Origin of the sequence: Spongiactinospora sp. 9N601 (assembly GCF_044326295.1) — a bacterium.
Lineage (GTDB): Bacteria > Actinomycetota > Actinomycetes > Streptosporangiales > Streptosporangiaceae > Spongiactinospora > Spongiactinospora gelatinilytica.
In genome coordinates, this window is sequence record NZ_JBIRBB010000005.1 from 170266 (window position 1) to 225576 (window position 55311).

Consider the following 55311-nt stretch of genomic DNA (forward strand, 5'->3'; position numbering starts at 1 on the left):
CACCAACGTGCGGATGGCCTCGCGGATCGGCAGCCGCGCGCCCGTGTACTGCACCGCGGTCGGCAAGGCGATCCTGGCCTGGCAGCCCGACCATGTGGTGGATGACGTCGTGGCGGCCGGGATGCCCCCGGTGACGAAGTACACGATCACCGACGGCGCGAGCCTGCGCGCCGAACTGGGCCGGATCAGGCAGCGCGGCTACTCGGTGGACGACCGGGAGAACGAGCCGGAGGTGCGGTGTGTCGGCGCGCCCATCTTCAACCAGGCCAACATGGTGACCTCGGCCATCTCGGTCTCCGGGCTGACCTCGCGGATCACCGCGGCGCGGGTGCGCACGCTCGGGCCGCAGGTGGCCGAGGCCGCGCTGCGGATCTCCAGGAAGTTAGGCTCCACCCGCTGAGGGGGTCTCGCGGTCGTACGCCGCGCGGGCGCGGAGCAGGTCTTCCAGGTGCGCGTCGACCCACGCCCGGCACGCCGCGATCGGCCCGAACATGGTGCGCCCCAGGTCGGTCAGCTCGTACTCCACCCGGGGCGGGATCTCCGGATAGACCGTGCGGGTGACCATGCCGTCGCGCTCCAGGGCGCGCAGCGTCTGGGTGAGCACCTTCGGGGTGACGCCCCGCATCGGCACCCGCAGCTCGGAGAACCGGCGCGGGCCGTGCTCCAGGCACACGATCACCATGGCGGCCCATTTGTCGCCGATCCGGATCGGCATCGCGCTGGACGGGCACGCCGGATCGAACATCTCCGGATCGAGTGGCTCCTTCACCTGCCCGATGGTAAGTAAGTATCGTTGAAGTAACAAGTACCTTCTGGATACCGTCTCCGACGAGTCGATACGTCAGGAGGCGGACGAAATGCGTGCCATTCGTTTTCATGGGTACGGCCCGGCCGAAGTGCTCCGGTTGGAGGAGGTCCCCGATCCGGTCGCCGGGCCGGGCGAGGTGCTGGTCCGGGTGGAGGCAGCCGGGATCAGCCACGTCGAGACCCAGATCCGGGCGGGCCTGATGCCCGGGGTGGCGCTGCCGCTGCCGTTCACGCCGGGGTTCGAGCTCGCCGGGACGGTGGTGGCCACCGGCCCGGACACCGACCCGGAGTGGACCGGCAGGCGGGTGCTGGCCCTCACCCCGGGCGGCGGCGGTTACGCCGAGCTGGCCGCGATCCCTGCGGGGTCGCTGCACCCGCTGCCCGCCGGCCTGGACCCGCACGCCGGGCTCGCGCTGCTCTCCTCGGGGGTCGCCGCCGTCGGCGCGTTCGCCGCGGGCGAGGTCGGGCCGGGTGAGACGGTACTCGTCGAGGCCGCCGCGGGCGGGGTGGGCGGGCTGCTCACGCAGCTCGCCAAGCAGGCCGGGGCCCGGGTGATCGCCGCCGCGCGCGGCGCGCGCAAGCTGACCGCGGCCAAGGCCAACGGCGCGGACGCCGTGGTGGACTACGGGCTGCCCGGCTGGGGCGACGCGGTACGCGAGGCGGCCGGCGGTGAGGTCCAGGTGGTCTTCGAGACCGTGGGCGGGGAGATCGCGCGGACGGCGTTCGGCCTGCTCGCGACCGGCACCGGCCGGATGGTCCTCTACGGTACGGCCGGCGGCACGCCCCCCGCGTTCGACGTGGCGGACATCCTCCAGCGTGGGCTCACGGTCCGCGGGTTCGCCTCGGTGCTGCTGCCTCCGGAGGAGATCGCCGCGCTGCTCGGCCAGGTCTTCGAGCACGCCGCGGCGGGGCGGCTGCGGCCGGTGGCCGGGGCGGTGTTCCCGCTGGCCGAGGCCGCCGCCGCGCATCGCGCCCACGACGAGCGGACGACCATCGGCAAGACGATCCTCACGCCCTGACCTGTTCTCCGGCTCAGAGCGCGGCGATCAGGGCGGGCAGCTCGCGCATGTCGGTGAACACGATGGTGTCCTGGCCTTCCAGCCGGGCCGCGGGGGTGAGCCCGCCGGCGTATCCGAAGGAGCGCATGCCCGCGGCGCGGGCCGCCTCGACACCGAAGCGGCTGTCCTCGACCACCACGCAGCGCGCTGGTTCGACGCCCGAGCGCCGCGCCGCGTACAGGAACAGGTCGGGCGCGGGCTTGCCGTGCGGGACCTCGGTACCGCTGAAGATCCGGCCCTCGAAGCGCGCGTACAGCCCGGTCTTCCCGAGGGTCCTGCGCATCTTCGCGTGGCTGCCGCTGGAGGCGACGCAGGTGGGCAGGGTGATCGCGTCCAGCGCCTCGACGATGCCGGCGACCGGGGTCAGCTCGGCCTCCACCGCCTCCCAGTAGAGCCGCATGAAGCGCTTCTCGACCTCCGCGGTCACCTCGCCGCCCAGCCGTTCCTCGGTCAGCTCGTTGATCGACTTGCTGGTCCGGCCCATGAACAACTCGACGACCTCGGCTTCGGTGAGCGGCCAGCCGAGTTCGTTGAGGATCGCCGTGTGCACCCGCGTGGCGATGTGCTCGCTGTCCACGAGCACGCCGTCGCAGTCGAAAATCACCAATTCCACTGGTTCACTCACCAGTGCACGCTATCGGGTGGAGTGCGGCGTTATGAGGTTAGGTGTCCTTTAGGATGCGGCGCAGGATGTCGGGCGTCTCGACGGCCGGGGCGGCCTCCGTGGCCAGGCGGTTCATCACGTGCGTGTAGTGCGCGACGTCCGCCGGGCGGTCGGGGTAGGTGGCGCTCGCCAGTTGCTCGAGGTAGACGACATCGGGCAGGTCGCGCTCGGGCAGCCGCAGGATGGTCACCGGCCCGCCGGACGCCGCGTGACCGCCGGCGCTGAACGGCAGGATCTGGATGGTGACGTGCGGCAGCCCGGCCGCCTCGATCAGATGCCGTACCTGGGCGCGCATCACGGTGGAGCCACCGATCGGACGACGCAGCACGGCCTCGTCGAGCACCGCCCAGAGCCGCGGCGGGTGCGCGGCGTGCAGGATCTGCTGACGGCCCATCCGAAGTTCGACACCGCGGTCGATGCGGGCCTGGGAGACGAAGATGTCACCGAGCGCGATGACGGCCCGGGCGTAGTCGGCGGTCTGGAGCAGACCGGGCACGAACTGCACCTCATAGGTGCGGATCAGGCTGGCCGCCTGTTCGAGCCCGAGGTAGGCGTGCAGCCAGTGCGGCGTCACGTCGGAGTACGCGCTCCACCAGCCGGGGGTGTTGGCGTGCTGGGCCAGTTCGAGCAGGGTGGCCCGCTCGGGCTCATCGGTCACGCCATAGAGGGTGAGCAGGTCGGCCACATCCCGGATCTTGCACCCGATCCGGGCCAGCTCCAACCGGCTGATCTTAGAATGTGACGAGCGGATCGCATCGCCGGCCTCTTCCCGGGAGATCCCCCGAGTCTCTCGCAGCGCCCGCAGACGCGCGCCTAAGATCATGCGCGGCACCATGGGCCCGGCGTGCCGCCGCCCACGGTCAAGCGCCGCATCCAGATACTCCGCGGTCTCCAAGTCGGTCACTCCCCAGTCGGCGATCATTACGGACCCTCCAAGCCTCTCACTTGACAGGTGCGATGCACAGCGGGATGACATTCTTGACAATTTTCGCAACTCCGACATCCGTCAATCCACCGATGCGCCGATCTTGGTTAGCCCTCCAGACATGCGACAGGGGTGTCAAGGCCGATCGCTTGACACCCCTGTCGCAGTGTTACGGACTAACCGAATTCACCGGCCTTCACCCGCCCGAGGAACACCCGCCATTCCGCGGAGGAGAAGCACAGGGTCGGCCCAGCGGAATCCTTACTGTCACGCACGCCGACTAGGCCACCGAGGTCGGTTGCCACCTCAACACAGTTCCCTCCACTGCCGCCACTGTGGGAACTCTTCCGCCACCCGGCACCCGTGAGATTCGCGCCTACTGCCGCCATCGACCTCGGGCCTCCTCGATCAGCCTGAGTGAATCATCTGGGCGATGCGCTTCCGCCCGCAGTCTGTCATACCGGCGCGAAACAGCCGATACAAGTTCAGCGTTGACGCTCACCATGCCCTCCCCGGCGGATTCGATGGATACTGCGGTCTGGCCTCCGTCGAGTTGCGCGATGATGAAACCGCTCATCATCCCGGCGGTCGTCGTGGTGCCAAAGGGCACGACCTGAATGGTGATGTTCGGTCGCTCGGCCAGCTCCAGCAACCGGTCGAGCTGGGCTGCCATGATGGCCGGCGTGCCGATCAATCGCCGGATCACCCCTTCGTCGATGAGAACCCACAGTTCCGGCGGATCATCGCGATCCAATATCAATTGGCGGGCCTTTCGAGCTGCGACACGATCAGCGACGTCCCTGGGGCGAGTGAGATCGCCTGCTATGACCGCGCGCGCGTAGTCATCCGTTTGAAGCAGGCCAGGGATCAGAAGCGGATCCCACGAGCGCAACGTATGGGCCCCGGGCTCGAACTCGTCGATCCATCTCGCGTACCATTCCGGTCCACTGGTCAGGGGCTCGCCGATGCCTCTCGCCAGCCGGGTGAAGAACTGATTCAGCCCGAACAGCCGATCAAGCCCTCGCGCGAAATCCGGTTGTGGTACTCGGGTGGCCCGCTCGACACTGGAAACCAGGCTTGCCGAACATCCATACACCCGGCCGACCCGCGTCTGAGACAGCCCCGCATCCTTACGGACCCTGCGCAATTCACGACCGAACCGCTTTTCCGGCGTTTCGGGGCCATGGGGGGATTTTCCGTCACTTCGCCCTCCCATCCATGACAGACGGCACCCCATAAATAACACAGAGTCACACCGACAGATACACACTTCCAGAGAACTGTTCGCGGAAGTCCGCCGAAGTCTAGAGACCCGATCCGCTGACCTGCGCCAAAGTAGGCACACCGACCTCACTCGCCAAAGGACCGGACAGGCTCATGACGATAATGAGACAACCATTCTACACAGCGGGGAATGCCCCTAATGGGTTGATATGGAAGACCGTCACCCTGCCCGGCACTTCGGAGAACGCCGGTGTGGCGCGGGAATTGCTCCGGGGCCTGTGGCGTGCCAATCCCCATCTCAACTCCGGCATCCTCGACGATCTTCTCCTTATGGTGTCAGAGCTGTTCAGCAACGCGGTCCGGCACACCTCATCCGGAGAGCCGGGCGGCCGGGTGGGATTGGTCATCGCGGCGAACGAGAAATGGGTGCGGGTCGAAGTCACCGACGAGGGCTCTCGGTCCGTCCCGCGAGCGGCGGGGAAGGCGACGGAAGACGAGGCGATGGAACAAGGTGGCTGGGGCCTGGCCCTCGTCGGCATGCGTGCGGACACATGGGGCCACGGCCCGCGTGGCAATGGGCGGGTGGTCTGGTTTGAAAAGGGGTCGAATGAGGGCGCCGGTGGCCCTCTGGATCGCCGGGCCGCTTCGTGCAGGTGATCGGCCGGGGTTCAGCCCGCGAGGGCGCGTTTTTGGATGCCGCGTAGCCAGGCGCGGCGGGTGAGGCCGCTGAAGGGGCGGACCACCAGCCAGTAGAGGCGGAAGATGCGGCTGGAACGAGGGTCGGTGGGCTGGACACGCGTCTCGGTGGTCAGGATGCCGTCGGCGAAATGGAAGTTCATCGCCGCCCGATAGCCGGGCCGGTCGAAGCGGGCGTACTCCTCCAGCGGCTCGCCCTCCAGCGGTGTGATGCCGCGCAGCGAGTAGGGGGCCAGTACACCGACGACCACCTCGTCCGGCCGGCGGCCCACCACCGCGAAACCGCCGCCGGCGGCGAAACCACGGGCGGTGAGCCGGTCGAGGATCGAGGCATCGGCCGGCGGACGCGCCCGGCCGAACGACGCGAGCGTCATGAGCCCGCGGAACAGCGGCGCCTCCCCCCAGGTCACCTCTTCGACCGCGCGCATCACCGCCGCCCGCGGCGCGTCGATCGTCATCCGATGCCGCTCCCCGTGCCGCCAGGCCGGAAGTACCTCATCGATCATCGCCATCACCCGCCACCCCCGATGACGTCGCCTGCCACCCAGACTACCGATCATCGCCCCGCGAAGGGCGTTCGGGCCGCGAGTACTTTTCAACGGGCCGGGGATACGGCCGGCGCCCTGCCAGGGGGTGCCGGCCGCACCAAGAGGGGTGTGCCCGGTCAGGGGCGGGTGATGCGGATGGCGTCGGCGATCACGAGGCCGGTACCGGAGGCCCAGCGGCTCACCGCGACGACACCGTGGATACCGGCCGTGCCAAGGGGGGTGTGCCCGGTCAGGGGCGGGTGATGCGGATGGCGTCGGCGATCACGAGGCCGGTACCGGAGGCCCAGCGGCTCACGGCGACGACGTCGTGGGTACCGGCCGCCAGGGGGAAGACGCCGAGGGGGTGCCAGGTGCCGCCGCCGGCGCGTTGGTCCACGTAGACGGTCTTGTTCCCGCTCGTGGTCGCCACGATGTAGGGGGCCGATCCGTTGTAGCCGGGGTCGGCCGGGTACCAGACCTCCACCTGGTACGTCCCGGCGCTCGGGATCGTGGCGCGGAACCAGGCCGGGTCGCTCGCGGCCACCGGGTCGGCGAAGCGGTAGTCGGCGCCGTGCTTCTGACCGGAGTAGGCCGAGGTCTTCCACTCGGCGCTCGCGGTGAAGCCGCCCGCCGTGGCGTTGTCCACGGTGGTACGCCATTCGGGGGTGTCGCCGCCGGTGACGTACCGCATGTAGGTGGTCCAGTTCCAGTGCGGCCCGGGGTCGGTGTGAGTGGCGCCGGGGACCTGGTTGTGGCCGATGATGTTGGCGCGGGTCTTGGGGATGCCGTACTTGTCGCACAGGTGGCGGGTCAGCGCGGCCGAGGAGCGGTACATCGCGTCGGTGAACCAGGACGCGTCGTTGACGAACCCCTCGTGCTCGATGCCGATGGACCGGGTGTTGTGGTCCCAGTTGCCCGCGTGCCAGGCGATGTCCTTGTCGCGGACCATTTGGGTGACCTTGCCGTCGGACGACCTGATCACGTAGTGCGCGGAGACGTTGGCGCTCGGGTTCTGGAACCACGAGATCGCCCCGGCGTAGGAGCCCTGCGTCACATGGATGATCACCCGGTCGATGGCGTGGCTCGACTCGCGGTTCGCCGCGGTGTAGTTGCCGGAATCGGCGGGCACCCAGGCGGCCGGCGGGTAGTCGGCGGCGGCGAACCCGTTCCGGTCGTCGCGGGCGTTGAGGTCGCGGACGTCGGCGTACGGCCCGCGGTCGGCGATGATCTCCTGGGCGGCGACCGTGACGCCCTTCGCCGAGAAGCCGGTACCGAGCAGTTCGTAGACCGTGTCGGCGTACAGGCGGGCGACCTCGGGGGCCTTGGCGTTGCCGTACCTCGCGACCGCCGTGTACCAGCGGCCGGCGTCCTTGCGGGCGGCGGCGTCGAGCCCCGCCTGGTCGGCGTAGGAGCGGAGCACGGCCGCGCCGCCGCGGACGTTGGCGGCGGTGTCGGCGCGCAGCGCGGCCACCGGCTCGCCGGTGAGTTCGGCGGCGCGTTCGAGGGTGTGCGCGGTCGGGTTGCTGACCAGGTGCATCACCCCGTAACCGCCGCTCGCGCTGGGCTTGCCGCCATGCCCGTCGAGGTGGGTCTCGGCGTAGGCGACCGCGGCCAGCAGGTCGCGGGGCACGTCATGGGCGGCGGCGGCCTCGGCGAACGCGTCCGGAACGGGATCGGCCGAGGCGTGAGCGGCCGGGGTGAACATCGCGAGCGCCACGAATACCGCGGCGACTAATCGGGGCAGGGCGAAGGTCATGAAAGCTCCTCCATCGGGGGGTCCGACGGCGAGCACAGTATCGGCCTTTCATGACTCATGGTGATAAATAACTAAACTGGATGGTTAGTGGAAATTTTCCTTCAGACCAACCGTCCGCGTACGGCCGCGCGATCGATGCCCAGCCGGCCGATCAGCTCGGCGGCCGGGTCGGGCGGCTCGCAGGACAGCAGCGCCAGCAGCAGGTGGCCGGGCGCGGCCCGCCGGGTCCGCACGGTCGTCGCGTTCACCGCCTGACGCAGCGCGTCGCGCGCGGTCGAGGTGATCGAGGAGGGCCGCAGCGGTGGGTGCCTGGGCGGCGCGGGCGGGTGGTCCAGCAGCTCGCCGAGGTCGCCCACCTCGATGCCGAGGGCGCGCAGCGCCACCCGGTCGAGGTCGTCGAGCCCGGCGCGGGCCGTCGCGAGGTCCACCCCGAACGCCCACGCCACACCCGGCTCGTGCAGCAGCCCGAGCAGCAGGTGCTCGGTGCTCAACCGGCGGTCGCCGCGCCGCCGGGCCTCCTCCAGCGCGGCGTCGACCACCATGGCGAACGGGCTCTTGGATCGTCCCAGCATGCGGGGCCTCACTTCCCGTACTTCGCGTGCACGGACTGGCGGGACACGCCGAGCGCGTCGCCGATCTGCTCCCAGGTCCAGCCCTGCTCCCTGGCCGCCGCGACGGAATGGGCCTCGACCCGCTCGGCCAGCCGGTGCAGCGCGGTCACCGCGCGCAGCGAGACCGCCGGGTCGCCGGACCTGATGCTCTCGGAGATCCGCTCGATGTCCACGTTGTCAGGCTAGGTTGACACAGCCCGTTTTGTCAACCTAGCCTGACAGCCCCTCACCGATCTGGAGGCGAACCATGGACACCGATGTCGTGATCGTCGGCGCCGGGCCGACCGGGCTGCTGCTGGCCTGCGAACTCCGGCTGGCCGGCGTACGTCCGATCGTGCTGGAACGGCGGCCCGAGCCGTCCGGCACCCCGAAGGCCAACGGGCTGGGCGGCCAGATCGTCCGCCTGCTCGACCACCGCGGACTGCTCGCGCCGGTGCGCGAGGGCAGCCCGTACTTCGGGCAGGTGCCGACGTTCCCCTTCGCCCAGATCCCGCTGGAGCTGTCCCGGCTGGGCGATGACCTCCCGCTGGACGTCGTGCTGATCCAGCAGCCCCGACTGGAGCGGGTGCTCGCCGATCGCGCCGCCGCGCTGGACACCGAGATCAGGCGCGGTCACCGGATGACCGCCCTGTCCCAGGACGGCGAAGCCGTCACCCTGACCGTGGACGGCCCGGACGGGACCTACCGGCTGCGCGCCCGCTACGCCGTCGGCTGCGACGGCGCGAACAGCCCGGTGCGCGAGCTGGCCGGGATCGGCTTCCCCGGCACCACCGATCCCGGCGTGGTGCTGCTCGGTCACTTCCGGGCCACCGAGGCCACCGGCGACCTCTACGAGGCCCCCGACATCGAGGTGCCCGGCTACGGCCGGCTTCGGCCCGGCTGGAACCGCACCCCGCGCGGCCGGGTCACCGTCACCTCGCTGCATCCCGGCGTCCACGTGGCCGCCGTCCGGGAGAACGCCCCGCCCCCCGGCGGGTACGACGACGACGCGCCGGTGACGTTCGCCGACGTCCAGGCCGCCATGGTCCGGGTGCTCGGCGGCGAGGTGCCGCTGGGCGAGCCGATCTGGCTGTCCCGCACGACCAGCCAGGCGCGGGTGGCCGAGCGGTTCGTGGCCGGGCGGGTACTGCTGGCCGGAGACGCCGCGCACCTGTTCCCGGCGGGCGGCGCGGCGCTCAACGTGGGCATGACCGACGCGCTGAACCTCGGCTGGAAGCTGGCCGCGACGCTGCGCGGCGGCGCGCCGGAGGGACTGCTCACGTCCTACGACACCGAGCGCGGGCACGCCGCCGCACGGACCATGCTCCAGACCCGCGCCCAGGCCGAGCTGGAGCGCATGGAGGAGGCGGTGGCCGACGCCGCGATCCCCAGGTTGCTGGCCGAGCTGCTGACGTACGAGCGCCCGCTGCGGCACGTGGCCGAGCTGATGAGCGGGGCCGACGTGCGTTACGCGATGACCGGCGCGGCTCCGCACCCGCTCGCCGGGCGGGTGGTGCCCGAACTGCGGCTGACCATGCCCACAGGGGAGGAACGCGGGGTCGCCGGGCTGATGTGGGCCGCCCGCCCGGTGCTGCTCGACCTGGCCGATGACGCGGACCTGCGGCAGGTCGCCGGTCCCTGGCGGGACCGGGTGGACGTCGTCACGGCCGGATGCGCGCGACCGCCTGCGCGTGCCGTGCTGATCCGGCCGGACGGCTACGTGGCGTGGGCGGGCGACACGCCGGACGGGCTGGCCGAGGCGCTGGCGGCGTGGTTCGGTGCGGCGGGCGAGCCGGTCACGGCGACGCCGGGACCGCCCGCGCGCCCAGCGCGATGAGCGCGACCGCCCCCAGCGCCAGCGCCACGCACTGACCGGCCTGCACGGCGGTCATGGTCTGGGTGATCGGGTCGGTCCCCTGGAACAGCAGGTAATGGACCCGGGCGATCAGTATCGGGACGGCCAGGACGGCCAGCGCCAGTGAGTGGAAGGGAGAGCGGCGGGCGCCCCACGCCAGATGGACCACCGTGGCGCCGAGCAGCGCCAGGCAGGCCAGCCCCACCGGGTCGAGCCACGGCCAGACCAGCGACCACACGGACAGGTCGATCTTCGGCGCGAGGCTCGCCTTCCCGACCGTCTCCAAGGCCACCCAGGCCGGCACGCCGAGCACGGCGGGCAGCGCGACCAGCGCCCACCGCGACCGAGGCTTGGGGGCGTCGCGGTGGAACCCGGCGGCCAGGGCGAACACCGGCACCGCGTAAAGCGGGAGGGTGAGGGCCGCCGAGAGCGGGTCGCGCCACACGACGGCCAGTACAAAGACCAGGGCGACCCCCGCGAGGATCTTGGCCAAGCCCGCCCCGCCGCGGAGCAGCACGGCATACGCGGCGAACCACAACAGACCGCCCACCTCGAAGAGGACGTCGATCGGGTCGCCCATGGCCCACTGCCGGAAATCAGCGAGGCCCACGACCCCCATCATCGCGTGGTAGAACAGCCCGAACACCGCCACCTGCCTGACCACCCGGCCCCAGAGCAGGTAACGGGGCGGCGCGCCCGGCCCGCCCAGGCGGACCCGCACGCCGAGCGCGGCCACGCTGGCGATCTCCGACCAGCGGGGCCGGGCGTTGTGCTCGTCGGTGAGCCCGGCGGATCCTTCGAGGAAGGCGGCCACCATCTCGTCCTCGCGCCCGGCGCGGTAGGCGCGCGGCAGCAGCAGGCGGAGCGTCAGCCGGTAGCGGTCTTCGAGCAGGCTCATGCCGTCCCCCATGCCTGCCGGGCCCGCAACCGGGCGCGGGCGGCCTCGGCGTGCCCGGCCAGCCGGGCCGCCTCGGCCGCGAGGGCGGCGGCGCCGGGCTCGGTGAGCCGGTAGTAGCGGCGCAGCCGGCCCTGCTGCACCTCTTCGCGCTCGAACTCGACCAGCCCGTCGTCCGTCAGCCGGTCGAGCACGCCGTACAGCGTGCCGATCTTCAACTGCACCCGGCCGCCGGAAAGCTCCTCGACCTCGCGCACGATGCCGTAGCCGTGGCGCGGCTCGCCGACCAGCGCGGTCAGAACCAGGAACGCCGGTTCGGTCATCGCTCTTCGGTTCATGAAACCACTATATCCTGGTAAGCAGGATATAGTGAGCCCCCGGGTCGAGCTTGACAGCGCGCATGACGAAGGGGCCCGGCCGATGGCCGGGCCCCTTCAGCGCGCCAAGACGCGCAATCCCTTTACCTGACCCAGGGCAGCTTCCCTGTCCACAGGTTGGAGGCGTAGCGGTAGATCGCGGCGGTCTCGCCGTCGAAGTAGGGGCTGGAGATGCGGTCGTAGCGGTTGTTGGCGTCGGTGTCGAGCGCGAGGCTCACCACACCGTTGATGTAGCCGACCCGCTTGTTGCTGCTGTACTGCTGGATGAACGGGCCGCCGGAGGAGCCGGGCGTGAAGGCGCACTTGACGGCGACGCCCTCATCGACCTTGTACTTCGGCACGGCCGGACCCGGGTAGGTCTTGCCGTAGCAGTACTTCATGGTCTCGCCGCTGTACGGCCGGTCGCCGTCAGGGTGCGACGCGGTCGGGTAGCCGAACAGGTAGACGTTCTTGCCCACCGGCTGGTTCCACGCGAAGCCCTGGCCGCCCACCTGGTCGCTGAGCCGACCGGCGTCCTCCCAGTGGCGACGACCCGGCTTCACGCCGTTGTAGACGTTGACGAACGCGTAGTCGCGGTCGTAGTCCTCGAAGTTGGCGAAGTCGTAGTGGGTGTGGAACTTCGCACCCACGTAGATGCCCCAGTTGGCCTTGCCCTCGTGGTAGCCGGGGACGAAGACGAAGTTGTCCACGGCCTGGTTGCGGTCGGTGTCGTACACGCAGTGGCCCGCGGTGGCGACCAGGTTCGCGTACTTCGACTCGATGGCCGACGCCGAGCAGTAGTACAACTGGCCGCCGACCGCGAAGAAGACCCGTCCCACGGTGGTGGGGAGGTTGACGTTCTTGGAGCGGCCCGCGGAGCGGTTGCCGGCGTCGGGGGCGATCAGGCCGGGCGAACCGTCGGCGCCGGCCTTGCGGGAGGTCTTGAACCTACCGGAGGCGTCAGAGTCCTCCGTGTAGTGCTGGGCCGCCTTGAGGCGGGCGGGCGTCCAGAACTTCGCCACCGACTGCGCGCTCTTGGCAGAGGCCAGCGAGACGGTCTTGCGGCCGGGCTTCGCCTCTGCCGTGGTGGCGAGCGACGCGCCGACCACGGCCGTGGCGAGCAGTGCGCCTCCGAGGGGGAGGGCCAGGCGCTTGGCTCGGGTGTTCAATCTTGCTCCTTCTCACATCGTCTACGGCGAACGTGGGTCAGGTCTCCTTGCGCCACGCACCGGTCGAACGTCAGGTCATGAAATGTCAAAGACAGTCCATGGCCATGGTCAAGAGACACAAGAGAAGACCGTAGCCAGATGGATGGGAGCTATGGGGCATAAGTTGTGCGAGCCCGCAGACCGTTACTGGTCCGTTACATTTCCCGGTAAACCTTTCAAAGATCCACAAGGCAACCTATACCAGGACTCGACCGCTAAATCACCCTGTGTCACCACGGAGCGCCCTCAAGCTCGACCGACAGTAATGACAATTTGTGTCGGTCCGATTTACCACACCGTTGTCAAGTCAAGGACTTCGCGGGGGCGGCGGGCCCGTGGGCAAGGCGGGCCGCAGGGGCGGGGGTCGGCCCCGCCGCCGTACGGACCGCACAAACTTTGATCTGCACGGCTTGTGCGGATCCTTCATTGGCCGGAGGCCGGGCGGCGAACGATGATCGATCCCATGGACCTGTTGAACACGCTCGTGGACAAGGGACTTCGCCGTGAATCGCCGACCCGGGAGGAGGCGCTGGCCGTACTCGCCACCACCGACGACGAACTACTCGACGTGGTGGCCGCGGCCGGAAAGGTCCGGCGGCACTGGTTCGGCCGCAGGGTCAAGCTCAACTACCTGGTCAACCTGAAGTCGGGGCTGTGCCCCGAGGACTGCTCCTACTGCTCGCAGCGGCTCGGCTCCAAGGCCGGGGTGCTGAACTACACCTGGCTCAAGCCGGGCGAGGCCGCCGAGGCCGCGCACGCCGGGGTGGCCGGCGGGGCCAAGCGGGTGTGCCTGGTGGCCAGCGGGCGCGGGCCGACCGACCGTGACGTGGAACGGGTCGCCGCCACCATCGCCGCGATCAAGGACAAGAACGAGGACGTCGAGATCTGCGCGTGCCTGGGCTTCCTGTCCGAGCGGCAGGCCGAGCGGCTGCGCGAGGCCGGGGCGCACGCCTACAACCACAACCTCAACACCTCCGAGGAGACCTACGCCGACATCTGCACCACCCACGGCTTCGACGACCGGGTGGACACCGTGCGCAAGGCCAAGCACGCGGGGCTTTCCGCCTGCTCGGGGCTGATCGCCGGAATGGGCGAGAGCGACGCTGACCTGGTGGACGTGATCTTCGCGCTGCGCGAGCTGGACGTCGACTCGGTACCGGTCAACTTCCTGATCCCGTTCGAGGGCACGCCGCTCGGCGAGCAGTGGCACCTGACCCCGCAGCGCTGCCTGCGCATCCTGGCGCTGGCCCGGTTCATCTGCCCCGACGTCGAGGTGCGGCTGTCGGCGGGCCGGGAGATCCATCTGCGCACCCTCCAGCCGCTCGCGCTGCACATCGTCAACTCGATCTTCCTGGGCGACTACCTGACCAGCGAGGGCCAGGCGGGCAAGGCCGACCTGGAGATGATCACCGACGCGGGCTTCGAGGTGGAGGAGGCCGGGACGACCACACTGCCCGAGCACCGCACGGGCGTCCCCGTCGCCGAGCCCGCCCCGGCGGGGGCCCCGCCAGGGGGCCGGGCCGACCTTGTGGCGATACGCCGCCGCGGCGCCGGAACGGACCTGCCGCCCAATGCGTGACCGCACCCGCGACCTGCTGGAACTCGACCGGGCGCACGTCTGGCACCCCTACGGCCCGATGCCCGGCCGGCACACGCCGCTGCTCATCGACTCGGCCGAGGGCGTGCGGCTGCGGCCCGCCGAGCCGGTCGAGGGGCACACCGAGCTGGTGGACGCCATGTCCTCCTGGTGGAGCGCCATCCACGGATACCGGCACCCGGTGCTCGACGCCGCGGTGCGCGACCAACTCGGGCGGATGAGTCACGTGATGTTCGGCGGGCTCACCCACGAGCCCGCCGTACGGCTGGCCGCGACCCTGGTGGACATCACCCCCGAGCCACTGCGGCACGTGTTCCTGACCGACTCCGGTTCGGTCTCGGTCGAGGTCGCGGCCAAGATGTGCCTGCAGTACCAGCGCTCGCTCGGCCGGCCCGGCAGGCACCGGCTGATGACCTGGCGCGGCGGCTACCACGGCGACACCTTCCACCCCATGTCGGTCTGCGACCCCGACGGCGGCATGCACAGCCTGTGGACCGGCGTACTGCCCCGGCAGGTCTTCGCCGACGTCCCGCCGGCCGGGTTCGATGCCGAGCCCGACCCCGGCTACGTCGCCCACCTGGCCGGCCTGATCGAACGGCACGCGCACGAGCTGGCCGCGATCATCGTCGAGCCGGTCGTCCAGAACGCCGGGGGCATGCGCTTCCACTCCCCCGGCTACCTGCGCGTACTTCGCCGGCTCTGCGACGAGCACGGTGTGCTGCTGGTCTTCGACGAGATCGCCACCGGCTTCGGCAGGACCGGCGAGCTGTTCGCGGCCGATCACGCGGGGGTCTCGCCCGACGTGATGTGCGTCGGCAAGGCCCTCACCGGGGGCTACCTCACCATGGCGGCGGCCCTTTGCACCTCGGAGGTGGCCGAGGTGATCGGGCGCGGCGAGTTCCCGGCGCTCGCGCACGGGCCCACGTTCATGGGCAACCCGCTGTCGGCCGCCGTCGCCAACGCCTCGCTCGGGCTGCTGCTCGGCCAGGACTGGCGGGCGGAGCTACGCCGGATCGAGGCGCGGCTGCGGACCGGCCTGGCCCCGGCCGCCAAGCTCGACCACGTCCGTGACGTGCGGGTGCTCGGCGGGATCGGCGTCGTCCAGCTCGGCCACGAGGTGGACATGGCCGCCGCGACCAGGGCCGCGGCCCGGCACGGGGTGTGGCTGCGCCCGTTCCGGGACCTGATCTACACGATGCCGCCGTACGTCACCGGCGACGACGATCTCGACCTGATCGCCGCCGCCATGATCGCCGCGGCCGACGCGGGCTGATCGTCCACGATCTGCCACGATCGCCCACTGATCGTCCGGGGAGGGTGGGGCGGAGCCGCCCTTCCCGGACCCCCTACAGCAGGTCGGGCTTGTTGGTGACGATGCCGTCCACCTTGTAGGAGATCAGCCGGCGGATCGCCGCCGGGTCGTCCACGGTCCAGGCGAAGACCTTCAGCGAACGGGCGTGGGCGCGCCTGACGTAGTCGCGGGTGAGGTCGCCGTAGGGGACGTTCACCATGTCGGCGTACTCCGCGAGCGCGGCCAGCCGCCCGGTCGCCGGGGTGCCGAGCAGGGCGACGGGGACGCCGGGCAGCAGCCGGTGGAACCTCCGCATGGAGTCCCAGTCGAAGGACTGGACGACCAGCCTGCCCGGCTTCAGCCACGCTCCGTGGCGGCGTAACTCGCGGGCCGCGCGGGTCTCGATCCCCGGGTAGCGCCCGGGTTCCTTGATCTCCAGCATCAGGCCGAGGCCGCTGCCGTCCATCGCGCTCAGCGCCTCGCCCAGCGTGGGCACCCGCTCCTTGGCGTAGTCGGCGGAGAACCACGATCCGGCGTCCAGCCTGCGGATCTCGGCCAGCGTCAGGTCCCGCACCGCCCACGGGCTCCGGCCGGGAAAGACCCTCTCGACATTGGTGGTGCGGGCGAGCGTCGCGTCGTGCACGAGGACCAGCCGGTGGTCCTTGGTCTCGCGGACGTCCAGCTCGAACATGTCGGCGCGCTGGTCCTGGGCCAGCGCGAAGGCGGCGATGGTGTTCTCGGGGGCGTACGCGGACGCGCCCCGGTGGGCCACGTTGACGACGGAGGCGGCGGTGGCGGGGACGGCGAGCCCCGCGAGGACGATGAGGGTGGTCAGGGTGGTCGTGATGGCAAGGACGAGTCGCCGGAACACGGGTCTCCTCAATCCTGGGGATCGACCGACAACCCGAAACTGACCACGGCGCATGACGGCAAGTTAAGAGTGGAGTGGCCGCGTGATGCCGGGAAGGTGAGCATCAGGCGCGACGACACGCCAAGGCCCGCCGTGGCGGCGGCCTTCGAGGAGCCCTATCGGCGGGTGAGATCGAAGGTGGCGACGGTGGCGAGGGCGTAGGCCAGGTGGGGTACGGCGTCGCTGAGCCAGCCGGTGGCGCCCCAGGTGCGCGGATCGGTGAGGCGCAGGGCGGTGAGCGGGACGCTGCCGGCCACGGAGGCCAGCACGGCCACCGCGCCGACGTCGAGCGGGCGGGGATGACGCCGCCCGGTCAGATACCGGTACAGGCCGTACGCCGCGCCGACCCCCACACCGGCGGCGATGCCGAGCATCGGCCCGAGGCCCTCCCTGCGGTTACGGGCCGTCTCGCCATCGCCGAGGTCGGCGTGCACCCGATCGGCCAGTACGCCCGCCGCCTGCTCCGGCAGCCCGCTCGCGGGCCGCCCGCGCAGCGCCATGTCCAGGTAGGTCACGGTGTTGAGCACCGTCGTACCGGCCGCCCCCGCGGCGGCCCCCGCCACGACATGACGGCCCAGAGTCGCATTCCGCATGCCCACCCGCCTAACCCCGGAACCCTCGGCCAAACCCGCCGAGCCCAGGGTCAGGCCAGGCGGTGGCCGACCATGAAGGCGGCGAACTCCGGCAGGGAGATCAGGCCGTCGCCGTCGGCGTCGACCATTCGGACGGCCTCGGCGGCGCGTTCGCCGGTGATGGGCGCCCCGAGGGCGCGCATCAGGGAGGCCAGTTCGGTGGCCGAGATCCGGCCGTCGCCGTCGGTGTCGACGAGCCGGAACGTGGGCGCGTATTCGTCGGTGTCCGCCACGGTCTAACACCTTTCCGGGTGATGATCGGTCCGCAGACTATGGCGCATACCCGAATCCGGCCGCAACTTTCGCGACCGCCCCTTATGGGGGCGGGTGCGGGGGGCGTGCGGCGGCGCGGAGGCCGGCCAGGCGGGCCGGGTCGGGCCAGCGGACGCCGTGCGCCCAGCCCGCTCGCTCGAACCAGCGGATCAGCCGGGCGCTCGGATCGAACTGGCCGGGCAGCACGCCGTGCCGGGCGCAGGTGGGCTCGGCGTGGTGCCAGTTGTGCCAGCCCTCGCCGAGCGTCAGGAAGGCCACCCAGCGGACGTTGGACGATCGGTCGCGCACCCGGAACGGCCGGTCGCCGAAGGTGTGCGCGACGGAGTTGACCGACCAGGTGACGTGGTGGACCACCGCGTAGCGGACCAGCCCCGCCCAGAACAGCGCGGACCACGCGCCCGCCCACGACATCGACCACAGCCCTCCGGCCAGCGCGGGCAGCGCGAACGACGCCGCCACGACCACCGGGTAGGCGGCGTCGAAGCGCCGCACGTCGGGGTCGGCGAGCAGATCGGGCACCCAATGCCGCCTGCTGGAGCGGCGGCGGGCAGTGTAGAACCAGCCGATGTGGGCGTGCAGCATGCCGCGCAGCAGGGCCGCGCCGGTGTCGCCGTAGCGCCACGGGGAGTGCGGGTCGCCCTCGCGGTCGGCGTACTTGTGGTGGCGGCGGTGCTCGGCCGCCCACAGCGTGACCGGGCCCTCCACGGCCATGCCCCCGGCCAGCATGAGCGCGACGCGCAGCGGCCTCGCGCACTTGAAGGCGCGGTGGGTGAACAGCCGGTGGTAGCCGATGGCGATGCCGAAGATGCTCACGAGGTACATCACCACGGCGAGGACCAGATCGCGCGGCCCGACGCCCCACCCCCAGGCGGCCGGCACCGCGGCGGCGAGCAGCAGCACCGGGAGCACGACGAGCACGACCAGATAGGCGGTGCGGCGGCCGGTGGTGACCTGAACCGTCTCCGCCGTGGCCGACCGGGACGCGGACGAGGGGGGCACGCTCGCTCCTGACGTAAGGTGATCGGCGGAATACAGACCGCGTTCAATTGAACGCCCGTGACCGCCGACAACGGCAGTTGCCGGAGAGTTAGAAGTCAATCACCGAATGGAGTCACAAGACTGCGTTTCGTAGTCATGCGTGGCAGGTGGGACGCGTGCCTAGATTGTGTACCCACACGGCAAGGTGATCTCCGCTACGGGTCCGGGCGAGGCCCGGGCGGGAGGTGAGGCGGCATGAGCGCTGTCGAGCAGGTTGCCACCCACGGCTATCTGGACCGCTACGACGAAGCGCTCGCCCGTGACCCGGTGGCCGCGATCGGCCTGGTCCAGGGCTGGATGCGGACCGACTGGCGGGCCCTGTTCGCCGAGTTGCGGGCGCGGCGGCCGGTGTTCGCCACGCCGGCCTTCACGGTGATCACCCGCTACGCCGACGTCGTGGAGGTGCTGTCGCACGAGACGGTGTTCACCGTCCGGGCGTTCGGCCCGCGCCTGGAGGCCGCGCTGGGCGGGCCGTTCATGCTCAGCAGAGACGCCACCGCGATGAACCGGCACGACAAGGGCCTGATGCGGGTCATGCTGCCGCACGGCGACGTGGCCCGGGTGCGCGAGCTGGCCGGCCGGATCGCCGACGACGCGCTGGACCGCTCCCGGCCGCACGGCCGGATCGAGGCGGTGCACGGCCTGTTCCGGCCAGTCGCGCTCGGCGTGTGCGACGAGTACTTCGGCCTGCCCGGCCCCGACGCCGCCACGCTGTCCCGCTGGACACGCGCGATCATCGCCGACTGCTTCGCCAACTACCAGGGCGATCCCGAGGTCCGGGCCGCCGGGGTGAGCGCGGGCGCGGAGCTGATGGCCTACCTGCGTGAGCGGATCGCCGCCCGCAGGGCGGAGGCGGGCGAAGCGGAAGGCCGCGACGACGTCTTCGACCGGTTGCTGGCCACCGCGCTGCCCGAGGCGGTCGCGACCTCCGACGAGCGCGTCGCGGTCAACATGGCCGGGCTCCCCCTCGGGTTCGCCGAGAGCGCGCCCGGCGCGATGGCCGAGGCCCTGCAACAGCTCCTGCTGCGGCCGGAGGCGCTGGCCGAGGCCGTGCGGGCGGCGGCCGACCCGGACACCTCGCGCTTCGACGACCTGGTGTGGGAGGCACTGCGCTTCAATCCGTTCTTCAAGCTGCTGCCGCGCGTGTGCGAGCGCGATCACGTGCTGGCGGCCGGCACGCCCCGCCGTACGCTGATCAGGGCGGGCACGTTCGTGATGGCCGCGCCCGCGTCCGCGATGTTCGACGCCGAGGTGGTCCCCGACCCGGACGAGTTCCGGCCCGGCCGTCCCGGGCACCACCACCTGTTCTTCGGGCACGGGCACCACGCCTGCCTGGGGGCGCATCCCGCCAGGGCGATCATCTGCGAGACGCTGCGCCGCCTGCTGCGCAGGCCGGGGGTGCGCCCGCTGCCGCCGCCTGAGGGGGAGGTCGTCCGCGCGCACGCGATCTTCCCCGACCGGTTCATGCTCGCCTTCGCCCCTGGCGAGGGCGCATGAGCACGGCCCGCCGCATCGCCGTGGACGGCGTGGCCAACCGGCTGAGGTTCCTGGCGCTGACCGGTGGCCGGCCGTTCTGGGACCTGGTGCAGTCCGTCCGGCCGCTGCGCGGCCGGGTCAACGCCGCGCTGATCGACCTGGCGGTCCGCGAGATGCCGCCCCGGCCGGAGCCGCTGAGCACGATGTCCGACTACACCTCGTGGGCGTCGCTGACCGACCGCTCCTACCAGGGCAGGCATCTGCCGCCCGTGGCCGGCGACGACAGCGCGCGGCCCACGCCCGAGCAGGCGGCCGGCCTGTTCGCGCGGGGTGCGGCCATGGTGCCGTGCCCGCGCTCCACGGTGCTGTTCGCGTACTTCGCGCAGTGGTTCACCGACGGGTTCCTGCGCGGCGAGTCCTCGGTGCCCCGCGACCCCCGCAGGAACACCTCCAACCACCACATCGACCTCAACCAGCTCTACGGGCTCGACGCGCGGGCGACGGCCGCGCTGCGCGCGTACGAGGGCGGGCGGCTGAAGAGCCAGATCATCAACGGCGGGGAGTTCCCGCCCTACCTGTGCGAGAACGGCGTGATCAAGCCGGAGTTCGCCGCGCTCTCGGTGGTCCACTTCGACCGGCTCCCCGCCGAGCGGCGCGACACGCTGTTCGCCATCGGCAGCGACCGCGGCAACACCCAGATCGGCTTCACCATGCTGACCGTGCTGTTCCTGCGCGAGCACAACAGGGTGGCCGCCGGGCTCGCCGCCCGCCGGCCCGGCTGGGACGACGAGCGCCTGTTCCAGACCACCCGCAACATCCTCATCGCGATGCTGACCAGGCTGGTGATCGAGGAGTACATCAACCACGTCACCCCCTACCACTTCCGGTTCACGCTCGACCCGAAGCTGTCGGCGAGGCTGGCCCACGCGCCCTGGTTCCGGGAGAACTGGGCGTCCGTGGAGTTCAACCTCGTCTACCGCTGGCACAGCCTGATCCCCTCCCACCTGAAGGTCGGCGGCGAGGATCTGCCGCTGGAGCGCACGCTGTTCGGCAGCGCGCTGCTCCCGGGCCCCGGCCTGGGCGCGGTGCTGGAGGAGGCGTCCCGGCAGCGCGCGGGCCGGATCGGCCTGTTCAACACCGACCCGGCGCTGCGCGAGGTCGATGTGGCGAGCCTGGCGGAGTCACGGGCGGTCGGCCTGGCCCCCTACAACCACTACCGGCGGCACTGCCGCTTTCCGAAGGTCCGCCGCTTCGAGCACGTCAACGCCGACCGGAAGGTCAGCGACGCGTTACGCGACCTCTATCGCGGGGTCGACGACCTCGACCTCTACGTCGGCCTGTTCGCCGAGGAGCCGGGCTCGCCCGACGCCATCCTGCCGCCGCTGCTGACCAAGATAATCGCCGTTGACGCGTTCTCCGAGGTGCTGACCAACCCGCTGCTCGCCCCACGGGTGTTCAACGCCGCCACCTTCTCCCCGTACGGCCTGCGCGTCATCGCCGCGACGCGCAGGCTCGCCGACGTGCTCGGCCGTAACGTCCCCGAAGACCCGCGCCCCCGTTTCATCAGCATGACCAGGCAGGTCCGGCCGTGACCGCGCGGCAGGGCGCGCTGCTCCGCGCGGCGGCGCGCGAGCTGGTGGAGGTCGCGGTGACGATCCAGGAGGCCGCCGCGCACGCCACCGAGGCGCTGGCCGACGGCGCAGCGCCCGCCCTGCTCGCGCGGGCGCCCGCGGCGGGCGTCCGGGCCGAGCGGGCGCTGACCCGGGCCGTCACCGACCCCCGCGGGCTGGGCTACTCCCCCGCGGGCGGCCGGCTGGCCACGCTGGCGGCCAGGCTGGGCGCGCTGGCCGGGGCGGAGAGCCTGGCCGTGCGGGTGCTGGCCTCCTCGCTACGGCTGCGGATCGCCGCCGTCGCCCTCGACCACCCGGAGCTGACCGCCGATCCCATCCTGACCCGGCTCATCGAGGCCGCCGCCGCCGATCGCGACATCGAGGCCGTGCGCGCGATGCGGGCGCTGGTCAGGGATCGTGGCGTGGTACGCGCGCTGAGCGCCCTGGCCCCGGTGCTCGGCGAGGTGCTGGCGCTGCGCGCGCTGCTGGACGAGAACCCGCTCAACGACGCCACCGCCTGGCTGATCGCGACCGGCAAGGGCTACGCCACCGCCGATCCGCTGCTCGGGCTGAGCAACCGGGCCGTCGCCGCGCTGGACCGGGGGGCGGGGGCCGCGCGCCGGGCCGAGCCGTCCGCCGAGGAGGCGGTACGGCTGGGCACCCGCGGGTCCCTGCTCGACTTCCTCGGCAACATCGGCGTGCTGGGCAACACCGGGCGGGCGCTGATCCAGAGCGTCGAGGGCCCGGACGGCGTGGTCCGCCACGTCGTGCACGCCCCCGGCATCCGCGCGCGCTCGGTGGACGACGACTCGCCCCAGGACATCCTCGGCGCGTTCAGCAGTTCGGTGCTGGACAGCAGCCCGTACACCAGGGCGCTGGCCGGGGCGATCGGCGACTACGGTATCCCCGAGGGCGCGGAGATCGCCCTGGTCGGGCACAGCGCGGGCGGCGCGGCCGTGCTCAACCTCGCCCACGACCCGGCGTTCTGCGCCCGGTACGCGGTCACGCACGTCGTTGCGGTGGGTTCGCCGATCGACTTCAAGACGCCCGCCGACCCGCGCACATGGGTGACGAGCGTGACCAACCAGCACGACATCATCCCGACCCTCGACGGGCAGGGCGCGGGGGCGTGCGCCGACCTGCACCCCGACTGGTACGTCGTGGACTACACCGATCCCACCCACCTGTTCCCGGTGTGTCACAGCATCGAGCACTATCTCGGCAACCTCGCCCACGACCTGCCCGAGGCGCGCGACCACATCGACGCACGGCTTACACCGTATCGCGGGCCGGTGGTCCGGGCGCAGACCTACCTGCTGCTGGACGGGTTCGCCGGGGCCGGGGAGTTCCCCTTCCTCACCGTGCCGACCTACCCGCTCGGCCTGCCGGGCGAGCCGGTCGAGGCACCGGTCCGCTGCCGGGACGGCGGCGCGGTGACGGCCTGGTTCGCCGCCGACGCCGCCATCGCCGCGCGGCTGGCCAGGGAGTGCGGGGCGGGTCCGGTGGTCCGGGTCGCGGGGCGGGCGCTGGTCGCGGTACACGCGGCCGTCCACCGGCGCACCGGGCTCGGCGACTTCCGGGAGTTCCAGGTGGGGATCGTGGTGGCGGGGCCGCGAGAGCGCCGAGGCGTCCTCGGCGGGTGGCCCGACCTGCTGCGCCCGGGGGCCGCACTGCGGCGTTCCGGCGACCTGTCGGCGGCGCACGTGATCGACGCCGAGCCGGGGGTGGCCGGGCGGGCCGTGGCGGCGGGGCTGTGGGGCGGCGAGCCGTACGAGGTCCCGGTGGAGTTCCGGCTCGGGCGCGGGGCCGCGCACGTCGCGGTCGGCGGCGCGGAGGCGCGGGTGGCGACCCTGCGCGGGCCGCTCGGCCCGCACCTGCCGGTGCCGGACCGCGACCTGGTGGGCTACGTCCGCGACGGCGAGCGCACCCTGCGCCGCAGCGTACGCGCCCAGGGGCGGGGACGGCTGCACCCCGCGCCGGGGCTACGGCTCACCGCCGGCCCCTCGGCCCACCCGCTGGCCCGCCTGCTGCGCGACCTCGGCCTGGACGGCACCCGCCCACTGCTGTGCCTGTCCTCCCCCACCCGCCAGACCCTCCACGACCCCGCCGTCCCCCTACCGCCCTGAAGGGACCCCCGCGCGACCACCCGAACACCAAAGCACCCACCGCTGCTGCGCCTCTCCCCCCGACCGCCGGACCCTTTACGACCCCGCCGTCCCCCCTACCGCCCTGAAGAGAATGCATGGACGGCGCCCGCCCCTTTCTCCCGACCTGCCGTCCCCTGCCGCACTGAACGGAGCCCCATGCGACCACTCGAAACCTCGCCGGCGGGCGCCGCCGCCCACGAGCGGGTCCTCGCGCATGCAGAGGTGCTGCGTGGCGATGTCCGGGCGCTCGGGGAGTGCGCCGAGCGGTTGCGCGCGGTCCAGGAGCGGCTCGCCGCGAACGGACTGGCGCCGCAGTGGCTGGGCGAGTCGGTGGCCGCCCATCTGGACGCGTGCGCGGTGGCCGCCGCCGACCTCGACGCCGCCGCCGCGCGCCTCACCGCCTACGCGGCCCGCCTGGCGCGGGAACACCGCGGCCGGCGGACATGACAGCAATCATGAGCGAGTCATGACTTTGTGGACTGTCCCCGCCGCGGCCCGGTCCAACATGCTTGGTCACCATGAAGAGGCTGTCACGCACCACACAGTTGATCGTGGCACTCGGCGTCGCGGCGATGGGGCTGCACGCCGTACCGGCCGCCGCGGACACCGGCCCAGCGCTGGACCGCAGGGCGCTCCAGCGTTCGGTGAACGCCGTTCATGAGGCCGGGATGTACGGCATCTACTCCGAGGTCCGTGACGGGCGGCAGACCTGGGCGGGCGCGGCCGGAGTCGCCGACGTCGAGACCCGCCGGCCCGTCCACCCCCGCATGGCGCACCGGATCGGCAGCATCACCAAGTCGTTCGTCACGGTGGCCCTGCTCCAGCAGGCCGAACGCGGCACGGTCGATCTCGACGCGCCCGTGGCCCGCTACCTCCCCGGCGTCCTGCCCGCCGACCGGGCCGGCAAGACCACCGTCCGGATGCTGCTGAACCACACCAGCCACCTCGGCGACTACATCGCCGCCGCCTTCCCCTCCTTCCTTGAGGGCTCGCCCAAGAGCCTCGACGACAACCGGTTCCGCACCTTCAGCCCACAGGAACTGGTCGAGTTCGGGCTTTCCAGTCCCGTGACCGGAGCGCCGGGGGCGCTGCCCGGCAGCTACTCCAACACCAACTACATCCTCGCGGGGATGCTGCTGGCCAAGGTGACCGGCCGGTCGGCCGAGGAGTACATCACCCGCCAGGTGATCCACCGCGCGGGCCTGCGGCACACGTACTTCCCGCGCTCGCCGTACATCAAGGGCCCGCACTCCAAGGCGTACGAGGCGCTGTTCGGCTGGATCGACCCGCCGCGCGACTACAGCGTGTACGACATGTCCTGGGGCGGCACGGCCGGCGCCGTCGTCTCCACCATGGACGACCTCAACCGCTTCTACCGGGCGCTGTTCACTGGCCGGCTGATCGGCCCGGAGCGGCTCGCCGAGATGCGCGAGACCGTCCCGGTGCAGGTCGGCGGCCTCGCGACGATCGACTACGGCCTCGGGCTCTATTCCATGGATCTTCCCTGCGGCCGGTTCTGGGGCCACGACGGCGGTGTCTTCGGCATGCTGACCATGTCGGTGAGCAGCGAGGACGGCGGTCGTCAGGTGTCCTTCGGGCTGAACCTCAGCAAGTACCAGAAGATCGGCGACGACGGCCTGCCGCTCCCGCACCCGGTGGACGGGGCGATGGTGAACCACCTGCTGCTGAGCCTGTGCGGCACCTCCTCGCCGCAGGCCAGGACCACCGCGCCGGCGTTCCCGCTCTTCCCGACCCAGGACGTCCCGGTCAAGCGGACGTCCTCCTGACACAGACATGACGGCGAACGCCCGGCCGGTGGTCCCGGCCGGGCGTTCGGCGTGTGGACAAAAGGTGCGGATCAGTGCCCGTAGGCGGCGAAGCGGTTCCAGAAGCCGCAGTTGTGCTGCTCGCCGATCTCCCTGGTGAGCTGGCTGTCACCGGCGGGAGCGAGCGACATCACGGCAGGGTCGTGGCGGGTGAAGGGCTTCCAGAGCGGGGTGCCGTCCACGGTCGGGTTGCCGGTGTGCGCGAACCCGGTCCACTGGGCGGCGATCTGGGCGGCGAACGCCTGCTGGTTGGCGGTGAGCTGGGCGCCGGCCGGCGGCGACAGGAACTGGTTGAGCACGACGTGGAAGGCGCCGTTCGGCTTGGTCTTGTCCAGGAAGCTGGCGGGCGGGGCGTCGGCGTTGTCGGTCTGGTAGGCGAACACCTTCAGGTGCCGCGACATCCGCTGGTGGTTCAGCAGCGAGGGGCAGACGGAGTTGGAGTCGGCGACGATCGTCCGGTAGGCGATGAAGTGGGAGGGGGTGGGGAAGCGCTTCATCGGGTAGAGGGCGAACACCTGCGGGGCCCACTTGCCGTACTGCTGCTTGACCAGCCGCTCGTAGTCCTCGGGGCTGTTGGCGGAGGCGAGCTGCACCTCGTCGCGGTCCACGCCGTGCATCAGCGTGACGTCGTTGACCCGGCCGGTGGCGAACGCCTTGGCCGGCGACATGGGGAGGGTCTTGCCGTCCACGATGGGGGCGATGGTGCCCTTGTCCGGGCCGAGGCCGTCACCGGACTGTTCGAGCAGCTTCGCGGCCGGCACCGCGCGCAGGCACTCGGCGGCCCGGTGGGGGTCGGTGCAGCCGAGCGCGGCGGCGAACCGCTGCCCGGTCCGGTGGGCCTCCTTGGCCGAAGGCAGTTCGGACTTGCAGTCCTGCGCCTGCCAGGAGGTGTTGTTGCCGAGCAGGGAGTTGTACTCGCCGCTCTGCGCGATGCCCTTGTGGAACAGCCCGCGCGCGGTGGGCGACGCGGTGTTGGCGCAGACGCTGGACCCGCCGGCCGAGGCACCGAAGATCGTCACATTGCCCGGGTCGCCGCCGAAGGCCGCGATGTTGCGCTGCACCCAGCGCAGCGCGGCCTGCTGGTCCTGGATGGCGTAGTTACCGGAGTTCCTGCCGAGGTCGTCGTGCGCGAGGTAGCCGAAGATCCCGAGCCGGTACCGCACCTCCACCGAGACCACATTGCCGGTGCGCACCAGGTGGCTGCCGTCCGCCGGCCGGCCGAACCGGAAACCGCCGCCGTGGATCTGGACCATCACCGGCAGCTTCCGCACGCCGGCCTTGGCCGGCGCCCGGACGTTCACGCTCAGGCAGTCCTCATTGGTGGAACCCGCGCCCAGCCCGTCGGACTGCGGGCAGTTGGGGCCCTGCTCGGTGGCCTGGAGCACTCCGTTCCATCCCGCGTGGGGTTCGGGGGGAGCCCAGCGCAGGTCGCCGGCCGGCGCAGCCGCGTAACGGATGCCCAGCCAGGAGTTGACGCCGTCCGCGGTGGTGCCGCAGACCTCGCCCTTGTCGGTGCGTATCGTGGTGCCGGGCGCGCAGCCGGGCGCGGCCTGCGCGTCAGCGGAGGTCTGGGAGTCGGCGGACGTCGTCTGGGGGTCGGTCGGCGGGGCGGGTTCGGCTAGTGACGGGGCGGTGGTGAGCGTCAGGGCGGTCACGGTCGCCGCGGCGGTCACCGCCACGCCGAGCCAACGGATTCTGTAGGATTTCACACGGCCTCCCTTGCGTGGTGCTCCCCCGTGGCCCGTGATCCTCCGACTGCGGAAACGTGGTACGCAGAGGTCCTGATCACGGACGCACTGACCATAAAGTGCGTTTTGTGCGCCCGGATAGCGGTCACGGATGCAGATATCGGTCAACGGTCGCTTGGCAGCGGCCACCCGACCTGCCGCGTCGCCGGACGGGCGGGTGGGTGCGGCGGATGGTCTGCGGGTGATCACAAAGGGAAGGGCGGGGAAAGATCAACTGAATCCTTCCCCGCCGGATCTCGTGGCTATTCAGCCGCCGAGCTTGCCGCCCTGCGGAACTCGAAGATCTCGAACTCGACGTCCTGCTCCAATAAGCGCCGTTCGGCGTGTACGAGGACCATCTCCAGGTCGCACTCCTTGGCCAGCCTGGCCAGCAGCGCGGTGTTCCCGACGTCGGAGAAGCCGAGCAGCAGCCGGCCGCCGGGGTTCAGGTGGGCCGGTCCTTCGCGCAGGTACCGCTCGTGCGCGCGGTAGCCGGGGTCGAAGAACGCGTGATGCAGGCCGGTGTCGTCGATGAAGTCGGGTGGGGCGTCAACGAAGTTGGAGTTCCAGAAGATCGCGTCGAAGGTCTCGTCCCGGCCGAGTCCGTCGAAGAGGTCGGCGCGCAGGACGCGGACCCGGTCGGCGACGCCGTGCCGTACCGCGTTGCGGCGGGCGTTCTCCACGGCGAACGCGTTGATGTCGATGGCGGTGACCGCCCGGCACCCGGACAGCGCGGCGGTAACCGCCGTTACCCCGGCGCCGCACCCCATTTCCAGGAAGGTTCCGCCGGCTGGATATTCCAGCCAGGTGGTGAACAGCCCGGTGGCCGGCGTGCAGGCCGGGGAGAATACATTCGCCAGCAGATCCCACTGCCGGCCGTGCAGGGTGAACACCGTCGGGCGGTCGGTGTCCTCGGCGTTTTTCCGGTGTAGGTACTCGCCCCGGGCGATACCGCGTGCATTCATGATCGACCTCGATTCTCGCCGGAATTTCCGTTCCCGGCGAGTATCGCAGCCCTTTCCGCACGGGCAAGATCGCCCTATCGGCGCCGGGCCACCCCGCCCCATGCGTCGACCGGCACCGACGGGCCGAAAGGACTGTCGTCGGGCCGCCATTTTTGAAGTTGCACCACACCGGGCTCGATCAGTTCAAGGCCGTCCAGGAAACTGGCGATCTGCTCGGGCGTGCGCAGGTGGTAAGGGAGCGATCCGGTCTCGTTGTACCGGCGGATCGCCTCGACGTATCCCGGGTCGGTGTCGGTGCCGTCGTAAATGGCCAGAAAGCCGCCCGGCGGCAGGGCCGCCGTCAGGCGGTCCACGATCGAGCGGGCGGCGTCGTCGCCGGGCCCGGTCACCGGGAGGTGCCCGAGCACGCCCATCAGCATGATCGCGACGGGCCGGTCGAAGTCGAGCTTCGTCTTCGCGGCGCGCACGATGGTGTCGGGGTCGTTGAGGTCGGCCTCGATGTAGTCGGTGCTGCCCCGGGGGTCGGCGGTGAGCAGCGCGTGCGCGTGCGCCAGCACCATGGGGTCGTTGTCGACGTAGACGATGCGCGCGCGCGGATCGACGCGCTGGGCGACCTCGTGGGTGTTGTCGTGGCTGGGCAGGCCGGTGCCGATGTCCAGGAACTGGCGGACGCCCATCTCGTGGGCCAGGTACCGGACCACGCGGGCGATGTAGTAACGCGACACCCGGGCCATGTCGACGATTCCCGGATAGAGCCCGGCGAACACGTCACCGGCCTGCCGATCGACCGGGAAGTTGTCCTTTCCCCCCATCCAGTAGTTCCAGATGCGTGCGGAGTGCGGCACCGACGTGTCGATCCCCGACATCAGATCCTTCTCCGCCTCGCGCCAGTGGAAGACCTGTTCATCGCCGCTCACCGCAATCCCCCTGGGCCGTCAGATGAGGAACTCCCGCAAGAACGCCCGGCTTTCCGGTGGCCGCAGCGCCTCGATGGCCGACCGGCTCAGCACCTGACTGAAATGATTGACGTCGGCGGCATTGTCGAGGTATAGCCCGCCGGTCAGGTGTTCGAGATAAACGATATCGGAGAACTCACTTTCCGGAAAGCGGAGCAGAACGACGGGATCACCGGCCGCCGTGCCGCCGCTCGTTTTCTGGGGCAGCACCTGAACGGTGATGCCGGGCCGCTCCGAACTCCGGATCAGCGAAACCACCTGGGCCCGCATGATCGCGCGGTCGATGGGCGCGCGCAGCGCGGCCTCGTCGATTATCGCCCAGAGTTTGGCGGAGTTGGGTTTGCTCAGGATGGTCCGGCGGCGCATCATCAGGTCGGCCCGGCGCGCGAGCGACCGCGCCGGGAGCCCGGGCCGGTCCAGCCGGAGCGCGGCCATGGCGTACTCCCGGGTCTGGAGCAGCGCCGGAACGCGGTGCCCGCCGTAGACGCGGATGAGGTTGGCCGCCGACTCCAGGCTGAGACACGGCTCCTCCCAGTCCGGGACGACGTCCCGATGCCCCGCCCGCCACCAGCCCGTGGCCAGGGACCGCCGGGCCATGGCCAGCGCGCCGGTCTCCCGGCGCCCGTGCTCCGATCGGCGGTCGGCCGTGCGCGGGGTGCCACCGCCCGCGTGCACCCGCACGCGGGCGGCCCGCCTGGCCGCGTCCAGGGCGGCGTCGGCCGCCTCGTGCCTGGCCTTCCACTCCTCAAGGGCGCCGATGGCCGCCGGGTCCAGCCCGGCCTCCGCCGCGAGCACGTGCAGGACGGTGATGAACGAGGCCACCCACTGCCAGCGCGGCAGCCCCGTGCGCCGCCCGGTCAGGATGTCGTGGGTCGTGGACACCCGTAGCGGCTGCACGGCCGGCCGGGGCCCCGCGTAGGGGGCCTCGCAGTGCTTGGACCTCCGCTCCAGCTCCGCATATGTGGGCGGGCCCGCCGCGCACCGCGCACGGTTCAGCTCGGCGATGAATTCGCGGAGAGCGGGCGCGTTCGCGCCGTCGGACATAACATAGATCCATTCGGTTGTCTGGGGGCGGACAAGACCGTCGCCGTACTCGGCGGAGAACAGGACGAAGCCATGGTGTCACCACGAACCACATCACGTCCAATAAAAGGCTTAAATGCCGTCCAGAACATCCGAATTATGCATGGGTCCACATAGTCTGAAGCTATTTCATTTTCTGCGGCGACGACGTGGCGGGCCGCCCGCTCCGCTCAGGTGGCGTTCGTCACCAGTTCCAGTACGACCGCGCCTCCGACTTCCAGGGCTTGGGGAAGTACTGCTGGATGATGAAGGCCATCCCCTTGCCACGCGCGATGTGCTGGTCGCGCTCCAGCTTCTTGGTGATGGGCCCGCCGGGCTCCCCCTGGTTGTCCCACCACGACTCCCACTGCTTGATGCAGGTCTCGCCGCGCAGGTAGCGGTTGGAGCATGACGCGGGCGGGTGCCAGATCTGGGTGTGGCCGAAGTCGACCACCTTGCCGGACGACTGCTCGGTGATCTTCCCCCACGCCTTCAGGCAGTACGCCCCGCCGGGGATGTCCCACTTCACGTAGTGCTGCCGGCCAGAGGTGGCGATGGTACGAAGATTTCCGCACGTGGCGTCGCCGATCTGCTCCTTGGTGACGCGGACCGTGTAGTACGTGCCGTTGTCCCGCCAGCCGTCCAGCATGACCCAGTCACCGGAGTGAATGAACTTCTCCGCGCTCTTCGGCGGCCACTTCTTCGGATCGCCCCAGCTCACCTCCGATGTACCGGCCGACAACGGCTTCCACGTCCACTGCCCCGCCGCCTGGCCGTCGGCCCAGTGCTGACCGGCGCTGCGCTCCATCATCTGCGAGTAATCGCCCCAGTTCTCTGCCGCCGCGGCTTGGGCCGGGGCCATCGTCGCCGCCGTGGCCGTCACGGCCGCCAGCAACGTCGCCCCCAGGTACGCGAACTTCACGATCACACTCCTCGATAGGTCGGATGACCATGCAACCAAGGAGTGCCGGTCGGTTCGCCCCTCTTTCAGGATTTGCGAACCATCGGACGCCTCAGGGCGTGCCGCAGACGGGCCGCCACCACTGCGGCGACGGGAGCACCCAGCCTTCCTGGCCGTGATCGCTCGTGACGTACCAGTACTTGGCGCCGGAGGCGTTCTCGCGATGCCGTACGGTGAGGATCTCGCCCCTGCGGAAGTGCTCGCCGGTCTGCGTCCCCTGCGGATCGCGCACGGACAACGTCTGCGCGGTCACCTCGAAACGGTCACACGACCTCGGCGGGCCATCGGGCCGTGGATCCGTGACCCGGTTCGCCACCGGCACCGCCACCCCGGCCGCCACCGCGACGGCGAGCAGCAGCAACCACAGGCCCCTCGGGCGCGGCGCCCGCGTAGGCCGGACGGCGGGCGACGGCGAACCCCCAGGTGGCCGCTCCCCCTCCGTCCGGTCATCGGGCCCACCGGAATCCCGGGCCGGGGCGGTACTCGTGTCCGCCTCGGACCGGCGGGCGGTGGCCTCGGCCCTCTGACGGGCGGCGAGGTAGGCGAGGTGGTGCCGCACCGGAATCCGGGCGCGATCGAGCATCGCGCGTAAGGTCTGATCCGGCGGGATATGTCCCTTGAGATAGCGCGACCAGGCACTGTCGGAAATACCGAGAATTTCGGCCTGTTCGCGTTGCGTCCTTTTTTTGGTTATCCGCCCTAGTTGCCGAAGCAACTCCACGAGTTCCCGTTGCGCGTCCGACGAATCAGGCCCCTCGCCGCCGCTCCCCGGCCCCGGCCTCGCCGTCCCGCTCATCCCGCTCCCATCCCGTTTGTGGTGAGGAAACCGCAGGTGGACGTCCGCATGGGAAATCCCGTCCATCCCACGTCCCGCAAACCGTGGCGACGGATTTCCCTGACAGAAATCGTGCCCTATGCGAGCCCCTCATCGGGGGCGGAACGAAACAGAAAGGAAGATCGGTTTGATGACGGTACGTAAGAACATCGCGCGGCTCACATTGGGCGCGGGCACCCTCGTCGCCCTGCTGGCCGCGTCCACGGGGGTGGCCCACGCCGGAGGCCCGTACCCGTACGCGGGCAACGACGACATCGGCCGCCGCCTCACGGTGTGCGCGAACGACCTGCTCGTCCGCGGTCCCAACAAGACCCTCCTGCGCGGGCAGACCTTCGATGTGAAGAGCTTCAGCGGCCCGGACAAGGAACGGGTGTGGGGCTTCGCGTACGGCTACGTCAACGACCACGGCTGGGTCGAGAACGGCTGGTTCTGCGACGCCTGACCCCGAAGCCTCCACACGTCCCGGCCGGCCGTACGCGGCGGCCCTCAGGCGAGCCTTCCGGCCACCCCGGAACGGCCGGCCGGGACGCCGACGAGCCTCACGGCGATCTGGTCACGGACGTCCTCGCCGAGCACGCCGTCCAGCGCGTCCGTGATCGTGGCGACCAAGCGGGCCGGACGCCGACCGGCGTCGCCGGATCATCGCCGGCCGGCAGCCCGCGATCACGGCATGGCTCGCCCCGGGCGCGGCGGCCTGGCGCAGGGCACCGGCCCCGCCGGCCCCGGACCAGCGGCGGATCCTCGTGGACCCTGCTCGCCTACGAGGCCGCGGTCGGCGGCGACCTCCCTGGCCGACCTGCCGACACCCAGGCCGAGGCGATGGCCGCCGGGCCGGTTCTTGTAGGGTTCGCGCATGCGGCTTGCCATCTCGATCCCACAGACCGTCGGCCCCGGCCCGTTCGATCCGGCGGCGCTGCGCGCCTACCTCGCGCGCGCCGAAGAACTCGGCTTCGAGGGCGCATGGACGACGGAACAGGTGATCGGGTCGCACCCGCACCTCGGTCCGCTGGAGACGCTGAGCTTCGCGGCGGCGTGCACCACCCGGATCCGGCTGGGCTGCGCGACGCTGATCAGTTCCGTGCACAGCCCGGCGCACCTGGCCAAGAGCATCGCCACGCTCGACCAGCTCAGCCTGGGCCGGCTGGACGTCGGCATCGCCATCGGCGGGCGCAGCCGGATGCTGTCGGCCTTCGGCGTGGACCCGGACACCTTCGTCGCCCGGTTCGCCGAGGGGCTGCGGCTGATGAAGGATCTGTGGACCCTGCCCCGCGTCGACTTCGAGGGGCGGTTCTGGCGGTTGCAGGGCGCGGCCATGGAGCCCAAGCCGTACCAGCGCCCGCACCCGCCGATCTGGTTCGGCGGCGGGCACCCGAACGCGCTGCGGCGCGCCGTACGGCTCGGCGACGCCTTCATCGGCGCCGGGTCGGTGACCACCGCGCAGTTCGCCGAGCATGCCCGGATCATCCGGGAGGCGCTCGCCGAACAGCGGCGCGACCCCGCCGGCTTCCCGATCGCCAAGCGGGTCTACATCGCGGTGGACGACGACGCCGAGCGTGCCCGCACCCGGATCGCCCACGCCCTGGACGACCACTACGGCTCCGCCGGGCGGCCCGGGCTGGCCCCGGTCGCGGTGGCCGGCACCCCGGGCGACTGCGTGGCGGGCCTGCGCGCGGTGGTCGAGGCGGGCGCGCAGATGATCGTGCTCAACCCGCTCTTCGACGACCTTGAGCAGATGGAGCGGCTGGCCGCCGAGGTGACCCCGGAGCTGGGCTGACCGGCGGCTCTCAGACGTCGCGGACCCGGAGGGCGACGTGGCCCGCGATGCCGACGCCCACCACGGCCGCGATCAGTACGGCCAGCCCGGCGCCGGGGGCGACCGCCCCTTCGGCCTGGACCACCGTGTACGCGGCCTGACCGGCCGAGATCGGCCAGAGTGCGGCGAGCCGGTCGCCGAATGCCGGGGCGAGGGCGGGGACCAGCAGGAGCGCGCCGACGAGTACGGCCAGGCTGCCGGTGGCCGATCGGGTCAGCACGCCGACCGCCACCCCGATGAGCGCGATGAGCGTCAGATAGAGCACGCCCCCGGCGAGCGCGCCCGCCACGCCGGGATCGCCGAGACCGGCCACCGGCAGGCCGGTCCCGCCGAGCATGAGCTGCACGACGGTGAAGCTGACCAGGGTCGTGACCAGGCCGGTGACGAACGCGACCGCGGCCACGACGACCATCTTCGCGCCGAGCAGCCGGGAACGCGCGGGGACCACGGCGAGGCTGGTGCCGATCATGCCCGTGTCGTACTCCGGCGTGACGCTGAGCGCGCCCATCATGCCGATGATGAGCTGCGCGAACAGGAAGCCCTTCAGGCTGAGCGCGGTCGGGTCCCAGCCGGCGGGCGGCTCGGCCGGGGGTGCGCCGAGCAGGTCGAAGGAGCCGACCACGCCGAGCACGACGCTGGAGAGCACCGCGCTCACGGCCGCGATCCAGGTGCTGCGGACACTGCGGAGTTTGGTCCATTCCGAGCGCAGGATGTTCATGCCGCGTGGCCTTCGTGGTCGGTGACGTCGTGGGTGAGCCGCAGGAAGACGTCCTCCAGGGACTCGCGGACCCTGGCCAGCTCCTCCAGGGCGATCCCCTGCGCGGCGGCGATCTTGCCGATGATGGCGGGGTCGGTGCCGGTGACCAGCAGGCTCGGGCCGGGCGCACGCTCGAACGCGATGCCGTGCCGGCGCAGCGCGTCCGCCAGCTCGGTCAGTTCCATCGACCTGACCGTGACGGCGTGCGAGGTGTGGGCGCGCACGAAGTCCTCCAGGGAGGACTCGGCGATGAGCCGGCCCCTGCCGATGACGATGAGATCGTCCGCGGTCAGCTCCATCTCCGACATCAGGTGGCTGGAGAACAGGATCGTGCGGCCCTGCCCGGCCAGGTCGCGCATCAGCGTGCGCATCCAGCGGATGCCCTCGGGGTCCAGGCCGTTCAGCGGTTCGTCGAGCACAAGTACGCCCGGGTCGCCCAGCAGGGCCGTCGCGATGCCGAGCCGTTGGTTCATGCCCAGCGAGAACTCCCCCGCCCGCCGGTTGGCCGAACCGGTCAGCCCCACGAGGTCCAGCACCGCCCCGACCCGCTCCCGGCCGAGGCCCGCGGTCTGGGCGATGGCCAGCAGGTGGTCGAACGCGGTGCGGTGCGGGTGTACCGCGCGGGCGTCCAGCAGCGCGCCGACCGCGCGCGAGGGGTCGGCGAGTTCGGAGATGTGCCGGCCGCCGATCGTGATGGCGCCCTTCGTGGGCCGGGTCAGCCCGAGCAGCATCCGCATGGTCGTGCTCTTGCCCGCTCCGTTGGGGCCGAGGAATCCGGTGATGACGCCCGGTGCGGCGGTGAAGGACAGGTCGTCCACCACGGTCGTGGTCCCGTATCGCTTGGTGAGGCCCTGCGCCCGGATGCCGGCGGCTCCGGGTGGTGGTGAGATCGGCATGTGTGCTCCCTTCCGAAAAGCACACTACACGGTGTAGTTTAGAGATTTCTGAGAGAAGAGTGGGAACATGGCGATGGTGAGAACGGGCCCGCAGACGCCCGGCCGGCGGCAGCGGTCCGAGGGCAAGCGCGCGGACATCCTGACGGCGGCCACGGCGCTGTTCGTCAGCGACGGATACGAGCTCACCAGCGTCGATGCCATCGCCGCGCGGGCGAAGGTGTCCAAACGCACGGTTTATGACCACTTCGGCGACAAACAGGCCCTGTTCCAGAGCGTGCTCGTGCGGGTCAACGAGGCCGTGGTGGCGACCGTGCGCGCGGCGATCGACCAGGAGCTCACCGAAGGACGCGACCTGCGCGAGGCGCTGACGGCCTTCGCGATGCGCGTGGCGACGGAGGCGTTCCCATCCTCCGACTACGTCACCTTCCGGCGGCTGACCTCCCAGGCGTGGCCCGCGCCGCCGGTGCCGGTGCCCGCGAGCACGCACGAGCAGCCCGAACGCATCCTGGAAGACCGGTTCGCCAAGCTGGCCGCGGACGGCGAGATCCGGGCGGGCGACCCCCACTGGGCGGCGCGGCACTTCACCGCGCTGACCATCCTGCTCGCCCTGGACGCGCTCCGGGACGACCCGGCGGGCGCCGCCATCCCCGCGATCATCGCCAACGGGGTGGAGGCGTTCCTCCGCGCCTACCGCTGACCTGTGTGCGCGCCGATGAGTTCGGTGAACCGCCGGGTGTCGATGTTGCCGCCCGAGGCGATCAGGCCGACCCGGCGCGGCGCGCCCGGCACTCGACCGGCCATCAGGGCGGCCAGGGCGGTGGCCCCGCTGGGCTCAAGGACGATCTTCAGGCGTTCGAAGGCGAACACCATGGCCGTGACGATCTCCTCGTCGCCGACCAGGGCGACGGCGTCGGCCAGGCGCTGGTTGACGGCGAAGGTGATCTCGCCGGGGGTGGCCAGGGCCTGGCCGTCGGCGATCGTACGCGGGACCGGGATGGTGACCCGCCGGCCGCACTCCAGCGAACGCCTGGTGTCGTCGCCCTCCTCCGGCTCGACGCCGACGACGCGGATCGCGGGGTGGAGCGCCTTGGCGGCGATGGCGCTGCCGGCCATGAGACCGCCGCCGCCGACCGGCACCACGAGGGCGTCGAGCTCGCCGGTCTCCGAAAGGAGTTCGAGGGCGGCCGTGCCCTGACCGGCGATGATGTGCGGGTGGTCGTAGGGCGGGATGAGGGTCAGGCCGCGGTCTTCGGCCAGGGCGCGGCCGAGCGCGGTGCGGTCCTCGGTGTAGCGGTCGTAGGTGACGACCTCGGCGCCGTACCCGGCGGTGGCCGCCACCTTGGAAGCAGGCGCGTCCGCGGGCATCAGGATGACCGCGGTGGCGCCCAGCTCACGCGCGGCCAGGGCGGTGGCCTGCGCGTGGTTGCCCGAACTGTACGCGGCGACGCCCCTGGCCAGCCGCTCCGGGGTGAGCCGGGAGACGGCGTTGTAGGCGCCCCGGAACTTGAAGGCGCCGACCCGCTGGAAGTTCTCGCACTTGATGAACACCTCGGCGCCGGTCAGGGCGTTCAGGGTGCGGGAGGTGAGCACGGGAGTGCGGCGGACGACCCCGGCGAGCCGCCCGGCGGCCTCGCGAACGTCATCGAACGACACGGGTAACGGCATGACCATGACCCTCCTCCGTTCCGGGACGACCGGCACGCCCGGCACGCCCGGCTAGTTGATCTTGATGAGCTCCACCTCGAACCGGAGCGTGGCATTGGGGGGAATGACGGGCGGATAGCCATGCGCCCCGTACGCGTAGTCGGACGTGCAGACCAGGACCGCCTTCTCCCCGACCGACAACTGGGGCACGCCCTCGTCCCATCCCTTGATCACTTTGCCGACGCCGATCTTCGTCGTGAACGGGGCCCCACGATCGCGCGAGGAATCGAACTTCTTGCCGTCTTCGAGGGTCCCGACGTAGTGAATCGTCACTTCGTCCCCCTGCTGGGGGAAGTTCTCGCCGTCTCCCGGAGACAGGCGTTCTATCGTGACACCCATGCGTGCCGCCTTCCGCTAGATGATCAGCGTCCAGAGTACTGCCGAACGCAGGCTATCCGGTCGGGGGTGGGAGGAGGGCGCTGAGGGCGGCGGCGCCGTCGAGGAGGGCCTTGGAGCGGGCCGTGATGCCGGCGTCTCTGGCGTCCAGGGCGGCGGTGATGTCCGCGGACCTGCGGCCGAGGCGCAGTTCCGGCATCAGGGCCCGCAGCGGCTCGATGCGGTGGCCGGCCTTGCGCAGTTGGTGAACGATCCGCGCGTCACGCACCTGGGCGGGGGTGTACCGGCGTGTTCCCCGCACGGGGTCGCGGTCGGGGACGACCAGATCCTCCGCGTCCCAGTGCCGCAGGGTCGAAGGACGCACGCCGAGAGCGGCGGCGAGTTCGGAAACGCTCATCGAGTCCGCCGCGCGTACGTCCTCGATCGGCTCGCCGGAGATCGCCTGGGCGGCCTCCCTGGCCTGCCGGAGTTCGGTGCGCTCGGTGTCGAGCCTGGCGTGCGCGGCGTCGAGCAGGGCGAGCACCTGGGCGACCGGGGACCGGTGGGCGGCCCGGACGATCTTCCTGGCCTCGGCCGGGCCCACCCCGGCCGCGAGGGCCCGGTAGGCCAGCGCGGACCGCACGTGCACCTCCGCGTACCTCCGGTAGCCCGTGGCCGTACGCGTCGCGGGCGGCAGCACACCATCGCGTTCGAGATTGCGGACCTGCTGGACGGAGTACCCCGCCCGCCGCGCGACATCGATGGTCCGCATGCCCCCCGATTTGAGACCTGACAAGCCGAAGCCCCTTCATCCGCGCCCCGAAGTCTCCACATGCACCTCAATGCAACGCTAGAGCACATGACCATGGAAGAGATCATCGGCTTCGTGGCCGCCCTCGACGGTGTCCTGACCCTCAGGCCGCGGCCCGGCGACGGCTCCCCGGAGATCAGTTGGGGCGACACGTACTTCTACTACGCGCCCGACGGCGTCACCCCGACCAACGTCCAGCCGTTCGCAACGGTCGTGACCAAGAACTACCCCGGCGACAAGACATCACGTCTGGAGCGGCCGGACGTCTTCCGGGTGAACATCGCCGCCGGGAAGGAGGAGTTCGTCCGCTGGACCGGGCACACGCCACGCGAACCGGCCACCGGCCAGGACCCCGCCGCCACCGACACCCTGATCGCGCACCCCCTCTACGGCACCATGGGCTGGCTGGCGGTGCTGAACCCGGGCCCGCGTACCGAGGCGACCACCCGCGACCTGCTGCGCACGGCCTACGACCTGGCCCGCGCCCGCTACGAACGACGCGCCGGCCCGAACTGAACGGTGATGGACAGGCCGCCTTCGGGGCGGGCGGCGGCGGTGAGGGTGGCGTGGTGGGCCTGGGCGACGGCGTTGACGATCGCCAGGCCGAGACCGTACCCCTTACGGTCCGGCGCCAGCGTCTGGAAGGGATGGAAGAGCCGCCGGACCTGGTCGGCGGGGATGACCGGCCCGGTGTTGGCGACCGTGAGGACCGCGTCCGTGCCGGAGGTCCGGGTGGTGATCTCGACCTTTCCGGCCGGGTGGTTGTGGCGGACGGCGTTGTCGATCAGGTTGGCGGCGAGGCTTTCGATCAGCCGCGGGTCTCCGGCGGTCACCGCGGGCGTCAGGTCCTCGGTCAGGTCGATGCCCTGCTCCGTGGCCTGGTCGCGGCGCGCGGCGAGCACGTGCGCGGCGACGTCGGCGAGGTCGAGGGTGTCCCAGCGGGTCGCGCCGCGTTCGCTGGTGGCCAGCGTGAGCAGCGCCTGGACCAGCCGCTCCTGGTGTTCGCCCAGGGCAAGGGCCTCCTGGCAGGCCGAGCGCAGGGCTTCGGCGTCGGCGTCGGGATCGGCGAGGGCGACCTCAAGGAGGGTGCGCAGGCCGGCGAGCGGGGTGCGCAGTTCGTGGGAGGCGTTGGCGACGAAGTGCCGCTGGGCGTCGAAGGAGGCGTGCAGGCGGGCGAACAGGTCGTCCAGGGTGCGGCCGAGTTCGGTCAGCTCGTCCGTTGGCTCGCCGAGGTCCAGCCGCCGGTGGAGGTCCCCGGCGGAGATGATCTGGGCGGTGGCGGTGATGGCGCGCAGCGGGCGCAGGAACCGCCCGGCGACGTACCAGCCGAGGGCCAGGGCGACGGGGATCAGTACGACCAGCGCGACGGCCGAACCGATGAGCAACTGCGGAAGGCCGATCCCGGGCCCGGCGGCCGGGCCCGATGAGGGGCCGCCCGCGGGGATCGCCGCGTGGATGCTCACCAGCGGAAGATCGATCAGGACCACCACCAGCACCCCGGCGGCGTAGATGCCCGCCGCGTAGGCGAGCGCGAGCCGCGTCTGGAGGGACCTCCTGGCCGGTCGCCGCGAGGTCATGCCGGGCCGATGCGATAGCCGCCTTCGCGGATGGTCTGGATCACGGGCGGATCGCCCAGCTTGGCGCGCAACCGGTGCATGGTGTGCTTGACCGCGCTGCTGAAGGGATCGGCGGCCTCGTCCCAGGCGCGTTCGAGCAGTTCCTCGGCGGAGACCACCACGCCGGGCGCCGCGAGCAGGCATTCCAGCAGGGCGAACTCCCTGGGGCTCAGTTCCAGGCGGCGACCGGCCCGGGAGGCGATCCGGCGGGCCGGGTCGAGGGTGATGTCCCCGCAGCTCAGGATGGGCGGCAGCGGCCGGGTGGCGCGGCGGGCCAGGGCGCGGACGCGGGCGACCAGCTCGGCGAACGCGAACGGCTTGGGCAGGTAGTCGTCGGCGCCGAGGCCGAGGCCGTCGACGCGGTCCTCGATCGTGCCGGAGGCGGTGAGCATCAGGATGCGGCTCGGACTGCGGCCGAGGGCGAGCCGCCGGCAGATCTCGTCCCCGTGGACGCCGGGCAGGTCGCGGTCGAGGATCACCACGTCGTAGCGGGTGACGGCCAGGCGGTCGAGGGCGGCGGTGCCGTCCAGGACGACATCGACGGCCATGCCCTCGCGGCGCAGCCCGGTGCCGATCGAGCGGGCGAGGACCGCGAAGTCCTCCACGACGAGGACCCTCACCGGCGATCACCTGGGTTCAGCGGGCGGGCGGGGCGGCCGGAGCGGCCGCCGGGTCGGGGTGCCATGCCGGCAACGATGCCAGATGCCCGGTCTCAGCCAGGTCGCAGCCGGTGCGACCAGGCTGGAACCGGGTGGCGCGTACAACCGTCGGCATGAGTCCGTTGATGTCCCGCCGTTTTCTTCACCTGCTACGCGCCGAATGGAACAGGTTCCGCGGCGCACCCGGCCTGGTGCTCACCGTGGCGGCCTCCGTACTGGTCACCGTGTCGCTCGGGCTGCTGATCACCGGCGGCGCCCGGAGCACCTGCGTGACCGGGAAGGGAGAGGGCCCCTGCCCCGCGCCGCTGCTGGGCCCTGACGGCACGGCGGTGAACGACAAGTACTACTTCGTCCACCAGCCGCTCTCCGGGAACGGCGGCATCGTCGCCCGGGTATCGGACATGACCGGGCAGATCCGGCTGCCGGACGCCGTCCCCGGCGTGCGCAACGTCACGAAGGGCGTGCTGCCCTGGGCGAAGGCCGGGCTCCTGATCAGGCCGAGCCTGACGCAGGGCACGCCGTACGCCGCCGTCATGATCACCGGCGGGCACGGCGTGCGAATGCAGCACGACTACGTCCACGACGTGGCCGGCGGCCCCGTCCACGGGCCCCGGTGGCTGCGGCTGACCCGGGCGGGCGACACCCTCACCGGTTACGAGTCACCCGATGGCAGGAAGTGGACCGAGGTCGGCACGGTCACGCTGGCCGGCCTGCCGGAAACGGTGGAGATCGGGTTGTTCGCCACCTCGCCCGGCTATGTGCGGGGGATGGCCTCCCGCTTCGCCCAGGCCACCGCCGCCTTCGACCAGATCCGGGTGCAGGGCGCGGACGGTTCGTGGCGGCGCGACGACGTCGGCGTCTCCCTGGAGGAGGACGGCAGGACCCCGCACCACCCGGGCGGGGCGGTCGAGTCCGGCGGCAGGCTGCTGGTGACCGGGGGCGGCGACATCGGGCCCGCCACGCTGGACGGCGGTCTGCGCGCCGACTTCACGCTGATCGGCGGGGCGGTGGGGCTGGTCCTGGTGCTCGTGGCGGCGGCCGTGTTCGGTGCGAGACATCGGCACGCACCGAACCCGGCGGCCAGGGCCGTGGTGGCCGGCGCGGTCGCGTTCGTGACGGGGCTGGTGGCCGCGGGGATCGTGGTCCCGGCCGGCCTGGCGTTGCTGCGCGCCAACCAGAACCCGATCCAGCCGATCACCCTGGTCACCCAACTGCGGATGATCATCGGCTACGCGGCGCTGACCACGGCCGCCGCCGTACTGGCCCTGGGCCTCGCCACGCTGCTCAGGCGGGCCGGCGTGGCGGCCGGGCTGGCCATCACCCTGGTCGTCGTACCGTACCTACTGGCCACCACGGGCCTGGCCCCATGGCTGCTCATGGTCACCCCGGCCGCCGGCTTCGCCATCACGCAGAGCGTCCCCACCTTCGCCCACGTGGACGCCGACCCGTCCCCGCTGATGGGCTACTACCCACTCCCTCCCTGGGCAGGACTGGCCGTGACCTGCGGATACGCGGCGGTCGCCCTCACCATGGCACTCGCCGCACACCGCAGGAGATCCCCGCTCACCCGGTGACGCGCTTGATGGTGAAGTCGTCCACGTTCACGGTCACCGGCGCGTTGGTGGCGGTGCCCGAGAGGTAGGCGAGGAGACCGGCGCGGCCCGCACCCTGGAGCACAGGGGTGGAGTCGGTGACGGTCTGGTGCCATGCGGCGGGCTCCGGGGTGCCGTCGGGCCAGACCTTGGCCCGCAGGGTGGTCGGGGAGGTACCGACGACCTGAAGGCGCAGGTGGAGCAAGGAGCCCGGGGTGTAGGAGATGCCGGGGATCGTCTGCAGGGGCGCCAGGGCCGTCTCGGTTCCCGCGCTGTCGGCCCGCCTGAGTTGCAGCATCACGGCGCCGTCCGGACGGATGATCAGTGTGGAACGGTAGTTGCCCGCGCCGTCCACCCTTCTGCCGACCGCTGTGACGTAGACGCCGTTACCGGTGGCGAGCTTGTCCAGGCCGACCTTGAAAGCGAGATCGGTGCCGGTGGAGATGACGCGGTTGGGGTAGGCGCTGCGGCCCGCCGAAGGCTCGGTGAGGGTGATCCGGGCCTGGCCGGCGTTGACCGCGTAGCTGCCGGCCGGTGCGCCGACCCACCAGGCACCGCCGGCGTCGGCGGTGCCGAAGCCGTTGGTGACCGTCCGGTTGAAGGTGTCCGCCACGAGGGTGGCGCCGGGGGAAGGCGCTCCGAGGAAGTTGCCGTTGACCCAGTCGGCGACGCGGTCGCCGGTGGCGACACCGAACTGCCCGTCGAACCGGTAGTGGACGCCGAGCCAGACGCGCCCGAGCGCGTTCTCGTTCGCCGCGCCGCTGAAGGAGGTGAATCGTCGTTGCACGCCTTGGGCGAAGGGGTCATCGGTCGTACCGGTCCAGGCCAGGGCGTCCGTGCCGAGGTACCGCTTCATGATCCCGGCCCAGGCGCCGCCGAAGGTGGCGTGCCCGGAGATGTAGGCGGGGAACGGCGGGGAGAAGCTCACGCCCTGGGTGTTCCTTGATTCCGGCTTCCAGCCGGTCTCGGGGTCCACGTCGCGGAGCCTGATCGCGGACTCCGGCCGCCACAGGTCGGTGTCGGTGTCGAACTTGACGTCCCAGGCGGAGATGGCGGCATCGCCCATGGCGAGCGAGACGAGCGCGAAGAGTTTCGCGTTCTGGAGCTGGGTCCGGCCGGCGAGCGGGGCCTCCTTGAGCACCTGAATGGTGTGGTCGATGTGCTGGCCCGGCGGTTTGTAGGTGCCGTCCAGGTCGTTGGACCAGAAATGCGCGGCCTGTGTCTGGTCCGGGGTCCGGTCGGGCGAGTTGAGGCGGCCCAGCCTGCGTACCTCCTCGACCTGGTCCTTGTAGGAGGTGGTGGTCAGCAGTTCCTCGACCGACTTGGAGCGCTCGGGGAAGTTCGGCCGGAAGTGGTTCGTTGTGATCATGGTGAACGGCTGCACAGCGCCCCAGTGCGGGTCGAGGGCGGGGCCCGAGCCGGTCGGCCGCCAGTCGCCCGGCTGGTCGCCCGGTGTGTAGGCGATCGTGGCGTTCGCGCCGTCATTGGCCCGGGTGACGGCCATGACGGCCGCCGCGTTGCCGCCGATGGCGGCCCCCTGGGCGCGCTGCTCGGCGGTCACGCTCGCCGGGATCGTCGCCTGCGCCTCGCCGAGCCTGGCGTCGAAGTCGAACTGCGGGTACGACACCCTCGGGTACAGGCCGCTCAGCACCCGGTAGGCCGCGTGGTCGATGGCGGTGCTCACGTCCGGTGACGCACCGGGCGGCGAGGCCACCTGGGTCAGGTACGGCTGGCCGATGCACCCGGCCGGGGTCGCGCACGCCGCCGAGTTCGCCGCGTCGTAGATCGCGCCGTTCATCATGGCCGCGGTCCTGGAAAGCCTGGTCGGCCCCGCGTCGGCCGTTTTCACGCCGCGGTTGACGTCCAGCAGGACCTTGTTCCAGTAGATGACATGGTCCATCGGCTCTGCCGCGGCGGCCGACGGCGGGGCGACGAGCGCCCCCGATAACAGGGCGGCGGCGGCCCCGAGGCCGATCAACGGTCTGATTCTGCTCATGACACTCCTGCCCGAAGACGATCAATGACCCGTCCTGGTGAAGTGTGCGATAACCAAGGAAATCATTGAAGACTCCTACAGGTGATGATCCGCTGGAGGAGGATGGCTGCGGAGCACCCGGCCCGGAAACGACTGAGGGCATCCCCGCCGGTGGCGAAGATGCCCATATCAATCGAAGAGTGCCGGCGCGCTTCAGGATCGGCATGGCCGGGAAGGTGTCCGCCGAGCCGCATGCGGTGCGCGAACTCATCCGCCTCGTGCTCGTGAGGCCGGATGAGCCGGTGCTATTGAGCGGTCATCGTGATCTCGGCGGGCACATCTCGGCTTCCATTTCCTTGGTGAGGATGCTGATCGGGTTGCCCCAGTCGCCGTTGATGTTGGTGACGACCATGTGCCTGCCGTCTCGGGTGCCCATCGCATAGGTCCAGGAGCCGTGGACCCTGCCACCGTTGCCCCAGACCGTCACGCCGCAGGACAGCTTCTGGGAGAAGATTCCGAGCCCGTAGGCGGTGTTGTCGATCCACTGCACGCCCTTGGTGGAGACGGTGGTGAACATCTCCTTTTGCAGCGCGGGCGGCAGCAAACGGCCGTTCAGCACTGCCCGATAGAAGGTGTGCAGGTCGTTCATGGTCGAGACGATGCTGCCGGCTGACCCGGCCCAGGAGGGGTTCATGTCGGTGAGGTCATAGGGGGTTGTGGTGTCCTCGCCGACCAGGAACTTGACGTAGTGCCGTGCGTGCGGCTCGCGCAGCTTCGTGCCTTCGCCCGGCAGGTACGTCTTCCGCAGGCCGAGCGGGCGGATGACGCGCCGGTTGATCTCTTCGGCGTAGGACCTGCCGGTGACCTTCTCGATGATCATTCCGGCGAGCGTGAAGTTGGTGTTGGAGTAACCCCACCCCTTGCCAGGCGCGAAGGAGGGCGGGTTACGCATGGCCGTCTTCACCAGTTGCTCGGGACGGTAGCTGTTGAAACGGGCCTTGAGGAAGGCGGTGCTCCACTGTTCGGTCGCCAGGTCCGCATCCGAGGTGTAGGGGAAGATGCCGCTGGTCTGGTTGAGCAGTTGCCTGATAGTGATCTTGCTGCCGTCGTGGCCGTTGCCCTTCACCACGCCAGGCAGCCACTTGTCCACGGTGTCGTCCAGGCTCAGCCGGCCCTCGGCCACCAGCTTCAACACCACGACCGCGACGAACGTCTTGGTGGTGCTGCCGGCCCGGAAGTACTCCTGCCGGCGGCGCTTGAGGCCGGTGTCGGTGTCGGCCACGCCTGCCGTACCGAACCATGACCTGCGGCCGTCACGGACTTCGGCCATGGCGCCAGGCATGCCATCGGCCACGGCTCGGTCAAGCACCCGCTGGAGCCGGGCGTGGTCGTCGGTGCGGCGGTCGGCGTGGTCGCCGGCCGCCGCCGGCGGCGCGCTTACGGTCACGGCGACTGCGGCGGCGAGCAGGCAGGTGGTGGTGGTGCGGAGGATCTTGGTCATGGGTCGATCGCCATTCATCGAGGAGGAGTGTTGGTGCGGGCGAATACGTGAGTCAGCCGGTGACGCGGTGGAGCAGGATGTCGCCCTGGGCGACGTGGGCGTGGAGCTCGACGGTGTTGCCGTCGGACACCTCGGAGTCGTCGCCCAGGTTGTCGCCCAGGTTGTCGCGGACCCTGCCGAGCGCGGTCTTGGCGTCCGCCAGTACGGCGGTGCCGTTCGGGATCCCGATGTTGATCGTCCCGGCACCGACGTCCAGATCGGCGCGCCCGCGCGCCATCGCGCCGACCTTGACGGCGCCTTGCCCGACGGTCACGCGCAGGCCGTCTTCTGCCCGGTCCACCGTGACGTTCCCGGCGCCGTTGCCGATCACGGTGACGCCGATGCTCTCGCCGACCTTGATCTGGCCGTGGGCGGTGGTGAGGGCGGCCGGGCCCCCGGACGTGGCCACGGTGATGTCGCCGTCGTCGGTGCTCAGGCGCGACTCGCCGGTGCGGGCGAGGTGGATGTGGCCACGGGAGACGTGGGCCCGTACCTCGCCCAGGCGGCCCTGGCCGTTCAGGTGCCCGTCGCGGAGGCTGATGTCGAGCGCCGAGCCGTTGGGCAGTTCGACCGTCACTGCGACGCGTCCGGGAAGGGATCGGATGCTCGAGCGGTCCTTGACCGTCAGGCGACCGCCTGCGTAGGTGACGCGGGCGCGTTCGGCGGCTGCGACGTCGGTGGCGTCGGCCGGATCGGCCGGCCGTACCTCGACGGTGGTGTCGGTGCGCCGGGTCGCGCTGATGCGGATGTCGGCCGCGGTGAATGACAAGGCGGCGACGATCGGCTTCGGTGTGTCAAAGGTATCCATTGGTGGTTCGCCTTCAGCGGGGGTGGTGGCGGGCGGCGTGCTTACGCGCCGACGGAAACGCCGAACTCCGCTTCGATGACTTTGAACATGGGGTCCCACGACTTCCACTCGGTGTTGGTGTGCACGGCGACGGTGTGCCGGCCATCGGGAGTGCCGACCGCGAAGAAATAGGAGCCCCAGAGGCTGCCGCCGACGCCGCGCAGCGTCCGGCCGCCGGTCGCCTGCTCGTCGAACTCGAACATGCCCAGGCCGTAGCGGGCGTACGGCATCCAGTAGCCGCCCTCGGTGGAGACCGTGGTCCACATCTGCCGGTGCTGTGCGGGCGGCAGCAGGCTGCCGGTGGTCATCGCGTTGAAGAAGCGGATCATGTCCGTCGTAGTGGAGACGACGTTGCCGGCCGCGTAGCCCAGGGAGGAGTTGAGCTCGGTGACGTCCAGAGGCGGCAGGCCGGGCTCCTCCATCAGCGATTCCCAGTTCTCCGGGGTGACCGCGGCCGGGTCGGCGCCGTCCTTGAGGAACTGGTGGGAGTAGCCTCGCGGGTGCGGACTTGGGTAACCGGTCTCGGTGGTGGGGCGCACGCGGGTGTGGGTCAGGCCGAGCGGCTGGACGACCCGGCGGTCGACCTCGTCGGCGTAGCTGTTGCCGGTGACCTTCTCGATGATCGCTCCGGCGATGTGGAAGCCGCCGTTGGCGTATTCGAAGCGTTCGCCGGGCGCACCGACCGGCGGCTGGGACACCGCCACCCGCAGCAGTTCCTCGGTGCTGAAGGTGTCGAAGCGATGCCGGTCGAACCCGGAGCGGGTGGCGTAGCGGTGGCTGACCTCCGGGGCCAGGCCGGTGGCGAACAGGCCGCTGGTGTTGCTGAGCAGGTGCCTGATGGTGATCTTGTCGCCGTCGTAGCCGTTGACGTCCAGCACGCCGGGCAGGTGGGCGTTGACCGTGTCGTCGAGGCTGAGGCGGGCCTCGGCCTCCAGAGCCAGAAGCGTCGCGGACGTGAAGGCCTTGCCGCTGCTGCCGGCGTGAAAGTACTCGCCCGGCACGCGCGGGGAGCCGGTTTTGATGTCGGCCACGCCGGCGGTGCCGAACCAGGTGCGGTCGCCGTCCTTGACCTCGGCGACGATGCCGGGAATGCCGACCTCGGCCACCGACCAGTCGAGCACCCGCTGCACGTTCTCGTGGGCTGCCATTGCACTGCCTTTCAGACGTTTCTTCCGTACGTCCTCCACGGTGTCCACCGGCGCTTAGATGCGTCTTAGAACGCTCTTGTAGCCGGTATGGCGCCGGTTTCATACGGCACAGTGCGCGTCTTTGTGCTCATAGCCTTCGTGTATGCGGATGGAGTTGCTGGGACCGGTCCGGGCCTGTGCCGACGATGGCACGCCGATCGAGGTCGGCGGTGTCATGGTCCGAGCGCTGCTGGCCCGGCTGGCTCTGGCCGAGGGCGAGATGGTGCCGGTCGACGCACTCGTTGACGGCCTGTGGGGGGAGCATCCGCGCGGGGGCACCGTCAACGCACTGCATGGGCTGGTGCATCGGCTGCGCAAAGCTCTGGGCGAGGCCGAGGTCGTGGAGAGGGCGGCCGGCGGGTACCGCCTGCACGTACGCACCGAGGACGTCGACGCCTGTCGGTTCGAGGAGAAGGCGAAGCGGGGCCGTCGCGAACTGGCCGCGGGTGACGTGCGGCAGGCGGCCTCGCTGCTGGACGAGGCGCTGGCGCTGTGGCGGGGAGACGCGCTGGCCGACGTGCGTGACACCCCCTTCGCCGCCACGGCCGGCGCGCGGCTGGACGAGCTACGGGTGGCGGCCATGGAAGACCATTTCGAGGCGGAGCTGCGACTGGGCCACCACGACGAGATCCTGGCCGATATGGCGGCGATGGCCGCCGGTCACCCGCTGCGCGAACGGCTGGCCGGATTGCGCATGCGAGCGTTGCATGCGGCAGGCCGTCAGTCCGACGCGCTGGCCGTGTTCGGCCAGGTCCGCGGCACCCTCGCCGAGGAACTGGGCGTCGACCCCTCCGAGGACCTCCGCGAGACGTACCTCGCCGTACTGCGGGGTGAGCGGGAGTACCCCCAGGCGCGACAGGCTCGGCCGCACGCAGTGCCAGGACGTCTACCCGCCCAGCTGACCAGCTTCGTCGGCAGGCAGGAGGAGCTGAAGTTGCTGGCCGGGTTGCTGGAGTCCTCCCGCCTGGTCACCGTCGTGGGCCCCGGAGGAGTGGGCAAGACCCGGCTGGCCGTGGAGGCCGTGAGCCGGCATCGGGTCCATCGGCGAGGCCGGGCCTGGCTGGTCTCCCTGGCCGCGGTGAACACGGCCGACGGGCTGGTGGAGGCGGTGCTGAGCACGATCAGCCTCGCCGGAGCCCAGCCGGCCGGCACGCTACTGGAGCGGGTGGTCAACCTGCTCGCCGGTGGTGAAGGCGTGCTGGTTCTGGACAACTGCGAACAGATCTCCGGAGCCGTCGCGGAGTTCGCCGGGCAGTTGCTGGAGCGCCAGCCGGACCTGACCATCCTGGCCACGAGCCGGGAACCACTGGACGTCATGGGCGAGGCGCTGTGCCGCCTGGGCCCCCTCGGCCTTCCCCCGGCGCACGCGAATCGCGATCGTGTCGCCGCGTCGGCCGCGGTGCGGCTGTTCCTCGACCGGGCGGGAGCCGTACGACCCGGCTTCGCACTGGACTCGTCGACCGCGCGGCCGGTCGTGGACATCGTGCGCCGGCTGGACGGGCTGCCGCTCGCCCTGGAACTGGCCGCGGCACGCCTGCGGACCATGAGCGCCGAGCAGATCGCCCGGCGGCTGGATGACCGCTTCCGGCTGCTCAGCACCGGTAACCGGACCGCCCAGCCCCGCCAGCAGACGCTGCATGCGGTCATTGAGTGGAGCTGGGATCTCCTCACCTCACAAGAGCGCACACTGGCCGCCCGGATATCGATATTTCCGGCGCGGACGGGTATCGCTGTGATCGAAGCGGTCTGCGCGGATGAGGCGCTTCCCGCGGACGAGGTCGTCTACCTTCTGGACTCCCTGGTCGACAAATCCATCGTGGAGCGGGCCGGCGACGGCTACCGGATGCTGGAAACCATCCGGGCACACGCGGCGGGGAAGCTCCGACTCGCAGGAGAGACCGACGCCGTCCTGCGCAGGCTCACCCGGTACTTCGCGGACCTCGCCGACGAACACGAGCCGCTGCTGCGCTCGGACAAGCAGGCGGAGTCGCTGCGGCTGTTCCAGGCCGAGTACGACAACCTGATGTACGCCCTGCAAACGGCCATCGGCGGCGGCGACGCCGAGACCGCGGCCCGGATTCTCGGGCCGCTGTACTGGTACTGGGTCATGCTCCGCTACGACGCCCGGGCCGAGACCTACATCGCCAAGGTCACCGAGTTCGGCGACGCGCTGCCCGCGGACGCCCGCGCCGCGTTCACCGCGATCCACCTGGTGGGCGTCGAGGGCGGGCCGATCACTGACCACGAGCGGCTCCGCGCGCTCATCGACGACTGCGCGCGCACGGGCGCGCTGCGCCGCTATCCGATGCTGCTGACGATAGTGCTGGTGATGGCGGCGATACTCGGGCTGGACGACCTGCTCGATCAAGAGATCGCCCGGGTGCGCAGCGGCTCGGACCGCTGGGCGATCGCCTGCACCTTCATGATCGAAGCCATGCGCCATCGCGAACAGGGCGACCGGGAGAGCTCCGCGACCGCGATGACCACGGCACTGCGCCTGTTCGAGGAGACGGGCGATCGGTGGTGGACGGCGAAGGCGCTGTACGGCCTGGCCCAGATCCACGCCATCGCCGGAGACCACGACCAGGCGATCACCGACTACGAGCATAGCCTCGCGATCGCCACCGACCTCGGCTCGCAGGACGAGGTCTCCACCCGGCTCGGGCTCGCCACGGAACGCATGCGCGCCGGCGACCTGGCCGACGCGAGGCGCGACATCGACACCGCCGAACGAGCGGCCTGGCGGCGTGGCCAGCCGCCGCTGGAGATCGAGGTGCTCGGCGTCCAGGCAGAACTGCACCGCCGCTCAGGAGAGGTCGAACGCGCCGATCAAGCGCTCGACCGGATGGAGGCGCTCCTGCGCAAGCTGCCCCAGTCGGCGGAGGCCATCGACCCTCGGCTGCTCCTCGCTCGGGTAGCCAACCTCCTCACCGCTGGCGACGCCGTACGCGCCCGCGAACTGATGCCCCGCGCTGTCGAGGCGGCGCAGGCGATCATGGATGTCCCCTTGGCCGCTCAACTCCTGGCCAGGCTACTGTTGCTGGAGGGCGATCCGGCAGGCGCGGCCACCGCGCTCGGCCTGAGTCAGGCCATCCGCGGCGCCTTCGACCACGGCGACACCGAACTACGCCGCCTCTCGGAGATGCTCGCGGAGTCGCTCGGCCGTACCGATTACGACAGCGCCTATGAACGGGGCGCCGACCTGACCCCACACGAGGCCACCGACCGTCTGACAAAGCTACGTGTATCAGGCAGGCAGACCAAGTACGCCTGAAAGGGGCAGCGGCTCTCTCACCGCCAGGCCACGGCGTCGCCCACCTTGACCCGGTAGGTCAGCAGGCCGAGCCGGCCGGGCGGCCTGCGCAGCCGGTGACCCGTATGGGGATCGATGGCGGCGTGCGCAACCGCTCCAGCTCCGAGCAGAACTCGCCGTCCGGCACCGCCGGCACGCCGGGCGAGGGCGACGGGCGCGCCCCGCAGGCGTTCCCACCCGATCCGCTCCCCGCGGATCAACCCGCCGACCGCCTCGGCCGGGATCGCCGGGTCGGCGACGATGGCCGAGATCGCGTCGAGCAGGGCCTGAATGACTGTGGGCGTCCTCGTGGGAAGCGAGAACGCCCAGATCAACCGTCATGTGCAGGGTGCGCCGCCAGGGACTCGAACCCCGGACCCGCTGATTAAGAGTCAGCTGCTCTGACCAACTGAGCTAGCGGCGCTTACGACGGGTGTAACTGTAGCAGCATGGGCGCGTGGCTCGCACATCGTGATCATGCGGGCGAGCCGTGCCGCGAGCGCTGCGGGCCGGGCTTGCGAAATGGTTCGGGGCCAGGTAGTTTCCCCCAAAACTACCCGGCCCCGATCTGCGGCGGCCTCCCGATTCCTCCCCCCGGAAATCGGGCCGGCCGCCGGATGGATGCGTTCCCCCATCGCATCCTTGGAAGAAAGTCTCAGACTGTGTCTCCAACCCCCTTGACCTGGTTCAACAGTACAGACCGAGGGGCAACGGGATCGTCATCCAGGGGTTGATTTTCGGGCTACACCCAGGGTTGACCAGGTATGACCAAGCCGCATTCGTAGGCCACCACGACGGCCTGGGCGCGGGAGGTCAGGTCCAGCTTGCCCATCACCCGGTTGAGGTGGGTTTTCACGGTGCCGTCCGAGACGTGCAGGCGGTTGGAGATCTCCCGGTTGGACAGGCCCTGGGCGACGAGTTTGAGCACTTCCTTCTCGCGTTCGGTGAGGTCGTCCAGGCCGTGGACGGCGACCGTCTGGCCGACCGGGCGGCTGACGTAGGCGTCGATGAGGCGCTGGGTGACGGCGGGGTCGAGCAGGGCCTCGCCGCCCGCGACGGTGTGGATGGCGGCGATCAGGTCGGCCGGTGGGCTGTCCTTGAGCAGGAAGCCGGCCGCGCCCGCGCGCAGCGCCGCGAAGACGTGCTCATCGACGTTGAAGGTGGTCAGGATGAGCACCCTGACCTCGGCGGGCATCCGGCGGGTGGCCTCGATGCCGTCCATCACCGGCATGCGGATGTCCATCAGCGCCACGTCCGGCCGTACCCGCTCGGCCGCCGCGATGGCCTCCGCGCCGTCCGCGGCCTCGCCGACGACCTCCATGTCGTCCTGGGCGCGCAGCAGCGCGACCAGGCCGCCCCTGATCAGTTCCTGGTCGTCCACGACAAGGACGCGGGTGCCGCTCATCCCCCGGCCCTCCCGTACGGCAGGGCCGCCCGCACCTCGAAACCGCCCTCCGGGCGTGGTTTCGCCGTCAGCGAGCCGCCCACGAAGGCCGCCCGCTCGCCGAGGAAGCGCAGTCCCCGACCGCCGCGCAGCCCGCGGTCGGGGCGGGCGTGCCCGCGCGGCCCGTCATCGGTCACCCGTATCCGCACCCTGTCGGCCCCCGCGTCCACCACCACGCGCACGCTCGTGCGCCCCGCGTGCTTGAGGGTGTTGACCAGCGCCTCCTCGCAGATGCGGTAGGCGGCGAGTTCCACCGTGCGGTCGTCCACCGGCGGCGTGCCGGTCATCGACAGCTCGGCGTCCAGTCCGGCCATGCGCATGCGTTCGACCAGGCGCGGGATGTCGGCGAGGCCGGGCTGCGGGCCGTACTCCTCGCGGTGTTCGGGACCGCTCAGCACGTCGAGCAGCCGGCGCAGGTCGGTGACCGCGACCCGGGCGGCCTCCTCGATGGCGCCCAGCGCCGTCCTGGCCTCCTCCGGATCACGGTCGAAGACCTCGCGGGCCACCCCCGCGCGGAGTACCACAATGCTCATCGCGTGCCCCACCACGTCGTGTATCTCACCGGCGAGCCGGGTGCGCTCGCGCACCACCGCCATCAGGGCCCGCTGTTCGGCGGCCTCCCTGACCAGCCATTCGTGTTCGATCAGTTCGCGGTTGAGCCGCCGCAGCCCCGGCAGGATCCAGCCCAGCCCCCAGGCGCTGAGGACGGCGAGCAGTTGCACGACCAGCCACTCGCGCGGGCCGTACCGGACCAGCCCCGCGGCGGGTACGGCCAGCGCGGCCACGCCGGCGGCGACCCCCTGACCCGACGATACCCGGCTGACCACGGTGTACACCGCGACCAGCCCGGCCAGCCAGGCGGCGAGCGGCAGCGGGAAGAGCAGTTGCATGACGACGGAGGCGGCCAGTACGACGACCAGCACCGGCCACGGATGACGGCGCCGCACCGCCAGCGGGAGGGTGGCGAGGGCGGCGAGCGCGGCATGGTAGGGGAAACCGGCCGCCGGCGCCTCCCAGCGGACGGCCGACAGCGCGAACAGGCCGCAGGCGACCCCCACGTCGATCGCCCGGCCGTGCCGCTCCCCCCAGTCGAGCACCTAGCGGGAACTACCCAGGCAGCACGACCCCTATCTTGACCTGGGGTCAGTCGGGCAGCACCAGGTTGACCCCGACGTTCTCGCGCAGGGCGCGGCTCACCGTGCAGTGGTTCGCCTCGACCCGCTGGGCGACGGAACGGAAGACCTCATCTGCCTTCGGGTCGCCCTCGGGCAGCTCGACGTCGTAGGTGATGGTCACCGAGCCCAGCCGGGTCGGCGCGACCTTCTCCGCCTCCACCGTCATGGCCAGGCGGACCAGCCGGTGGCCGCGCTGCGCGGTGAGCGGCTCGACGGTGACGATGTTGCACCCGCCGACGGCGGCGAGCAGCAGCTCGACGGGGCTGAACACCCCCGCCTCCTCCGACCCGCCCATCTTGACCTCGGCCCCCCGGTCGTTGCGGGCCACGAACCCGCCGTCGCCGGTCCGTTCCACGTTCACGATCGCCATGAGTCAACAGTAGCCAAAACGCTTAGCACGGCATTACGCCCCGCCTGCCATGCTGACCACGACGACCGCTAGGGGGAGGAGTGGACACGATGGCGTTTTCCGGCACCGTCCGCGTCGAGCAGGTGATGGGCCTTCCGGTCAGCGTGGACGTCCGTACGATGCTGCCGTCCCGGGAGTTGTCGCCGGTGCTCGACGACGCGTTCGCCTGGCTGAGCTGGGTGGACGCGACCTTCGACGCCACCCGTCCGGACAGCGCGATCGGCAGGCTGGCCGCCGGGCGGCTCGTGGTCGATGACTGCGCCCCGGAGGTGACGGAGGTGCTTGAGCGCTGTGCCGAGCTGAGGGCCGCCACCGGCGGGTACTTCGACGAGGGCGCGGGGGGCGCGCTCGACCCGACGCTCTATGTGCGGGGGTGGGCGGTGGAGCGGATCTCGCGGGCGCTGAGCGTGGCGGGGGCGGTCGATCACTGTGTCAACGTGGGCACCGCCGTGCGCGTGCGGGGGTCGGCGCGGCCGGGGGCGCGCTGGCGGATCGGCATCCGGGACCCGCGTGACGAGCAGGTGTGCAAGGTGCTGTTCGCGCATGACCTGGCGGTCGCGACGGCGCAGGACCCGGGGCGGCGTTCGGTGACCGTGGTGGGCCCGGACCTTGGCGCGGCCTGCGGTTACGCGGCTGCCCTGCGCGCGATGCCACCCGCCCCGGCGCGGCGGTTCGCCGACCGGCTGGGCATGGCCGGGCCGTACGACGTCCTGCTCGTCGAACGAGACGGCCGTACGACCGGCACCCTCGGCCTGGCCGAATACGGCGCCGCCGCCGGCACCCGCCTCGCCGGCTGAACCACCCGGCCCGCACACACCACGACAAACCACAGGCACCCACCTGGCCGATCAACCCGGCCATGGCCCGCACAACACCACGCCCGCACTGCCGGCCGGGGGCAGCGCACGGCCGGACACCAACGGCACCCACCTGGCCGATCGAATCGGCCATGGCCCGCACAACACCACATCCACACTGCCGACCGGGGGCCGCGCACGGCCGGACACCACGACAAACCACAGGCACCCCCTGGCCGATCGAATCGGCCATGGCCGGCACAGCACCGCATCCGCACTACCGACCGGGGGCCACGCCTGGCCGAGCCTGCGGTCCGCGGTGTGCGCCTGCCCTGGTGGGCGATACCGACCCGGCCGCGGGGACAACGTCACGGTGTCATCGGCGACGGCGTACGGACCGGTGGGGAAGGCCGCCTGGCAACGGGCCCGGCGGGCGGGGGCTAGGCGTCGGGGTGTCTGCCCAGGTAGTCAAGGTAGATCGGGCGCAGAGCCTCGCCCAGGCGGCCCTCGCCCGAGGCCATGGCGTCGCTCAGCAACGCCGAGATCTTGCTGAGGTCGTTCGCGGCCTCGTCGCTGTGCCCGGTGGCCGCCTCGGCGGCCGGGATCGCCTTCAGC

Annotated in this window: 57 protein-coding genes and 1 tRNA gene (2 of these 58 cut by a window edge); 18 read left to right on the plus strand and 40 right to left on the minus strand. The window is 71.1% G+C overall.

The window, feature by feature from the left end:
* Positions 1-400 carry the 3' portion of an IclR family transcriptional regulator gene (locus ACH34R_RS13140; RefSeq protein WP_397561653.1) on the plus strand. The gene continues 383 nt to the left of window position 1, outside the view, so the window shows 400 of its 783 coding nt (coding positions 384-783); its start codon lies off the left edge, out of view; its stop codon occupies positions 398-400.
* Here the strand turns inward: ACH34R_RS13140 and ACH34R_RS13145 are convergent.
* Positions 383-769 carry a winged helix-turn-helix transcriptional regulator gene (locus ACH34R_RS13145; protein ID WP_397561654.1) on the minus strand — a complete coding sequence of 129 codons (387 nt, stop codon included), beginning with the start codon at positions 767-769 and terminating at the stop codon, positions 383-385. The genes ACH34R_RS13140 and ACH34R_RS13145 overlap by 18 nt on opposite strands.
* A gap of 88 nt (positions 770-857) precedes the next feature.
* Here ACH34R_RS13145 and ACH34R_RS13150 point away from each other — a divergent pair, with 88 nt between their 5' ends.
* Positions 858-1826, plus strand: a complete 969-nt coding sequence (locus tag ACH34R_RS13150) for a zinc-binding dehydrogenase (RefSeq protein ID WP_397561655.1) — start codon at positions 858-860, stop codon at positions 1824-1826.
* Positions 1827-1839: 13 nt separating this feature from the next.
* On the opposite strand, the gene ACH34R_RS13155 is transcribed toward ACH34R_RS13150, so the two are convergent.
* The 4 genes from ACH34R_RS13155 to ACH34R_RS13170 all read right to left on the minus strand — a co-directional run bounded on the left by ACH34R_RS13155 (position 1840) and on the right by ACH34R_RS13170 (position 4670).
* Positions 1840-2490: an HAD family hydrolase gene (locus tag ACH34R_RS13155; protein WP_397561656.1), complete on the minus strand. Its 651-nt coding sequence runs from the start codon at positions 2488-2490 to the stop codon at positions 1840-1842.
* Positions 2491-2527: 37 nt separating this feature from the next.
* A complete protein-coding gene (locus ACH34R_RS13160; protein WP_397561657.1) occupies positions 2528-3451 on the minus strand; it encodes a helix-turn-helix domain-containing protein in 924 nt (307 codons plus the stop codon).
* 179 nt (positions 3452-3630) lie between these two features.
* Entirely contained in the window at positions 3631-3843 is a 213-nt protein-coding gene (locus ACH34R_RS13165; protein ID WP_397561658.1) for a DUF397 domain-containing protein, read from the minus strand.
* Positions 3831-4670, minus strand: coding sequence for a Scr1 family TA system antitoxin-like transcriptional regulator (locus tag ACH34R_RS13170; protein ID WP_397561659.1), 840 nt, complete (start codon positions 4668-4670; stop codon positions 3831-3833). The genes ACH34R_RS13165 and ACH34R_RS13170 overlap by 13 nt, the downstream gene beginning before the upstream one ends.
* 212 nt (positions 4671-4882) lie before the next feature.
* Here ACH34R_RS13170 and ACH34R_RS13175 point away from each other — a divergent pair, with 212 nt between their 5' ends.
* Complete coding sequence (locus tag ACH34R_RS13175; protein WP_397561660.1) at positions 4883-5335, plus strand: ATP-binding protein; 453 nt, start codon at positions 4883-4885, stop codon at positions 5333-5335.
* 11 nt (positions 5336-5346) lie between these two features.
* Here ACH34R_RS13175 and ACH34R_RS13180 read toward each other — a convergent pair whose 3' ends face one another.
* The 4 genes from ACH34R_RS13180 to ACH34R_RS13195 all read right to left on the minus strand — a co-directional run bounded on the left by ACH34R_RS13180 (position 5347) and on the right by ACH34R_RS13195 (position 8441).
* Positions 5347-5886 carry a hypothetical protein gene (locus ACH34R_RS13180; RefSeq protein ID WP_397561661.1) on the minus strand — a complete coding sequence of 180 codons (540 nt, stop codon included), beginning with the start codon at positions 5884-5886 and terminating at the stop codon, positions 5347-5349.
* 265 nt (positions 5887-6151) lie between these two features.
* A complete protein-coding gene (locus ACH34R_RS13185) occupies positions 6152-7657 on the minus strand; it encodes an N-acetylmuramoyl-L-alanine amidase (RefSeq protein ID WP_397561662.1) in 1506 nt (501 codons plus the stop codon).
* Between the two features lie 101 nt (positions 7658-7758).
* Positions 7759-8229, minus strand: a complete 471-nt coding sequence (locus tag ACH34R_RS13190; protein WP_397561663.1) for a Clp protease N-terminal domain-containing protein — start codon at positions 8227-8229, stop codon at positions 7759-7761.
* Positions 8230-8237: 8 nt separating this feature from the next.
* Complete coding sequence (locus tag ACH34R_RS13195; protein ID WP_397561664.1) at positions 8238-8441, minus strand: helix-turn-helix domain-containing protein; 204 nt, start codon at positions 8439-8441, stop codon at positions 8238-8240.
* Between the two features lie 74 nt (positions 8442-8515).
* Here ACH34R_RS13195 and ACH34R_RS13200 point away from each other — a divergent pair, with 74 nt between their 5' ends.
* Entirely contained in the window at positions 8516-10084 is a 1569-nt protein-coding gene (locus ACH34R_RS13200; protein ID WP_397561665.1) for an FAD-dependent oxidoreductase, read from the plus strand.
* Here the strand turns inward: ACH34R_RS13200 and ACH34R_RS13205 are convergent.
* The 3 genes from ACH34R_RS13205 to ACH34R_RS13215 all read right to left on the minus strand — a co-directional run bounded on the left by ACH34R_RS13205 (position 10044) and on the right by ACH34R_RS13215 (position 12522).
* Entirely contained in the window at positions 10044-11000 is a 957-nt protein-coding gene (locus tag ACH34R_RS13205) for a hypothetical protein (protein ID WP_397561666.1), read from the minus strand. The two genes, ACH34R_RS13200 and ACH34R_RS13205, sit on opposite strands and share 41 nt — an antisense overlap.
* A complete protein-coding gene (locus ACH34R_RS13210; protein ID WP_233507991.1) occupies positions 10997-11335 on the minus strand; it encodes a PadR family transcriptional regulator in 339 nt (112 codons plus the stop codon). Before ACH34R_RS13210 ends, ACH34R_RS13205 begins: the two co-directional genes overlap by 4 nt.
* 122 nt (positions 11336-11457) lie before the next feature.
* Positions 11458-12522 (minus strand): trypsin-like serine peptidase, encoded by a 1065-nt coding sequence (locus tag ACH34R_RS13215; protein WP_397561667.1) that lies wholly within the window; start codon positions 12520-12522, stop codon positions 11458-11460.
* Between the two features lie 502 nt (positions 12523-13024).
* Between ACH34R_RS13215 and bioB the strand changes: the two genes are divergently transcribed.
* On the plus strand, positions 13025-14140 hold the full coding sequence (gene bioB / locus ACH34R_RS13220) for a biotin synthase BioB (RefSeq protein ID WP_397561668.1): 1116 nt from the start codon (positions 13025-13027) through the stop codon (positions 14138-14140).
* Complete coding sequence (locus ACH34R_RS13225; protein WP_397561669.1) at positions 14133-15431, plus strand: adenosylmethionine--8-amino-7-oxononanoate transaminase; 1299 nt, start codon at positions 14133-14135, stop codon at positions 15429-15431. The genes bioB and ACH34R_RS13225 overlap by 8 nt, the downstream gene beginning before the upstream one ends.
* A gap of 73 nt (positions 15432-15504) precedes the next feature.
* Here ACH34R_RS13225 and ACH34R_RS13230 read toward each other — a convergent pair whose 3' ends face one another.
* The 4 genes from ACH34R_RS13230 to ACH34R_RS13245 form a co-directional block, all read right to left on the minus strand.
* Positions 15505-16320, minus strand: coding sequence for a glycerophosphodiester phosphodiesterase (locus ACH34R_RS13230; protein ID WP_397561670.1), 816 nt, complete (start codon positions 16318-16320; stop codon positions 15505-15507).
* A 155-nt stretch (positions 16321-16475) separates the two neighbouring features.
* Positions 16476-16952, minus strand: a complete 477-nt coding sequence (locus ACH34R_RS13235) for a hypothetical protein (RefSeq protein WP_397561671.1) — start codon at positions 16950-16952, stop codon at positions 16476-16478.
* Positions 16953-17002: 50 nt separating this feature from the next.
* The gene (locus ACH34R_RS13240) at positions 17003-17224 is read right to left on the minus strand and encodes an EF-hand domain-containing protein (RefSeq protein ID WP_397561672.1); all 222 of its coding nucleotides are present in this window, start codon (positions 17222-17224) and stop codon (positions 17003-17005) included.
* Positions 17225-17306: 82 nt separating this feature from the next.
* Complete coding sequence (locus ACH34R_RS13245) at positions 17307-18263, minus strand: acyl-CoA desaturase (RefSeq protein WP_397561673.1); 957 nt, start codon at positions 18261-18263, stop codon at positions 17307-17309.
* Positions 18264-18497: 234 nt separating this feature from the next.
* On the opposite strand from ACH34R_RS13245, the gene ACH34R_RS13250 reads away from it, so the two are divergent.
* From ACH34R_RS13250 to ACH34R_RS13270, 5 genes are all read left to right on the plus strand, one after another.
* Positions 18498-19799, plus strand: coding sequence for a cytochrome P450 (locus ACH34R_RS13250; RefSeq protein ID WP_397561674.1), 1302 nt, complete (start codon positions 18498-18500; stop codon positions 19797-19799).
* Positions 19796-21370: a peroxidase family protein gene (locus ACH34R_RS13255; protein WP_397561675.1), complete on the plus strand. Its 1575-nt coding sequence runs from the start codon at positions 19796-19798 to the stop codon at positions 21368-21370. The genes ACH34R_RS13250 and ACH34R_RS13255 overlap by 4 nt, the downstream gene beginning before the upstream one ends.
* Positions 21367-23514 (plus strand): hypothetical protein, encoded by a 2148-nt coding sequence (locus ACH34R_RS13260; RefSeq protein ID WP_397561676.1) that lies wholly within the window; start codon positions 21367-21369, stop codon positions 23512-23514. Before ACH34R_RS13255 ends, ACH34R_RS13260 begins: the two co-directional genes overlap by 4 nt.
* Before the next feature lie 177 nt (positions 23515-23691).
* On the plus strand, positions 23692-23982 hold the full coding sequence (locus ACH34R_RS13265) for a hypothetical protein (protein ID WP_397561677.1): 291 nt from the start codon (positions 23692-23694) through the stop codon (positions 23980-23982).
* Between the two features lie 71 nt (positions 23983-24053).
* A complete protein-coding gene (locus ACH34R_RS13270; protein ID WP_397561678.1) occupies positions 24054-25322 on the plus strand; it encodes a serine hydrolase domain-containing protein in 1269 nt (422 codons plus the stop codon).
* A gap of 71 nt (positions 25323-25393) precedes the next feature.
* On the opposite strand, the gene ACH34R_RS13275 is transcribed toward ACH34R_RS13270, so the two are convergent.
* From ACH34R_RS13275 to ACH34R_RS13300, 6 genes are all read right to left on the minus strand, one after another.
* Entirely contained in the window at positions 25394-27070 is a 1677-nt protein-coding gene (locus ACH34R_RS13275; protein ID WP_397561679.1) for a carboxylesterase/lipase family protein, read from the minus strand.
* 281 nt (positions 27071-27351) lie between these two features.
* Positions 27352-28053, minus strand: coding sequence for a methyltransferase (locus ACH34R_RS13280; protein ID WP_397561680.1), 702 nt, complete (start codon positions 28051-28053; stop codon positions 27352-27354).
* A gap of 74 nt (positions 28054-28127) precedes the next feature.
* Positions 28128-28919, minus strand: coding sequence for an SAM-dependent methyltransferase (locus ACH34R_RS13285; RefSeq protein ID WP_397561985.1), 792 nt, complete (start codon positions 28917-28919; stop codon positions 28128-28130).
* Positions 28920-28988: 69 nt separating this feature from the next.
* Positions 28989-30053, minus strand: coding sequence for a DUF5753 domain-containing protein (locus ACH34R_RS13290; RefSeq protein WP_397561681.1), 1065 nt, complete (start codon positions 30051-30053; stop codon positions 28989-28991).
* A gap of 223 nt (positions 30054-30276) precedes the next feature.
* Positions 30277-30993 carry a hypothetical protein gene (locus ACH34R_RS13295; RefSeq protein WP_397561682.1) on the minus strand — a complete coding sequence of 239 codons (717 nt, stop codon included), beginning with the start codon at positions 30991-30993 and terminating at the stop codon, positions 30277-30279.
* Between the two features lie 91 nt (positions 30994-31084).
* Complete coding sequence (locus ACH34R_RS13300) at positions 31085-31615, minus strand: SH3 domain-containing protein (RefSeq protein ID WP_397561683.1); 531 nt, start codon at positions 31613-31615, stop codon at positions 31085-31087.
* Between the two features lie 382 nt (positions 31616-31997).
* On the opposite strand from ACH34R_RS13300, the gene ACH34R_RS13305 reads away from it, so the two are divergent.
* On the plus strand, positions 31998-32309 hold the full coding sequence (locus ACH34R_RS13305) for a hypothetical protein (protein WP_397561684.1): 312 nt from the start codon (positions 31998-32000) through the stop codon (positions 32307-32309).
* Between the two features lie 44 nt (positions 32310-32353).
* Here ACH34R_RS13305 and ACH34R_RS13310 read toward each other — a convergent pair whose 3' ends face one another.
* Complete coding sequence (locus tag ACH34R_RS13310; protein ID WP_397561685.1) at positions 32354-32476, minus strand: hypothetical protein; 123 nt, start codon at positions 32474-32476, stop codon at positions 32354-32356.
* A 244-nt stretch (positions 32477-32720) separates the two neighbouring features.
* On the opposite strand from ACH34R_RS13310, the gene ACH34R_RS13315 reads away from it, so the two are divergent.
* Positions 32721-33641 (plus strand): LLM class flavin-dependent oxidoreductase, encoded by a 921-nt coding sequence (locus ACH34R_RS13315; protein WP_397561686.1) that lies wholly within the window; start codon positions 32721-32723, stop codon positions 33639-33641.
* A 10-nt stretch (positions 33642-33651) separates the two neighbouring features.
* On the opposite strand, the gene ACH34R_RS13320 is transcribed toward ACH34R_RS13315, so the two are convergent.
* Complete coding sequence (locus ACH34R_RS13320) at positions 33652-34398, minus strand: ABC transporter permease (protein ID WP_397561687.1); 747 nt, start codon at positions 34396-34398, stop codon at positions 33652-33654.
* Positions 34395-35333: an ABC transporter ATP-binding protein gene (locus ACH34R_RS13325; protein ID WP_397561688.1), complete on the minus strand. Its 939-nt coding sequence runs from the start codon at positions 35331-35333 to the stop codon at positions 34395-34397. Before ACH34R_RS13325 ends, ACH34R_RS13320 begins: the two co-directional genes overlap by 4 nt.
* 67 nt (positions 35334-35400) lie before the next feature.
* On the opposite strand from ACH34R_RS13325, the gene ACH34R_RS13330 reads away from it, so the two are divergent.
* Positions 35401-36030 carry a TetR/AcrR family transcriptional regulator gene (locus ACH34R_RS13330; protein ID WP_397561689.1) on the plus strand — a complete coding sequence of 210 codons (630 nt, stop codon included), beginning with the start codon at positions 35401-35403 and terminating at the stop codon, positions 36028-36030.
* Here ACH34R_RS13330 and ACH34R_RS13335 read toward each other — a convergent pair.
* The 3 genes from ACH34R_RS13335 to ACH34R_RS13345 are packed head-to-tail and all read right to left on the minus strand — an operon-like array spanning position 36021 to position 38124.
* Positions 36021-36998 carry a threo-3-hydroxy-L-aspartate ammonia-lyase gene (locus tag ACH34R_RS13335; RefSeq protein ID WP_397561690.1) on the minus strand — a complete coding sequence of 326 codons (978 nt, stop codon included), beginning with the start codon at positions 36996-36998 and terminating at the stop codon, positions 36021-36023. The genes ACH34R_RS13330 and ACH34R_RS13335 overlap by 10 nt on opposite strands.
* A 51-nt stretch (positions 36999-37049) precedes the next feature.
* Positions 37050-37376, minus strand: a complete 327-nt coding sequence (locus ACH34R_RS13340) for an FKBP-type peptidyl-prolyl cis-trans isomerase (protein WP_397561691.1) — start codon at positions 37374-37376, stop codon at positions 37050-37052.
* Positions 37377-37428: 52 nt separating this feature from the next.
* Entirely contained in the window at positions 37429-38124 is a 696-nt protein-coding gene (locus ACH34R_RS13345) for a MerR family transcriptional regulator (protein ID WP_397561692.1), read from the minus strand.
* A gap of 87 nt (positions 38125-38211) precedes the next feature.
* Between ACH34R_RS13345 and ACH34R_RS13350 the strand changes: the two genes are divergently transcribed.
* Entirely contained in the window at positions 38212-38679 is a 468-nt protein-coding gene (locus ACH34R_RS13350) for a DUF6194 family protein (RefSeq protein ID WP_397561693.1), read from the plus strand.
* Here the strand turns inward: ACH34R_RS13350 and ACH34R_RS13355 are convergent.
* The gene (locus ACH34R_RS13355; RefSeq protein ID WP_397561694.1) at positions 38652-39740 is read right to left on the minus strand and encodes a sensor histidine kinase; all 1089 of its coding nucleotides are present in this window, start codon (positions 39738-39740) and stop codon (positions 38652-38654) included. The two genes, ACH34R_RS13350 and ACH34R_RS13355, sit on opposite strands and share 28 nt — an antisense overlap.
* Complete coding sequence (locus ACH34R_RS13360) at positions 39737-40399, minus strand: response regulator transcription factor (protein WP_397561695.1); 663 nt, start codon at positions 40397-40399, stop codon at positions 39737-39739. Before ACH34R_RS13360 ends, ACH34R_RS13355 begins: the two co-directional genes overlap by 4 nt.
* Positions 40400-40551: 152 nt before the next feature.
* Between ACH34R_RS13360 and ACH34R_RS13365 the strand changes: the two genes are divergently transcribed.
* Positions 40552-42012 (plus strand): hypothetical protein, encoded by a 1461-nt coding sequence (locus ACH34R_RS13365; RefSeq protein WP_397561696.1) that lies wholly within the window; start codon positions 40552-40554, stop codon positions 42010-42012.
* Here the strand turns inward: ACH34R_RS13365 and ACH34R_RS13370 are convergent.
* From ACH34R_RS13370 to ACH34R_RS13385, 4 genes are all read right to left on the minus strand, one after another.
* Positions 42002-44026, minus strand: coding sequence for a phosphatase PAP2 family protein (locus ACH34R_RS13370; RefSeq protein ID WP_397561697.1), 2025 nt, complete (start codon positions 44024-44026; stop codon positions 42002-42004). The genes ACH34R_RS13365 and ACH34R_RS13370 overlap by 11 nt on opposite strands.
* Positions 44027-44321: 295 nt before the next feature.
* Positions 44322-45506 (minus strand): serine hydrolase domain-containing protein, encoded by a 1185-nt coding sequence (locus ACH34R_RS13375; RefSeq protein WP_397561698.1) that lies wholly within the window; start codon positions 45504-45506, stop codon positions 44322-44324.
* A 52-nt stretch (positions 45507-45558) separates the two neighbouring features.
* Positions 45559-46353 carry a DUF4097 family beta strand repeat-containing protein gene (locus ACH34R_RS13380; RefSeq protein WP_397561699.1) on the minus strand — a complete coding sequence of 265 codons (795 nt, stop codon included), beginning with the start codon at positions 46351-46353 and terminating at the stop codon, positions 45559-45561.
* A gap of 41 nt (positions 46354-46394) precedes the next feature.
* Positions 46395-47540 (minus strand): serine hydrolase domain-containing protein, encoded by a 1146-nt coding sequence (locus tag ACH34R_RS13385; RefSeq protein WP_397561700.1) that lies wholly within the window; start codon positions 47538-47540, stop codon positions 46395-46397.
* Between the two features lie 142 nt (positions 47541-47682).
* Here ACH34R_RS13385 and ACH34R_RS13390 point away from each other — a divergent pair, with 142 nt between their 5' ends.
* Positions 47683-50853: a BTAD domain-containing putative transcriptional regulator gene (locus tag ACH34R_RS13390; RefSeq protein WP_397561701.1), complete on the plus strand. Its 3171-nt coding sequence runs from the start codon at positions 47683-47685 to the stop codon at positions 50851-50853.
* A 17-nt stretch (positions 50854-50870) separates the two neighbouring features.
* Here the strand turns inward: ACH34R_RS13390 and ACH34R_RS13395 are convergent, their stop codons facing one another.
* The 5 genes from ACH34R_RS13395 to ACH34R_RS13415 all read right to left on the minus strand — a co-directional run bounded on the left by ACH34R_RS13395 (position 50871) and on the right by ACH34R_RS13415 (position 53860).
* Entirely contained in the window at positions 50871-51206 is a 336-nt protein-coding gene (locus ACH34R_RS13395; RefSeq protein ID WP_397561702.1) for a hypothetical protein, read from the minus strand.
* Between the two features lie 15 nt (positions 51207-51221).
* Positions 51222-51295, minus strand: a tRNA-Lys gene (locus ACH34R_RS13400).
* Between the two features lie 318 nt (positions 51296-51613).
* A complete protein-coding gene (locus tag ACH34R_RS13405) occupies positions 51614-52276 on the minus strand; it encodes a response regulator (protein WP_397561703.1) in 663 nt (220 codons plus the stop codon).
* Positions 52273-53412, minus strand: coding sequence for a sensor histidine kinase (locus ACH34R_RS13410; RefSeq protein ID WP_397561704.1), 1140 nt, complete (start codon positions 53410-53412; stop codon positions 52273-52275). Before ACH34R_RS13410 ends, ACH34R_RS13405 begins: the two co-directional genes overlap by 4 nt.
* Positions 53413-53458: 46 nt before the next feature.
* Entirely contained in the window at positions 53459-53860 is a 402-nt protein-coding gene (locus tag ACH34R_RS13415; RefSeq protein WP_397561705.1) for an OsmC family protein, read from the minus strand.
* Positions 53861-53949: 89 nt separating this feature from the next.
* Between ACH34R_RS13415 and ACH34R_RS13420 the strand changes: the two genes are divergently transcribed.
* A complete protein-coding gene (locus ACH34R_RS13420) occupies positions 53950-54696 on the plus strand; it encodes an FAD:protein FMN transferase (protein WP_397561706.1) in 747 nt (248 codons plus the stop codon).
* Positions 54697-55136: 440 nt separating this feature from the next.
* Here ACH34R_RS13420 and ACH34R_RS13425 read toward each other — a convergent pair whose 3' ends face one another.
* Positions 55137-55311, minus strand: partial view of a hypothetical protein gene (locus ACH34R_RS13425; protein WP_397561707.1) — the 3' portion only. Its footprint extends 101 nt past the window's final position; 175 of the gene's 276 nt are visible here — the last part of the coding sequence; its start codon lies off the right edge, out of view — the gene reads right to left on this strand; its stop codon occupies positions 55137-55139.

Excerpts from the sequence above, each read along its gene's own strand:
- ACH34R_RS13290 (WP_397561681.1), bottom strand. The coding sequence starts at position 30,053 with ATGTCCGACGGCGCGAACGCGCCCGCTCTCCGCGAATTCATCGCCGAG.
- ACH34R_RS13150 (WP_397561655.1), top strand. The coding sequence starts at position 858 with ATGCGTGCCATTCGTTTTCATGGGTACGGCCCGGCCGAAGTGCTCCGG.
- ACH34R_RS13320 (WP_397561687.1), bottom strand. The coding sequence starts at position 34,398 with ATGAACATCCTGCGCTCGGAATGGACCAAACTCCGCAGTGTCCGCAGC.
- ACH34R_RS13300 (WP_397561683.1), bottom strand. The coding sequence starts at position 31,615 with ATGCTCGATCGCGCCCGGATTCCGGTGCGGCACCACCTCGCCTACCTC.
- ACH34R_RS13315 (WP_397561686.1), top strand. The coding sequence starts at position 32,721 with ATGCGGCTTGCCATCTCGATCCCACAGACCGTCGGCCCCGGCCCGTTC.
- ACH34R_RS13270 (WP_397561678.1), top strand. The coding sequence starts at position 24,054 with ATGAAGAGGCTGTCACGCACCACACAGTTGATCGTGGCACTCGGCGTC.
- ACH34R_RS13385 (WP_397561700.1), bottom strand. The coding sequence starts at position 47,540 with ATGGCAGCCCACGAGAACGTGCAGCGGGTGCTCGACTGGTCGGTGGCC.
- ACH34R_RS13405 (WP_397561703.1), bottom strand. The coding sequence starts at position 52,276 with ATGAGCGGCACCCGCGTCCTTGTCGTGGACGACCAGGAACTGATCAGG.
- ACH34R_RS13365 (WP_397561696.1), top strand. The coding sequence starts at position 40,552 with ATGAGTCCGTTGATGTCCCGCCGTTTTCTTCACCTGCTACGCGCCGAA.
- ACH34R_RS13355 (WP_397561694.1), bottom strand. The coding sequence starts at position 39,740 with ATGACCTCGCGGCGACCGGCCAGGAGGTCCCTCCAGACGCGGCTCGCG.
- ACH34R_RS13390 (WP_397561701.1), top strand. The coding sequence starts at position 47,683 with ATGCGGATGGAGTTGCTGGGACCGGTCCGGGCCTGTGCCGACGATGGC.
- ACH34R_RS13335 (WP_397561690.1), bottom strand. The coding sequence starts at position 36,998 with ATGCCGTTACCCGTGTCGTTCGATGACGTTCGCGAGGCCGCCGGGCGG.
- ACH34R_RS13190 (WP_397561663.1), bottom strand. The coding sequence starts at position 8,229 with ATGCTGGGACGATCCAAGAGCCCGTTCGCCATGGTGGTCGACGCCGCG.
- ACH34R_RS13170 (WP_397561659.1), bottom strand. The coding sequence starts at position 4,670 with ATGGGAGGGCGAAGTGACGGAAAATCCCCCCATGGCCCCGAAACGCCG.
- ACH34R_RS13180 (WP_397561661.1), bottom strand. The coding sequence starts at position 5,886 with ATGGCGATGATCGATGAGGTACTTCCGGCCTGGCGGCACGGGGAGCGG.
- ACH34R_RS13345 (WP_397561692.1), bottom strand. The coding sequence starts at position 38,124 with ATGCGGACCATCGATGTCGCGCGGCGGGCGGGGTACTCCGTCCAGCAG.
- ACH34R_RS13210 (WP_233507991.1), bottom strand. The coding sequence starts at position 11,335 with ATGAACCGAAGAGCGATGACCGAACCGGCGTTCCTGGTTCTGACCGCG.
- ACH34R_RS13420 (WP_397561706.1), top strand. The coding sequence starts at position 53,950 with ATGGCGTTTTCCGGCACCGTCCGCGTCGAGCAGGTGATGGGCCTTCCG.
- ACH34R_RS13200 (WP_397561665.1), top strand. The coding sequence starts at position 8,516 with ATGGACACCGATGTCGTGATCGTCGGCGCCGGGCCGACCGGGCTGCTG.
- ACH34R_RS13165 (WP_397561658.1), bottom strand. The coding sequence starts at position 3,843 with ATGGCGGCAGTAGGCGCGAATCTCACGGGTGCCGGGTGGCGGAAGAGT.
- ACH34R_RS13225 (WP_397561669.1), top strand. The coding sequence starts at position 14,133 with ATGCGTGACCGCACCCGCGACCTGCTGGAACTCGACCGGGCGCACGTC.
- ACH34R_RS13265 (WP_397561677.1), top strand. The coding sequence starts at position 23,692 with ATGCGACCACTCGAAACCTCGCCGGCGGGCGCCGCCGCCCACGAGCGG.
- ACH34R_RS13380 (WP_397561699.1), bottom strand. The coding sequence starts at position 46,353 with ATGGATACCTTTGACACACCGAAGCCGATCGTCGCCGCCTTGTCATTC.
- ACH34R_RS13370 (WP_397561697.1), bottom strand. The coding sequence starts at position 44,026 with ATGAGCAGAATCAGACCGTTGATCGGCCTCGGGGCCGCCGCCGCCCTG.
- ACH34R_RS13350 (WP_397561693.1), top strand. The coding sequence starts at position 38,212 with ATGACCATGGAAGAGATCATCGGCTTCGTGGCCGCCCTCGACGGTGTC.
- ACH34R_RS13205 (WP_397561666.1), bottom strand. The coding sequence starts at position 11,000 with ATGAGCCTGCTCGAAGACCGCTACCGGCTGACGCTCCGCCTGCTGCTG.
- ACH34R_RS13255 (WP_397561675.1), top strand. The coding sequence starts at position 19,796 with ATGAGCACGGCCCGCCGCATCGCCGTGGACGGCGTGGCCAACCGGCTG.
- ACH34R_RS13375 (WP_397561698.1), bottom strand. The coding sequence starts at position 45,506 with ATGACCAAGATCCTCCGCACCACCACCACCTGCCTGCTCGCCGCCGCA.
- bioB (WP_397561668.1), top strand. The coding sequence starts at position 13,025 with ATGGACCTGTTGAACACGCTCGTGGACAAGGGACTTCGCCGTGAATCG.
- ACH34R_RS13305 (WP_397561684.1), top strand. The coding sequence starts at position 31,998 with ATGACGGTACGTAAGAACATCGCGCGGCTCACATTGGGCGCGGGCACC.
- ACH34R_RS13325 (WP_397561688.1), bottom strand. The coding sequence starts at position 35,333 with ATGCCGATCTCACCACCACCCGGAGCCGCCGGCATCCGGGCGCAGGGC.
- ACH34R_RS13285 (WP_397561985.1), bottom strand. The coding sequence starts at position 28,919 with ATGTCGGGGATCGACACGTCGGTGCCGCACTCCGCACGCATCTGGAAC.
- ACH34R_RS13250 (WP_397561674.1), top strand. The coding sequence starts at position 18,498 with ATGAGCGCTGTCGAGCAGGTTGCCACCCACGGCTATCTGGACCGCTAC.
- ACH34R_RS13415 (WP_397561705.1), bottom strand. The coding sequence starts at position 53,860 with ATGGCGATCGTGAACGTGGAACGGACCGGCGACGGCGGGTTCGTGGCC.
- ACH34R_RS13160 (WP_397561657.1), bottom strand. The coding sequence starts at position 3,451 with ATGATCGCCGACTGGGGAGTGACCGACTTGGAGACCGCGGAGTATCTG.
- ACH34R_RS13185 (WP_397561662.1), bottom strand. The coding sequence starts at position 7,657 with ATGACCTTCGCCCTGCCCCGATTAGTCGCCGCGGTATTCGTGGCGCTC.
- ACH34R_RS13330 (WP_397561689.1), top strand. The coding sequence starts at position 35,401 with ATGGCGATGGTGAGAACGGGCCCGCAGACGCCCGGCCGGCGGCAGCGG.
- ACH34R_RS13280 (WP_397561680.1), bottom strand. The coding sequence starts at position 28,053 with ATGAATGCACGCGGTATCGCCCGGGGCGAGTACCTACACCGGAAAAAC.
- ACH34R_RS13235 (WP_397561671.1), bottom strand. The coding sequence starts at position 16,952 with ATGCGGAATGCGACTCTGGGCCGTCATGTCGTGGCGGGGGCCGCCGCG.
- ACH34R_RS13340 (WP_397561691.1), bottom strand. The coding sequence starts at position 37,376 with ATGGGTGTCACGATAGAACGCCTGTCTCCGGGAGACGGCGAGAACTTC.